This window comes from Paraglaciecola sp., assembly GCF_051252315.1.
Taxonomy (GTDB): Bacteria; Pseudomonadota; Gammaproteobacteria; order Enterobacterales; family Alteromonadaceae; genus Paraglaciecola.
In genome coordinates this window covers 1-57,488 of sequence record NZ_JBPOFP010000007.1, presented here as the reverse complement: position 1 = coordinate 57,488, position 57,488 = coordinate 1, and the positions used below count along the sequence as shown (strand labels likewise).

The 57,488-nt window shown below is 38.9% G+C and carries 59 protein-coding genes (1 of these 59 running past the window's edge); 29 read left to right on the top strand and 30 right to left on the bottom strand.

The genetic code is table 11. The annotated features are described in order from the left end of the window. Positions 1–829: the 3' portion of a substrate-binding domain-containing protein gene (locus tag ACSHXM_RS02420; protein ID WP_435687130.1), read on the top strand. 242 nt of this gene lie to the left of the window's left edge; only the last 829 of its 1,071 coding nucleotides appear in the window; its start codon lies off the left edge, out of view; it ends in the stop codon at positions 827–829. 177 nt (positions 830–1,006) lie between these two features. Beyond that, a complete protein-coding gene (locus ACSHXM_RS02415; protein ID WP_435687129.1) occupies positions 1,007–1,414 on the top strand; it encodes an ExbD/TolR family protein in 408 nt (135 codons plus the stop codon). A gap of 79 nt (positions 1,415–1,493) precedes the next feature. On the opposite strand, the gene rraA is transcribed toward ACSHXM_RS02415, so the two are convergent. Next, positions 1,494–1,979 (bottom strand): ribonuclease E activity regulator RraA, encoded by a 486-nt coding sequence (gene rraA, locus ACSHXM_RS02410; protein WP_435687128.1) that lies wholly within the window; start codon positions 1,977–1,979, stop codon positions 1,494–1,496. 302 nt (positions 1,980–2,281) lie between these two features. On the opposite strand from rraA, the gene lptM reads away from it, so the two are divergent. The 7 genes from lptM (at position 2,282) to ACSHXM_RS02375 (ending at position 8,161) form a co-directional block, all read left to right on the top strand. After that, positions 2,282–2,446, top strand: a complete 165-nt coding sequence (lptM, locus tag ACSHXM_RS02405) for an LPS translocon maturation chaperone LptM (RefSeq protein WP_435687127.1) — start codon at positions 2,282–2,284, stop codon at positions 2,444–2,446. 1 nt (position 2,447) lies between these two features. After that, the gene (gene lysA / locus ACSHXM_RS02400; protein ID WP_435687126.1) at positions 2,448–3,698 is read left to right on the top strand and encodes a diaminopimelate decarboxylase; all 1,251 of its coding nucleotides are present in this window, start codon (positions 2,448–2,450) and stop codon (positions 3,696–3,698) included. 116 nt (positions 3,699–3,814) lie between these two features. Then, entirely contained in the window at positions 3,815–5,095 is a 1,281-nt protein-coding gene (locus ACSHXM_RS02395; protein WP_435687125.1) for a glycoside hydrolase family 117 protein, read from the top strand. Positions 5,096–5,190: 95 nt separating this feature from the next. Continuing rightward, entirely contained in the window at positions 5,191–5,499 is a 309-nt protein-coding gene (locus ACSHXM_RS02390) for a DUF1272 domain-containing protein (RefSeq protein ID WP_435687124.1), read from the top strand. 314 nt (positions 5,500–5,813) lie between these two features. Further along, complete coding sequence (gene dapF / locus ACSHXM_RS02385) at positions 5,814–6,644, top strand: diaminopimelate epimerase (protein ID WP_435687123.1); 831 nt, start codon at positions 5,814–5,816, stop codon at positions 6,642–6,644. A gap of 24 nt (positions 6,645–6,668) precedes the next feature. Further along, the gene (locus ACSHXM_RS02380) at positions 6,669–7,334 is read left to right on the top strand and encodes a DUF484 family protein (RefSeq protein WP_435687122.1); all 666 of its coding nucleotides are present in this window, start codon (positions 6,669–6,671) and stop codon (positions 7,332–7,334) included. A 107-nt stretch (positions 7,335–7,441) separates the two neighbouring features. Beyond that, entirely contained in the window at positions 7,442–8,161 is a 720-nt protein-coding gene (locus tag ACSHXM_RS02375) for an HAD-IA family hydrolase (RefSeq protein WP_435687121.1), read from the top strand. Here ACSHXM_RS02375 and cysE read toward each other — a convergent pair. Then, the gene (gene cysE, locus ACSHXM_RS02370; RefSeq protein ID WP_435687120.1) at positions 8,150–8,929 is read right to left on the bottom strand and encodes a serine O-acetyltransferase; all 780 of its coding nucleotides are present in this window, start codon (positions 8,927–8,929) and stop codon (positions 8,150–8,152) included. The genes ACSHXM_RS02375 and cysE overlap by 12 nt on opposite strands. A 212-nt stretch (positions 8,930–9,141) precedes the next feature. Here cysE and uvrD point away from each other — a divergent pair, with 212 nt between their 5' ends. The 3 genes from uvrD (at position 9,142) to chrA (ending at position 13,902) form a co-directional block, all read left to right on the top strand. Further along, the gene (gene uvrD, locus ACSHXM_RS02365) at positions 9,142–11,310 is read left to right on the top strand and encodes a DNA helicase II (protein ID WP_435687119.1); all 2,169 of its coding nucleotides are present in this window, start codon (positions 9,142–9,144) and stop codon (positions 11,308–11,310) included. Between the two features lie 144 nt (positions 11,311–11,454). Further along, positions 11,455–12,693 (top strand): GGDEF domain-containing response regulator, encoded by a 1,239-nt coding sequence (locus tag ACSHXM_RS02360; RefSeq protein ID WP_435687150.1) that lies wholly within the window; start codon positions 11,455–11,457, stop codon positions 12,691–12,693. 33 nt (positions 12,694–12,726) lie between these two features. Then, positions 12,727–13,902: a chromate efflux transporter gene (gene chrA, locus ACSHXM_RS02355; protein ID WP_435687118.1), complete on the top strand. Its 1,176-nt coding sequence runs from the start codon at positions 12,727–12,729 to the stop codon at positions 13,900–13,902. Between the two features lie 3 nt (positions 13,903–13,905). Here the strand turns inward: chrA and ACSHXM_RS02350 are convergent, their stop codons facing one another. Further along, a complete protein-coding gene (locus ACSHXM_RS02350) occupies positions 13,906–14,823 on the bottom strand; it encodes a GGDEF domain-containing response regulator (RefSeq protein WP_435687117.1) in 918 nt (305 codons plus the stop codon). 301 nt (positions 14,824–15,124) lie between these two features. Between ACSHXM_RS02350 and recQ the strand changes: the two genes are divergently transcribed. Then, positions 15,125–16,942, top strand: a complete 1,818-nt coding sequence (gene recQ, locus ACSHXM_RS02345; RefSeq protein ID WP_435687149.1) for a DNA helicase RecQ — start codon at positions 15,125–15,127, stop codon at positions 16,940–16,942. A gap of 167 nt (positions 16,943–17,109) precedes the next feature. After that, entirely contained in the window at positions 17,110–18,507 is a 1,398-nt protein-coding gene (gene dnaB, locus ACSHXM_RS02340; RefSeq protein WP_435687116.1) for a replicative DNA helicase, read from the top strand. A gap of 56 nt (positions 18,508–18,563) precedes the next feature. Here dnaB and ACSHXM_RS02335 read toward each other — a convergent pair whose 3' ends face one another. The 7 genes from ACSHXM_RS02335 to ACSHXM_RS02305 form a co-directional block, all read right to left on the bottom strand. Then, the gene (locus tag ACSHXM_RS02335) at positions 18,564–19,034 is read right to left on the bottom strand and encodes an FKBP-type peptidyl-prolyl cis-trans isomerase (RefSeq protein WP_435687115.1); all 471 of its coding nucleotides are present in this window, start codon (positions 19,032–19,034) and stop codon (positions 18,564–18,566) included. 241 nt (positions 19,035–19,275) lie between these two features. Beyond that, entirely contained in the window at positions 19,276–20,562 is a 1,287-nt protein-coding gene (purD, locus tag ACSHXM_RS02330; protein WP_435687114.1) for a phosphoribosylamine--glycine ligase, read from the bottom strand. A gap of 18 nt (positions 20,563–20,580) precedes the next feature. Next, positions 20,581–21,405: a class I SAM-dependent methyltransferase gene (locus ACSHXM_RS02325; protein ID WP_435687113.1), complete on the bottom strand. Its 825-nt coding sequence runs from the start codon at positions 21,403–21,405 to the stop codon at positions 20,581–20,583. Between the two features lie 123 nt (positions 21,406–21,528). Beyond that, entirely contained in the window at positions 21,529–23,136 is a 1,608-nt protein-coding gene (purH, locus tag ACSHXM_RS02320) for a bifunctional phosphoribosylaminoimidazolecarboxamide formyltransferase/IMP cyclohydrolase (RefSeq protein ID WP_435687112.1), read from the bottom strand. 120 nt (positions 23,137–23,256) lie between these two features. Further along, complete coding sequence (gene fis / locus ACSHXM_RS02315) at positions 23,257–23,550, bottom strand: DNA-binding transcriptional regulator Fis (protein WP_133469908.1); 294 nt, start codon at positions 23,548–23,550, stop codon at positions 23,257–23,259. Positions 23,551–23,609: 59 nt separating this feature from the next. Continuing rightward, positions 23,610–24,578, bottom strand: coding sequence for a tRNA dihydrouridine synthase DusB (gene dusB, locus ACSHXM_RS02310; RefSeq protein ID WP_435687111.1), 969 nt, complete (start codon positions 24,576–24,578; stop codon positions 23,610–23,612). A gap of 238 nt (positions 24,579–24,816) precedes the next feature. Next, complete coding sequence (locus tag ACSHXM_RS02305; protein WP_435687110.1) at positions 24,817–25,134, bottom strand: Mpo1-like protein; 318 nt, start codon at positions 25,132–25,134, stop codon at positions 24,817–24,819. Positions 25,135–25,298: 164 nt separating this feature from the next. On the opposite strand from ACSHXM_RS02305, the gene ACSHXM_RS02300 reads away from it, so the two are divergent. The 3 genes from ACSHXM_RS02300 to ACSHXM_RS02290 all read left to right on the top strand — a co-directional run bounded on the left by ACSHXM_RS02300 (position 25,299) and on the right by ACSHXM_RS02290 (position 27,979). Beyond that, entirely contained in the window at positions 25,299–26,144 is an 846-nt protein-coding gene (locus ACSHXM_RS02300; protein WP_435687109.1) for a tetratricopeptide repeat protein, read from the top strand. A gap of 9 nt (positions 26,145–26,153) precedes the next feature. Next, on the top strand, positions 26,154–27,140 hold the full coding sequence (gene add / locus ACSHXM_RS02295) for an adenosine deaminase (protein WP_435687108.1): 987 nt from the start codon (positions 26,154–26,156) through the stop codon (positions 27,138–27,140). An 89-nt stretch (positions 27,141–27,229) separates the two neighbouring features. Continuing rightward, entirely contained in the window at positions 27,230–27,979 is a 750-nt protein-coding gene (locus ACSHXM_RS02290; protein WP_435687107.1) for a type 1 glutamine amidotransferase domain-containing protein, read from the top strand. Positions 27,980–28,010: 31 nt separating this feature from the next. On the opposite strand, the gene ACSHXM_RS02285 is transcribed toward ACSHXM_RS02290, so the two are convergent. Both ACSHXM_RS02285 and ACSHXM_RS02280 read right to left on the bottom strand, forming a co-directional pair. Further along, a complete protein-coding gene (locus ACSHXM_RS02285; protein WP_435687106.1) occupies positions 28,011–28,235 on the bottom strand; it encodes a DUF3565 domain-containing protein in 225 nt (74 codons plus the stop codon). 12 nt (positions 28,236–28,247) lie between these two features. Next, the gene (locus ACSHXM_RS02280) at positions 28,248–30,158 is read right to left on the bottom strand and encodes an ATP-binding cassette domain-containing protein (protein WP_435687105.1); all 1,911 of its coding nucleotides are present in this window, start codon (positions 30,156–30,158) and stop codon (positions 28,248–28,250) included. Between the two features lie 129 nt (positions 30,159–30,287). On the opposite strand from ACSHXM_RS02280, the gene ACSHXM_RS02275 reads away from it, so the two are divergent. Beyond that, positions 30,288–30,494: a YheV family putative zinc ribbon protein gene (locus ACSHXM_RS02275; protein WP_435687104.1), complete on the top strand. Its 207-nt coding sequence runs from the start codon at positions 30,288–30,290 to the stop codon at positions 30,492–30,494. A gap of 463 nt (positions 30,495–30,957) precedes the next feature. Here the strand turns inward: ACSHXM_RS02275 and ACSHXM_RS02270 are convergent, their stop codons facing one another. Genes ACSHXM_RS02270 through ACSHXM_RS02260 form a run of 3 tightly spaced genes read right to left on the bottom strand, consistent with a single transcriptional unit; the run spans position 30,958 to position 33,246 of the window. Continuing rightward, positions 30,958–31,170 (bottom strand): SlyX family protein, encoded by a 213-nt coding sequence (locus ACSHXM_RS02270; protein ID WP_435687103.1) that lies wholly within the window; start codon positions 31,168–31,170, stop codon positions 30,958–30,960. Next, positions 31,167–32,138 carry a WD40 repeat domain-containing protein gene (locus tag ACSHXM_RS02265; RefSeq protein ID WP_435687102.1) on the bottom strand — a complete coding sequence of 324 codons (972 nt, stop codon included), beginning with the start codon at positions 32,136–32,138 and terminating at the stop codon, positions 31,167–31,169. The genes ACSHXM_RS02270 and ACSHXM_RS02265 overlap by 4 nt, the downstream gene beginning before the upstream one ends. Before the next feature lie 25 nt (positions 32,139–32,163). Further along, positions 32,164–33,246: a glycosyltransferase family 4 protein gene (locus tag ACSHXM_RS02260; RefSeq protein WP_435687101.1), complete on the bottom strand. Its 1,083-nt coding sequence runs from the start codon at positions 33,244–33,246 to the stop codon at positions 32,164–32,166. 118 nt (positions 33,247–33,364) lie between these two features. Here ACSHXM_RS02260 and ACSHXM_RS02255 point away from each other — a divergent pair, with 118 nt between their 5' ends. Further along, a complete protein-coding gene (locus ACSHXM_RS02255) occupies positions 33,365–34,075 on the top strand; it encodes a 3-deoxy-D-manno-octulosonic acid kinase (protein WP_435687100.1) in 711 nt (236 codons plus the stop codon). A gap of 9 nt (positions 34,076–34,084) precedes the next feature. Here the strand turns inward: ACSHXM_RS02255 and ACSHXM_RS02250 are convergent, their stop codons facing one another. Together ACSHXM_RS02250 and ACSHXM_RS02245 are read right to left on the bottom strand one after the other, a co-directional pair. Further along, positions 34,085–35,563, bottom strand: a complete 1,479-nt coding sequence (locus ACSHXM_RS02250; RefSeq protein WP_435687099.1) for a capsule assembly Wzi family protein — start codon at positions 35,561–35,563, stop codon at positions 34,085–34,087. Between the two features lie 141 nt (positions 35,564–35,704). Beyond that, positions 35,705–36,394 carry a sulfotransferase family 2 domain-containing protein gene (locus tag ACSHXM_RS02245; protein WP_435687098.1) on the bottom strand — a complete coding sequence of 230 codons (690 nt, stop codon included), beginning with the start codon at positions 36,392–36,394 and terminating at the stop codon, positions 35,705–35,707. A 239-nt stretch (positions 36,395–36,633) separates the two neighbouring features. Between ACSHXM_RS02245 and coaD the strand changes: the two genes are divergently transcribed. After that, positions 36,634–37,116 carry a pantetheine-phosphate adenylyltransferase gene (coaD, locus tag ACSHXM_RS02240; protein ID WP_435687097.1) on the top strand — a complete coding sequence of 161 codons (483 nt, stop codon included), beginning with the start codon at positions 36,634–36,636 and terminating at the stop codon, positions 37,114–37,116. A 23-nt stretch (positions 37,117–37,139) separates the two neighbouring features. Here the strand turns inward: coaD and mutM are convergent, their stop codons facing one another. The 5 genes from mutM to radC all read right to left on the bottom strand — a co-directional run bounded on the left by mutM (position 37,140) and on the right by radC (position 39,796). Then, complete coding sequence (gene mutM, locus ACSHXM_RS02235) at positions 37,140–37,952, bottom strand: bifunctional DNA-formamidopyrimidine glycosylase/DNA-(apurinic or apyrimidinic site) lyase (protein ID WP_435687096.1); 813 nt, start codon at positions 37,950–37,952, stop codon at positions 37,140–37,142. 3 nt (positions 37,953–37,955) lie between these two features. Next, positions 37,956–38,417, bottom strand: a complete 462-nt coding sequence (locus ACSHXM_RS02230; protein ID WP_435687095.1) for a hypothetical protein — start codon at positions 38,415–38,417, stop codon at positions 37,956–37,958. Between the two features lie 104 nt (positions 38,418–38,521). Next, a complete protein-coding gene (gene rpmG, locus ACSHXM_RS02225; protein WP_235310800.1) occupies positions 38,522–38,677 on the bottom strand; it encodes a 50S ribosomal protein L33 in 156 nt (51 codons plus the stop codon). Positions 38,678–38,688: 11 nt separating this feature from the next. Next, positions 38,689–38,925, bottom strand: a complete 237-nt coding sequence (gene rpmB / locus ACSHXM_RS02220; protein ID WP_435687094.1) for a 50S ribosomal protein L28 — start codon at positions 38,923–38,925, stop codon at positions 38,689–38,691. A gap of 196 nt (positions 38,926–39,121) precedes the next feature. Beyond that, positions 39,122–39,796, bottom strand: coding sequence for a RadC family protein (radC, locus tag ACSHXM_RS02215; RefSeq protein ID WP_435687093.1), 675 nt, complete (start codon positions 39,794–39,796; stop codon positions 39,122–39,124). Positions 39,797–39,916: 120 nt separating this feature from the next. Between radC and coaBC the strand changes: the two genes are divergently transcribed. Next, positions 39,917–41,119, top strand: coding sequence for a bifunctional phosphopantothenoylcysteine decarboxylase/phosphopantothenate--cysteine ligase CoaBC (gene coaBC / locus ACSHXM_RS02210; RefSeq protein ID WP_435687092.1), 1,203 nt, complete (start codon positions 39,917–39,919; stop codon positions 41,117–41,119). A gap of 25 nt (positions 41,120–41,144) precedes the next feature. Beyond that, the gene (slmA, locus tag ACSHXM_RS02205) at positions 41,145–41,735 is read left to right on the top strand and encodes a nucleoid occlusion factor SlmA (protein WP_435687091.1); all 591 of its coding nucleotides are present in this window, start codon (positions 41,145–41,147) and stop codon (positions 41,733–41,735) included. Positions 41,736–41,815: 80 nt separating this feature from the next. Here the strand turns inward: slmA and ACSHXM_RS02200 are convergent, their stop codons facing one another. Further along, on the bottom strand, positions 41,816–43,450 hold the full coding sequence (locus ACSHXM_RS02200) for a M28 family metallopeptidase (protein WP_435687090.1): 1,635 nt from the start codon (positions 43,448–43,450) through the stop codon (positions 41,816–41,818). A gap of 130 nt (positions 43,451–43,580) precedes the next feature. Here ACSHXM_RS02200 and ACSHXM_RS02195 point away from each other — a divergent pair, with 130 nt between their 5' ends. The 4 genes from ACSHXM_RS02195 to ACSHXM_RS02180 all read left to right on the top strand — a co-directional run bounded on the left by ACSHXM_RS02195 (position 43,581) and on the right by ACSHXM_RS02180 (position 47,027). Continuing rightward, positions 43,581–44,159 carry a TetR/AcrR family transcriptional regulator gene (locus tag ACSHXM_RS02195; RefSeq protein WP_435687089.1) on the top strand — a complete coding sequence of 193 codons (579 nt, stop codon included), beginning with the start codon at positions 43,581–43,583 and terminating at the stop codon, positions 44,157–44,159. A gap of 129 nt (positions 44,160–44,288) precedes the next feature. Further along, on the top strand, positions 44,289–44,615 hold the full coding sequence (locus ACSHXM_RS02190) for a DUF1820 family protein (RefSeq protein ID WP_435687088.1): 327 nt from the start codon (positions 44,289–44,291) through the stop codon (positions 44,613–44,615). 72 nt (positions 44,616–44,687) lie between these two features. After that, a complete protein-coding gene (locus ACSHXM_RS02185) occupies positions 44,688–46,430 on the top strand; it encodes a DUF885 domain-containing protein (RefSeq protein ID WP_435687087.1) in 1,743 nt (580 codons plus the stop codon). A 75-nt stretch (positions 46,431–46,505) separates the two neighbouring features. Next, positions 46,506–47,027, top strand: coding sequence for a hypothetical protein (locus tag ACSHXM_RS02180; RefSeq protein WP_435687086.1), 522 nt, complete (start codon positions 46,506–46,508; stop codon positions 47,025–47,027). Positions 47,028–47,043: 16 nt separating this feature from the next. Here the strand turns inward: ACSHXM_RS02180 and ACSHXM_RS02175 are convergent, their stop codons facing one another. Together ACSHXM_RS02175 and trmA are read right to left on the bottom strand one after the other, a co-directional pair. Continuing rightward, positions 47,044–47,514: an EVE domain-containing protein gene (locus ACSHXM_RS02175; protein ID WP_435687085.1), complete on the bottom strand. Its 471-nt coding sequence runs from the start codon at positions 47,512–47,514 to the stop codon at positions 47,044–47,046. Positions 47,515–47,562: 48 nt separating this feature from the next. Continuing rightward, on the bottom strand, positions 47,563–48,663 hold the full coding sequence (gene trmA, locus ACSHXM_RS02170; protein ID WP_435687084.1) for a tRNA (uridine(54)-C5)-methyltransferase TrmA: 1,101 nt from the start codon (positions 48,661–48,663) through the stop codon (positions 47,563–47,565). Positions 48,664–48,843: 180 nt separating this feature from the next. Here trmA and ACSHXM_RS02165 point away from each other — a divergent pair, with 180 nt between their 5' ends. Then, positions 48,844–50,289, top strand: a complete 1,446-nt coding sequence (locus tag ACSHXM_RS02165) for a DUF5610 domain-containing protein (protein WP_435687083.1) — start codon at positions 48,844–48,846, stop codon at positions 50,287–50,289. 207 nt (positions 50,290–50,496) lie between these two features. Then, positions 50,497–53,544, top strand: coding sequence for an ammonium transporter (amt, locus tag ACSHXM_RS02160; protein ID WP_435687082.1), 3,048 nt, complete (start codon positions 50,497–50,499; stop codon positions 53,542–53,544). Positions 53,545–53,619: 75 nt separating this feature from the next. Here the strand turns inward: amt and ACSHXM_RS02155 are convergent, their stop codons facing one another. Then, a complete protein-coding gene (locus tag ACSHXM_RS02155) occupies positions 53,620–54,405 on the bottom strand; it encodes an AraC family transcriptional regulator (RefSeq protein WP_435687081.1) in 786 nt (261 codons plus the stop codon). A 117-nt stretch (positions 54,406–54,522) separates the two neighbouring features. On the opposite strand from ACSHXM_RS02155, the gene ACSHXM_RS02150 reads away from it, so the two are divergent. Beyond that, positions 54,523–55,326, top strand: a complete 804-nt coding sequence (locus ACSHXM_RS02150) for a sulfite exporter TauE/SafE family protein (protein WP_435687080.1) — start codon at positions 54,523–54,525, stop codon at positions 55,324–55,326. A 64-nt stretch (positions 55,327–55,390) separates the two neighbouring features. Here the strand turns inward: ACSHXM_RS02150 and ACSHXM_RS02145 are convergent, their stop codons facing one another. The 4 genes from ACSHXM_RS02145 to ACSHXM_RS02130 all read right to left on the bottom strand — a co-directional run bounded on the left by ACSHXM_RS02145 (position 55,391) and on the right by ACSHXM_RS02130 (position 57,385). Then, positions 55,391–55,858, bottom strand: coding sequence for a GNAT family N-acetyltransferase (locus ACSHXM_RS02145; RefSeq protein WP_435687079.1), 468 nt, complete (start codon positions 55,856–55,858; stop codon positions 55,391–55,393). Positions 55,859–55,974: 116 nt separating this feature from the next. Beyond that, positions 55,975–56,145: a hypothetical protein gene (locus tag ACSHXM_RS02140; RefSeq protein WP_435687078.1), complete on the bottom strand. Its 171-nt coding sequence runs from the start codon at positions 56,143–56,145 to the stop codon at positions 55,975–55,977. 132 nt (positions 56,146–56,277) lie between these two features. Further along, entirely contained in the window at positions 56,278–56,607 is a 330-nt protein-coding gene (locus ACSHXM_RS02135) for a hypothetical protein (RefSeq protein WP_435687077.1), read from the bottom strand. 166 nt (positions 56,608–56,773) lie between these two features. Next, complete coding sequence (locus tag ACSHXM_RS02130; protein ID WP_435687076.1) at positions 56,774–57,385, bottom strand: hypothetical protein; 612 nt, start codon at positions 57,383–57,385, stop codon at positions 56,774–56,776. Between the last annotated feature and the right edge of the window lie 103 nt (positions 57,386–57,488).

The following is a 57,488-nucleotide window of genomic DNA, read 5'->3' as shown; positions in this document are numbered from 1 at the left end:
TTTAGGTGAAAAATTGCTTTGGTCAAAACACAGAGTTGCAGCTCGATTAGGACCTCAATTAGACAATTTAACTTCTGAATTGAATATTGAGATCCAAAAAGTATTAGCTGACGTGAGCCCTTCTATTCGTATATACGGAAGTCATGGTTATGCAGTGGCTTTATTGTCTGATTTAGCTGAAGAATATAAATTAGATATCCAATATAAAAGCATTGAAGAATCCTTGTCAGCGCTTCGAAGGGGGGATTGTGACTTAGCTGGATTTGACGTGCCAACTGAATACGTCAGTGACAATATGAAAACATTGTTCAGGCAATATTTGGATCCAGAAGAACATGTAATAATTAGTTTTGTACTTCGCCAACAAGGTTTGATAGTGCAAACTGCTAACCCTAAAAACATCCGTTCGATTAGCGATTTAAGCCGTGACGATATTACCTTCATCAATCGTCATAGAGAATCCGGCACCCGTTCTTTATTAGACGAATTATTAAGAATTGAAAATATCCCTTCAAATTCTATCACCGGATACGCTGATGAAGAATATACACATTCAGCTGTGGCCGCGTTTATCGCTTCAGGTATGGCCGACGTGGGCCTAGGCATTGAGGCAGCAGCAGAGAATTTTGGACTAGATTTTATACCTGTTACCTCAGAACATTATTTGTTAGCTTGCCGTAAACAAGTTGTTGAACAGAAATCTGTCGAACAATTATTAAACAATATCCGCCAACCAAGCTTTATAGACAAAATACATTTGTTACCCGGATACACCCCTGAAACCTGCGGAAACATTAGGCAGGTGTCAGATATGTTTAGCTGGCTTTAGGCCCAATATAAAAAACAGACTGGATTATTTATGCCAATTTTGGCAGTCTATAGAAAATTTATATAAGTAATCTATTTGAGTATTTTATTAATATTTAGTTAATTAATTGGTGCTCTTAGGTACAAGTGTCTTTATACTAGACAGATTCGTTTTAACCTTATTTGGCGATTTTTAAGAATGAAAAGAAAAAAGCACGGCTCTGCTGACGACGAAGCAGCAATTGATATGACCCCCATGTTGGACATAGTGTTCATCATGCTTATATTCTTTATTGTGACAACCTCTTTTGTGAAAGAAAAAGGTCTTGAAGTTAATCGTCCTAAAGATTCAAACACTCCACCACCTCCTACTAACGTTAAGTCGTTAGCTATACGAGTCAACGAAGATGGCACTATTGTTGTAAATGGTCGTGAAGTTGATATTCGCCGCGTTGAAGCCAATATTCAAAGTTTCTTAGCTGAAAATGCACAAGAATCAGCGGCAGTTCAGGCTCACCCTAAAGCAAAACATGGTGATGTGACTGAAGTTATCAATGAAGTGAAAAAAGCAGGTATAAGAAACGTATCGGTATTAGTCGGTAAGTAACTTTACAAAATTAAAAAACGCCGCACTCTTAGGAGTGCGGCGTTTTTGTTTGTATAGGTTTTAATTAAACTCGCTACAATTATTCAATATCTAAAGGTTCAGGCGATAAAATAATACCTGTGCTATCCGCGTATAAATGATCTTCTGGCAAAAATGTCACTCCACCAAAATTAACGGCTACATCAAGCTCGCCGGTTTCTTGATCATCTGCGCTGACAGGAATTGACGCTATCCCATGAATGCCAATATTAATTTCTTCTAAGTCGTCAACTTCTCTAACGCTGCCGTATACCACTATGCCTTCCCAACCATTATCGAAAGCTATTTGGGCAGCAGTGGCATCAATTAGGGCACAACGCATAGAACCGCCACCGTCAATGAGTAACACTTTACCTAAGCCGGGTTGCTCTAAGGTTTTTAAAACTAACCCCTTATCTTCAAAACACTTAATTGTAGTGATTTCACCACCATAAGAAGGACGACCACCAAAACTAACAAACATAGGTTCAACGACGTCAACACTGTCAGCAAAAATATCGCAAAGAGTAGAAGTATTGTAATCCATGTATTTATCCTTAAGGGTTTGATTAGAGAATCTTATTACAGGCTCATATAGCTCAGTGTAAACCTATTTTAATTAAAGATCAGGTTGATTCTGTTAAGTCAAAACTAGCAATTTAACAAATGTATAAGAAAAGCTCTGGGTCGCACAATGACTAAAACCTATTCCTGACTTGAACATACTCCTTATTTATTACATTAGTTATTTCATATTGCATAAAATAATGTGTTGTCGCCCCTGCAACGCTTTGCATTTGGACAAGGTAATGACATGATTAGGCTATATTTATTTAGGCTATTATTGTTATGCGTCATTCATTCAAATCTCAAACACTTTCCCTAGTGTTATTCAGTCTTGTTTTATTATGTTCTTGCGGACAAAAACGAGCTTTATACTTGCCTGAAGAGCCAACGACGAATCAGCCTACGAAAGAAACTAAAGAATCAACCGAATCAGAGGGGAAAAACTGATATGGACTATTTTGCTTATAAAAATGAACAGCTTTTTGCTGAAAATGTCGCCCTTGAAGATATCGCTAAAAAATTCGGTACGCCGTGTTATGTGTATTCTAAATCAACTATAGAACGTCATTGGCGCGCATTTGATAATGCAGCCGGTAGCCAACCACACTTAATTTGTTATGCAGTAAAAGCCAACTCCAATCTAGCCGTACTCAATGTGATGGCCAAATTAGGTTCAGGTTTTGACATCGTTTCTGGTGGTGAACTATCACGGGTACTTAAGGCCGGCGGCGATCCAAGTAAAGTTGTATTTTCGGGTGTAGGTAAAACAGCTGAAGAAATCGAATTTGGTCTAGAACAAGGCATTAAGTGTTTTAACGTTGAGTCTCGCAGTGAATTAGCCAGAATTAATCAAGTTGCTGAAAAGTTAGGTAAAAAAGCGCCTATCTCAATTCGGGTTAATCCAGATGTAGATGCAAAAACCCATCCTTACATCTCTACTGGCTTAAAAGATAATAAATTTGGTGTTGAGCGAGAGCAGGCCTTAGAAATTTATCAATATGCTAGTAGTTTTGCATTTTTAGATGTAGTGGGAATTGATTGTCATATTGGTTCTCAATTGACTGACATTGCGCCTTTTGTTGATGCACTCGACATTCTATTAGCCCTTATCGACGAATTAGCTGAAAACGGTATTCATATTAAACATCTAGATGTAGGTGGTGGTTTAGGTGTGACCTATGATGACGAGCAGCCTCCTCATCCCGATCAATACACTCAAGCCATTGCCCAACGTTTAGCGGGCAGAGAAGAGTTAATGGTTATCTTTGAACCTGGTAGAGCGATTATGGCAAATGCCGGGGTTTTATTAACTAAAGTAGAATTCTTAAAGCAAGGTGCTGAGAAAAACTTTGCCATCATTGATGCTGCTATGAATGATTTACTCCGCCCAGCGCTTTATTCGGCTTGGCAAAACATCATTCCACTTAACGCCGCTTTACCACGTGAAAAAGCGGTTTATGACATAGTTGGACCAATATGTGAGACGGGTGATTTCTTAGGTAAAAACCGAGAATTAGCCATTGCACCAGATGATTATTTAGCGGTACGTAGTGCAGGCGCTTACGGGTTTGCTATGGCGTCTAACTATAATAGCAGATGCCGAGCCGCTGAAATTTTAGTAGACGATGAAACAAGTCATCTAGTCAGAAAACGTGAAACCGTTGAGCAATTATTTGAGAATGAATCGATTCCAGAGTAAATTTACTCAAAACTTACAATTAATTGTTAACTAAATGTATTAAGCCGCTATAAACCTAGCGGCTTTTTATTTACACTTATACCAATTGATTTATATATTTTGTTGGGAATTTAAATATGAAAAAAACGATAAGTTCGCTCGTTGCTTTAGTGTTAGCTTTTAACGTCACAGCTGCCGACAAGCAAGTCACACCCAAAAACACTGAGGTGTTTCCATTTTTTATGCCTGACGAAAAACCAAATATACCGCTAAGTTCCTCGGCGGCTCGCAACTATGATAATTATTTAGCTAACCGCCAAGAAAACAACGAACTTTATACTCAGTTCAAATATACAAAATTAAAAGGGTTTGACTATAACGACGATGACGGCACCATTTCTCGCAGAGATCCTTCAAAAATCATTTTTGAAAATGGCAAATACTACGTCTGGTATACCTATCGAAACACCCCTACACCGCCCAAAGGAGCAGCTTTAAGCAGTGACACCATACCCTCTGCAGACTGGGATTTGTCAGAAATTTGGTATGCCACATCAGAAGATGGCTTCACTTGGCAAGAGCAAGGTGTAGCGGTACCTAGACCACCGAAACCAAATGTCGGATGGCGCTCTGTTTCCACCACTGACATTTTGAAATGGAAGGGTAAATATTATTTATATTATCAAGGCTTTATGCAAGCCAGTGGTAAACGTGGCGATGATTGCCCGGTTGCCGTTTCTTATTCAGATTCTCCTGATGGCCCTTGGACACCATTGAACAAGGTTGTTATTCCTAATGGCGCTCCTGGAGAGTGGGACCAATATTCGATACATGACCCATATCCACTTGTGCATAACGGCAAAATATACCTTTATTATAAATCTGATTTTGCCAAACAGGACAAACGCCGAGGGTTAGTTAGAATGCACGGATTAGCGATTGCTGATAATCCACTTGGCCCATTCAAAAAACACGCATTAAACCCCGTGTTAGCAGCAGGCCATGAAACCACCTTATTTCCATTTAAAAAAGGGGTAGCCGCTTTTGCTATTCGTGATGGAAACGAGCGCAATACCATCCAATATGCCGAAGATTGGGTTAACTTCGAAATTGCCTCGATTGTCGAAATGATGCCGGTAGCAGCCGGCCCCTATGTGCCAGATGCTTTTACTGATACTACAGACGGAAGAGGGATCACTTGGGGCTTGTCACATTTTACTGGCGTGAATGGCTGGGACAAAAACCACTCTAACTTAGTTCGTTTTGACGTGGACTTGAGCCTAGACGTAGACGATAGAAAAATGAAACGACACAGCATTAAGTTTTCACCAGAACAACATTATCAACATGGGTTATCTAAAGCTCAAAAGGCTAGGGCCTTAGCTGAAACTAAAAAACTTAAAAAGTTGTCTCAATAGTAAACGATATAATCATGTCCGAATTGGGCATTGAAATGGCTCACTCGCAATAGGTTGTACTGTAGGATTACCTCTAATTAAGTGGAGGACTTTATATGCTGCAGATACGACCTAATTGTGAAATATGTGACGCAGACTTAGCTGCGGATTCTACAGACGCCCTTATTTGTTCCTATGAATGCACCTATTGCAAAAATTGCGTAGAAAAATTACTAGGTAATTCCTGTCCAAATTGTGGTGGTGATCTTTGTCAACGCCCAATAAGGCCGCTTAAAGAATATAGAGCCGGTGTAAGTTTACTGTTACAACCTGCTTCTAAACAAAGAGTCCATTCAAAATATAACCCAGCAGAGATCGTTGCCTTTTGCGCCTCACTCCAACACATCCCTCCTTATAAAAGATAGGCACTTAATTACGATTACTTTTAGTTTATTCGATGACGAAATATTTATCGTATAGCAAGGCGGATTTTCGTGCGCAATAACTGGCTATTATTAAAAAATCCAACGCCGCTAGGCGCAAAAAAGCGTTATTGAGAGGCTCGGCTTATGCTGAGCTCAGGTTACTTAGAAGGCATTTCCTTAAAGTTACACTTTTATGACGCTAACCCTTAACAAATTCATAGTCAGTATTGGCATGAAATGATATAACTAGAAGCAGAATATCTAATCTGTGAGAAGTCATAGGGTTAGACAATAATTTTAGTTAAGTAGTGACAATGCAAATCCAGTTTTCAAAGATGCAGGGTCTAGGTAATGATTTTGTGGTTATCGATAACGTAACCCAAAATGTATTTTTTTCTAAAGAAAAAATACGCCAATTATCAGATCGAAATTTTGGTATCGGATTCGATCAGCTTTTGTTGGTCGAGCCTCCGTACGACCCCGATCAAGATTTTCATTATCGAATATTTAATGCGGACGGTTCAGAAGTATCACAATGCGGTAACGGAGCACGATGTTTTGCTCGATTTGTGAAGATGAAAGGCTTAACCAACAGAAATAAAATAGTGGTTAGCACTAAAGCCGGCCGTATGGTTTTATATTTGGAAAAAGATGGCCAAGTTACCGTAAACATGGGTGTGCCACAATTTGCACCCAACTTGGTACCTTTAAAAGCAAACAAACAAGAAAAGACTTACATCATTCGAGCGGATGATCACACCTTCTTTTGTGGCGCAGTATCAATGGGCAACCCTCATTGCGTTCTATTAGTTGAAAACGTCGAACAAGCAGACGTATTAACTATGGGGCCTTTGTTAGAGCAACATGAAAGGTTTACCGAAGGCGTAAATGTTGGCTTTATGCAAATCCTCAACCCTAGCCATATTAAACTAAGGGTATATGAACGAGGAGCCGGAGAAACCTTAGCCTGTGGCAGTGGTGCATGTGCAGCAGTGGCAGTTGGCCAATTGCAAAATAAATTGAGTAGAGATGTAAGAGTAGATTTACCTGGCGGAAGTTTAAAAATACGTTGGCAAGGCAAGGATAATGTATTAAAAATGACAGGCGCCGCGGAACATATTTTTGATGGATATATAAACTTATGAGCAAAGGGTTAAAATAATAATAATATGGAAATAAACACTGCTTTAGAAACCGAAGAACAGCTAAGTGCTGAACAGGTTGCTCAATTTTTAATGTCGAACCCAGATTTTTTTGCTCAACACCCTAACTTAGTAGCAAAAATAAATATTCCTCATGCTCAAAAAGGCAGTGTTTCTTTAGTCGAATTGCAAAGCGAACAACTACGTAAAAAAGTTCGAACCCTCAACCATAAACTAAGCCAACTTATTTCCATCGCCAAACAAAATGAACAAATTTATCGGGTATACGCAGATTTAAATATACGCATTTTAAAATGCACTTCTATGGAAGATTTAATTTTAATTCTTGAAGAAGTGATTCAAGAAAACTTAAAGTTAGCTTCTGTCGTTTTAGTGCCATTTAAAGGCGCTCATGCCTTGCCAGAAATTCAAAAAAGGTTGTTTATAGAAAAACGTTTTAAGCGAGATAAGTTCTTTTTTGGTCGTTTAAGTGAGCATGAACGTAAACTACTTTTTGCTGATCAAGATGTTAAATCAGTAGCACTTTTATTAATTGGTGACTTGGGAGAATTAGGCATACTCGCGATTGGAAGTACTGATGCAGGTCACTTCAATCCTGATATGGACACCTTACTCATTTCACAGTTGCAACAGTTTATGGGCATATTGTTACCTAAATTACTGACCTACTAGTTTTAAACAAGGCCCCGTCATAAAGAACTATGACCAAGTGAAGCTCAATAGGAGTAATTCTTAGACTATCCTTGAGCTCACACAAGATCGGGGCATTAATACCAATCATGATATTTTATAAAAAACTCAAACCTATTAAAGCCATGACCTTCGACTTGGATGACACTTTATATGAAAACACCAGTGTCATACAAAAAGCGAGTTCTGCATTAACTCAGTTCATGCATGCCAAATACCCCGATACTATCAACCTAAAAAAAGATTATTGGATTAAGCTTCAGCAACAAATATTAGCCCATTCACCTATATTAAAAAGTGATATGAGTAAGCTTCGCCAACAAACCTTGGAGTTAGGGTTTCATAATTTAGGTTACAGCCAATCAGAAATTAAAAATGCGGCAGATAAGTGTTTTAACTATTTTTATTTTCAGCGAAGTCATTTTACTGTGAGTGAAAATGTACATACGGTTTTAAGCGCATTAAGCAATAAAATACCACTGGTGGCTATCACTAACGGTAACGTAGATTTAAAAAGAATTGGTATAGAGGCTTATTTTAAACAGTCTTACAGAGCCAGCGTGGATTTATTAATGAAACCCAATCCAGCGATGTTTAATGAGGCCCAAGCTTACTTAAGGCTTCCCACAAACAACATCTTACATATTGGTGATAACTTACATAAAGATGTTTTTGGCGCGTTAAAAGCGGGTTACCAAACCGCATGGTATGCCGATGATAGAACCATGTTATTGAATCAAGAACGCACCTTGTGCTTGCCTCACCTGCAGTTAAGCCAACTCAACCAATTATTAGATTTAGTCTTCTAATATATTTTGTTGCATGGTTTCACAAGGACTTTGACAGGTAGGTTTACCGACAATTTTTGCAGGTATACCCGCAACGGTAACATGTGCCGGCACGTCTCGTAACACCACACTACCAGCACCAATTTTTGCGCCTTCACCTATGGTGATGTTCCCCAATATTTTTGCACCTGCTCCTATCATCACGCCTTCACAAATTTTAGGATGGCGATCGCCAGCTTCGTTCCCTGTACCACCTAAGGTAACGGATTGCATAATAGAAACGTTGTTTTCAATCACAGCGGTTTCGCCTACAACAATGCCAGTAGCATGATCAAACATCACCCCCTGGCCTATATGAGCAGCGGGATGAATATCTAATGCAAACACTTCTGAATTTCGGCTCTGTAAAAATAAAGCTAAATCGTTTCTACCGAGTTTCCATAATTGATTTGCTAGCCGATGTACTTGAATAGCTTGAAACCCTTTAAAATTGAGCAGCACTGTTAAGTTAGTTTGTACAGCCGGATCTCGATGAAATACCGCCTCGATATCAAACATAGCAGCGTCAGCAATTTCAGGGTGTAATAAGTAACACTGTTCAAACATTTCTTTTATGGTCAACGACCCCATCACTTCGTCAGCCAATTTATTAGATAATATAAAACCTAACGCAGTTTCAAAATTATGATGAGATAGTATGCAAGTATGAACATAACTTGATAGTAAAGGCTCACTTTTAACAAGCTGCTTAGCTTCTGTTTTTAGTTGTTTCCAAAATTCAATGCTCATAACCAGCCACTTAAAGGAGTTAATATTTGTATGCTAAATGTATTTTGAGGGTTTCTAGTAAAAATAAAAGGTAAATAAACACATTTCTTATATTTTAGTTTCTCTCAAACACTCAGGCATAGACCCAATATCTGCTGGATTACTTTCAATGGTGTATTTAAATACAGTATAACGATATACTTAAGTCATATTTTTATTTGTATATTTGGCCCATGGACGTATCTCGACTTCTTGATCAACTAAACGACAAACAACGCGACGCAGTGGCGGCTTCTGCTAGTGACATGCTGATTCTGGCTGGTGCTGGTAGTGGTAAAACACGTGTGTTAGTTCACAGAATCTCTTGGTTAATGGAAGTAGAAGGGATAGCACCATATGGAATATTGGCCGTTACCTTTACCAATAAAGCAGCAAAAGAAATGCGTGGGCGAATAGAGCAACTGCAAGGTTGTTCACTGAATAATATGTGGATAGGTACGTTTCATGGTATCGCCCATAGGTTATTGCGTACCCATTATGCAGAGGTTAACTTACCTGAAAACTTCACCATTTTAGATTCAGATGATCAATATCGCATGTTGAGACGTGTGATTAAAAGTATGAATCTAGACGAAAAACATTGGCCACCAAAACAAATTCAATGGTACATCAATGGTAATAAAGATGAAGGATTGCGCCCCCAACATATTGAAACCTACGGCGACGCTAATCAACAAAAAATGCGCGAGATTTACCAAGTTTACCAACAAACTTGTGATCGAGCAGGTTTAGTCGATTTTGCTGAATTGTTGTTGAGGGCACATGAGTTATGGGCCAATAACCCTCAAGTATTAGCCCATTATCAAAAACGCTTTAGAGCGATACTGGTGGACGAGTTCCAAGATACCAATAACATTCAATATGCTTGGCTAAGAATGTTGGCTGCCCCAACTAACAACATGATCATTGTCGGCGATGATGACCAATCTATTTATGGATGGCGTGGTGCGAATGTTGAAAATATTCAACATTTTTTACGAGATTTCTCTTCTGCTAAAACCATTCGACTCGAACAAAACTATCGTTCTACAGGCAACATACTGAAAGCGGCTAATGCTGTTATTGACAACAATCAAGGTAGATTAGGTAAAGAGTTATGGACCGAAGATAGCCAAGGAGAATCCATTTCCCTCTACGCTGGATTTAACGAGCTAGATGAAGCTCGATTTAATATATCTCGTATAAAAGAATGGCGCGATACTGGTAACGCGTTAACAGATTGCGCTATTTTATATCGTAATAATGCTCAATCTCGGGTGTTAGAAGAAGCATTGTTACAAGAGTCAATTCCATATCGCATTTATGGTGGGTTACGTTTCTTCGAACGTCAGGAAATAAGAGATGCTCTTGCTTATTTGCGACTGATTAATCAGTCAATTGATGATGCTGCTTTTGAAAGGATCGTTAACACACCAACCCGAGGATTAGGTGATAAAACCTTATCACAAGTTAGAGAGTTAGCCCGTGATGCAGACTTGTCTATGTGGGACGCGAGTCAACGAATGATCCAAGAAAAACGTCTTACAGGCAGAGCCTCTAATGCGCTCGGTGCGTTTATAAAATTAATCAATCAGCTAGCTGATGATATTGCAGACATGCCACTGGAAAAACAATCTGATCACGTAATCAAACATTCCGGTTTATTTGCTATGTACCAAGCTGAAAAAGGCGAAAAAGCACAAGCTCGAATAGAAAACTTGGAAGAATTGGTCACTGCATGTAAACAATTTGTCGTACCCGAAGAAGCTGACAATATGTCTCCACTATCCGCATTTTTGGCTCATGCATCTTTAGAAGCCGGAGAGACTCAAGCAGATATCCATCAAGATGCAGTGCAAATGATGACCATCCATTCTGCTAAAGGATTAGAATTTCCTCTGGTCTTTATGGTTGGTGTTGAAGAAGGCATGTTTCCAAGCCAAATGAGTAACGAAGAACCCGGAAAAATAGAAGAAGAAAGGCGCTTATGTTACGTAGGTATGACACGGGCAATGCAAAAACTTTATATAACCTATGCTGAAAATAGGCGATTATACGGACAAGACAAGTACCATACGCCTTCACGTTTTATTAAAGAAATTCCCAGCGAGTGTATTGAAGAGGTGCGATTACGTACCACTATTTCGCGTCCTACTCAAAATAGATTTACGCCACCTACTGGACATACATCATTTGAAGCCACAGGTTTTCAACTTGGTGAAAGAGTCTCGCATCCGAAGTTTGCAGAAGGGACAGTATTAAATTATGAGGGTTCTGGAGAGCACGCTAGAGTACAAATAAATTTTGATGATTTTGGAAGTAAGTGGCTGGTTATGTCGTTTGCTAAGTTAACAAAAGTTTAGCGTTAATAAGTATATATGCTCTACTACATTTAGTAACATGGGGTGAATAAACTCCGCTTTGCACAATTAATTCTTGAATGTGAGCTTTAATATAAGATTGAAATAGCTCACTACAAACCTGAGGTTAATTAGTTATCTATGTTTATGCAGCAAAAAGTATTGATAATTGAAGATACACCAGCAAGTATGTCGGTCATGCGAAAGCTAATAACAAAGGCCGGATTAAAACCTATTTGCACCTCGAGCTTGTTTGAAGCAAAACATATTTTTGCTGAATCTGCTCCTGAAGAATATTTATGTGCCGTAGTTAATTATAGTTTACCTGATGCCCCAAGTGGCCAAGCCATTGATTTTTCTATCGAGTCGTTTTTACCTACAATTGTGATTACTGATTCTTTGGATGATGAGACTAGAATCATCATTCTGAAAAAAAATATTGTTGATTATATCCCCAAAGAAAACGCTCAAGTTTACCAATACCTAACTCGCTTATTAGCTAGGTTAGATAAAAATAAAAAAATAGGGGTATTAGTTGTTGATGATTCTCGCGTACATCGAAGCGCCATGACATCACTACTCAGAAGACACAATTTCATTACCTTTGAAGCACCCGAGGCCGAATCAGGCATTAAAGTGTTACACAGCAACTCAAATATTAAACTGGCCATTATTGATGAGAATATGCCGGGTATGTCTGGCTTGCAGATGATATCTGAATTACGAAAAACCTATAGCGAAGAAGATTTAGGCATCATTGGTATTTCAGCAGATACAAATAGTGGCTTATCTGCTCGTTTTATAAAAAGTGGTGCCAATGACTACTTATACAAACCCTATAATCATGAAGAGTTCTTCTGTCGTATCATGCAAAATGTCGAAAGGCTGGAGAATATAGAAACCATTCGACGAGTAGCTAATTCGGATTATTTAACAGGCTTACCCAATAGGCGCCACTTCTTTACTCGCGTAGAAGCCATACAGAAAACGCAACCCAAAGAACAAAGCTTAGCCATCATAGACATAGATCATTTTAAGAATATTAATGATACCTATGGCCACGACTGCGGTGATTATTCTCTTAAACAACTCGCTAAATTAGTAGCGGAATATTTTTCAGATTATACTGCTGCGCGTTTTGGCGGAGAGGAATTTTGCGTGTATTTTTCTAATATCCCGCACACAGAAGCCTTACAAGTCATGGAAAAGTTTCGTCTAGCACTAGAGCAAAAACAACTAGTGTTTGAAAAACAAAAAATAAACTGCACTGTTAGTATTGGCCTTACGAGTATCACAAAAGGCGGGGTCAATGGTATGATACGCATTGCAGACAATCACTTATACTCAGCCAAAAATAACGGCAGAAATCAGGTTGTAACCGACTAATTCTTTTAAATCCAAATAAATGACACCTTCTTCATGAAAAACTTAAAAATTGCCTTTGTTGTTTTTAGCCATTTTTTATTACTAGGTTGTATAAGTTTTGGCGGGCCCGCTGCCCACATAGGTTACTTTCAAAAAACCTTCGTTGAAAAATTAGCCTGGTTAAACAATGAAGAATACGCCAATCTGATTAGCCTTAGTCAGATTTTACCCGGTCCAGGATCAAGTCAAATCGGTTTTGCCATTGGATTACAAAAGGCGGGCTTATTAGGTGCCATCGCCGCTTTTATTGGATTTACATTACCTTCATTTATTCTTATGTATTGGCTTGCGATTGCCATTGACTTAAACAATCCGCAAGCCTGGGTATTAGGATTAATTAATGGTTTAAAATTGTTAGCTGTGGTTGTGGTATTCGACGCCATTCAAAACATGTCAAAAAGCTTTTGTAAAACCAAATTCACCCTAAGCATTACCATCATTAGCGCTCTTGCACTGATTACCATCAGCTATGCATTTATACACATATGGGTTTTAATAGCGGCTGCCATTATAGGCATTGTCCGCAATAAACAGGTGTCTAGTGAACAATCGAACTCAAACAATTCAAAACTGATACGCATTTGGCCCTTAATAATATTTTCTGGCTTTTTCTTACTGGCATTAATAGGTGACAATCTATCAACCAACTTGCGCTTAGTTTCAGCTTTCTTGCAAAGCGGCAGTTTAGTCTTTGGAGGCGGTCACGTAGTACTGCCATTACTTCAAGCAAGTGTTGGTGAGTCTTTAAGCAATGAACAGTTTCTATTCGGTTATGCTGCCGCTCAGGGGGTTCCGGGTCCAATGTTTACTATCGCAACATTTATGGGCGCGTTACTCACTCCATCTTCTCCATTTATAGGCGCGTTATTAGCCACATTGGCAATATTTTTACCAGGTTTTTTATTAGTATTGGCCTTACATAAGGTATGGCTACACTTGCTGAATAACGTTTATTTTGCTGGTGCAGCATTAGGGCTTAATGCTGCTGTTGTAGGCCTACTGATTGCCACTTTATATCACCCCATTTTAACGAGTGCGATCCATAACATCCTAGATGTAATTTATGTAGCTGTGGGGATAATCTGTATAAAAGTATTCAAACTACATATATTAATATTAATCAGTCTGTATGGTTTATTAGGTATAGGCACAGCTTTGTTAGTGGGCTGATCATCAAGTCGCGCTAAATTGGTTACGCCCAGCTTCTTTTGCTTTAAACAAGTTAGTATCAGCCTTATTAATCAGTTCAATGGCACTGGTTGCGTTACCTTCACCGTTGGGAGCAATCGCGGCAATACCAATACTAATAGTCACAACATTGTGTGACGCAGCTGATGCTGAAGGGATTTTTCTTTGTTGAACAGTATCAATTAACTCTTGAGCCACTTTTTTAGCGCCATCTAAGTCTGTAAAAGGTAATAGCAGTACAAACTCTTCTCCACCATATCGAGCTGCAAAGTCTCTCTCTCGTCTTTTACTTCCCGCAATTAAAGAGGCAATGATTTTCAAACATTTATCACCTTCTAAATGTCCAAAGGCATCATTGAATAATTTAAAGTGGTCAATATCTATAATTAACGCAGCTAAACCATGATTTCCTCTAACGGCTGAATACCACTCTTTATTAATCATAGTATCGAGCTGCATTCGATTTGCTAAACCTGTTAAACCGTCAGTGCATGAAACTTGAGCCAACTTTTTTTGCTGAGCAACCATTGCCATAATGTTATCGACTCTTGAAAACAAAATGCTTTGGCGAGTGTTTTTGTCTATGTAATCAACAGCCCCCATAGATAAACATTCATCTTCTTCATCTTGACTGACATTTGCTGTCAGAAACATAATGGGGATATGGGAAGTTAACTTATTATTTTTTACGAAAGTGCAAAGTTCTTGGCCAGATATAATAGGCGTATCAATGGCACTGAGTACCAAATCGATATCTTTTAATAAGATATTTTGAAGCGCCGTTTTGCCATCCCGTGCAATCTCAATATTAAATGACTTAGCAAACATTGAACTCAACGTAGAAATATTGACTACATCGTCGTCGATTACCAGTAATGTCAATTGATGATGTAAAGTTGTCATAGCATCCTTGATAAATACAACCAGAGACAGTAACTACTATTTGTAAGGAACACGTCAATATTAATGAAAAGACTTAGGTAAGGATACATGATTATTGGCTGAATATTAAACAACAATAAATTCAATCATTAAAACCATTGAGCATAACTACCCTGATTAATTCTATTTTTTACTATATCGGGTTTAGATCGAGTTTACTTTAATTTCAATTTTTACGCCGACAACCTGCAAATGAAATTTATCAGTGAACCTTAAATTAAAAACACGTAAACTTAACCTTTGCCTTCTACCTGAGTCTCCTTTGTCTAAATCTCCATCCCACTCTTCTTCCTTATTGGATCAAGCCAGTGAAATATTAAAAAACACCTTTGGTTATGATCAGTTTAGAGCAGGCCAACAAGAAGTCATCAAACAAACGTTACTTGGGCAAGATGTATTAGTTTTAATGCCAACGGGTGGCGGTAAATCCTTGTGTTATCAAGTTCCAGCTTTAATTCTACCCGGACTAAGCATAGTAGTGTCTCCACTTATTTCTTTAATGAAAGATCAGGTTGACGCACTGCAAGCCAATGGAGTCAGCGCGGCTTATATCAATTCAAATTTATCGCCAGAAGAAATTTACAATATATTTAAAGGCATGCAGGACGACAAATATAAGCTGATTTACGTCGCACCTGAGAGGCTTATGCAGCTCGATTTTATTGCTCGCTTGCAGTCTTTACAGATCAGTCTAATCGCTGTAGACGAAGCCCATTGCGTGTCTCATTGGGGGCATGATTTTAGAAAAGATTACCGATTATTAGGGCAATTAAAAGAAAAGTTTCCCCAAGTGCCAATAATGGGATTAACTGCCACGGCAGATTTAGCCACAAGAGCTGACATTGTTCATCAACTCCAACTCAGTCATCCTTTTATTTTTAAAGGCAGTTTTGACCGGCCTAACATTCGATACAACCAAGTCACCAAATATAAAGCCACCGACCAGGCGATTAGTTTTGTAAAACAACAAGATGGTAGTGGCATCATTTATTGTAATAGCCGCCGGAAAGTTGATGATTTAGCCATAGCGTTAGCTAAGCAAGGCGTGAATTGTGCCGGTTATCACGCAGGCCTTGAGGGTGAGATTCGAGACAAAATTCAAAGAGATTTTATTCAAGACAAAATTGATGTCATTGTCGCAACCGTCGCATTTGGTATGGGCATAGACAAATCCAATGTAAGGTTTGTAGTGCACTTTGATTTACCTCGGAGTATTGAATCTTACTATCAAGAAATTGGTCGCGCCGGGCGAGACGGCATGCCAGCTGAAGCGTTATTACTGTTTGATGAGAAAGATGCAGCACGTATTCGTCAATGGATATCAACAGGAGAAAACCCAGAGCGTAACGCCGTAGAACTGCAAAAATTCGCAGCCATGGAAGCTTTTGGTGAAGCCCAAACATGTAGACGTCAGATTTTGCTGAATTATTTTGCTGAATACTCAGCGGGTCATTGTGGAAATTGCGATATTTGTTTAGACCCACCTAAAGCTTTTGATGGCATTGTAGACGCACAAAAAGTGCTGTCTTGTGTGTTTAGGCTGCAACAAAAGGTAGCCAGCCAATATTTAATTGACGTACTAAGAGGCAAACAACTCAAACGTATTATTGAAAATCAGCATGAGCAATTATCTACCTATGGCATAGGCAAAGATCAGTCAGATGAATATTGGCATAACATCATTAATCAATTAATTCATAGAGGTTTGCTAAGAGTTGATATTACGCTTAACGCCGTTTTAAAATTAACTGAAGAAGCTAGACCCATATTAAAAGGCCAAGAACCCCTTCAATTAGCCGTCCCTCGTTTAAGTGTAAGTCTTGGCAAAAAGTCTAAATTTCAAACTCAAAATTACGACCGCGCATTATTTGCAAAACTTAAACACCTTCGAAAATCTATTGCAGAGCAAGATGATGTGCCACCATTTGTGGTATTCAGCGACGCTACCTTAGCGGATATGGCAGATAAATGCCCTGAGTCATCGATAGAATTTTTAGCTACCCATGGTGTGGGACAAGCCAAATTAGAAAAATACGGAGAACGGTTTATTGATGCCATTAGCCGACATATCAATAGATAAAGAATGTGAAATTTTAAATTGAATGCATCTTATTGAAATTATTATATAAGTTCATTTATTAACGCCCATTGCTAAAAACTCAACTCAATAAATATTACCTGTTGTCCCCTTCTTTACGTTAATATCTATTTCATAATTTGATGTGTTGTTTTTAAAAACTATATCCCATGCCTGTAGAAGCTGTACCTCGTAAAAAGAAAGACGATAAAGTTGAAAAACTTAAAGTCCCGCCGCATTCAATTGAGGCAGAACAATCTGTTTTAGGCAGCATGTTAATTGCGCCAGATTCTTGGGATAAAGTGGCTGAATTAGTCGTAGAAAGCGATTTTTATAATCACTCACATCAACTCATCTACAGCTCAATTATCCGTTTATTATCCAAAGACCAACCCATTGATTTAATTACCGTATCTGAAGATCTAGAAGGGGTTGATGAATTAGAGCCTGCTGGCGGTTTCGCCTATTTAGGTGAATTAGCCCGTAACACACCAAGTTCCGCAAACGTTACTGCCTACGCAAAAATCATTAAAGAGCGTGCAATCACTCGAGAGTTAATCGGTGTAGCTCACGAAATTGCAGACACTGGATATAACCCAGAAGGCCGTCACAGTGGCGAAATTTTGGATATGGCCGAGAGCAAAGTGTTCGAAATTGCTGAAAAACGCTCTGGCAAAGACGAAGGTCCTAAAAATGTTGAGTCTGTATTAACCCTCACCATAGACAGGCTAGAAGAGCTGGTTAAAAGTGGTAAAGAAGTCACAGGCGTGTCAACGGGTTACACAGATTTAGACAAAAAGACCAGTGGTTTACAACCATCAGATCTCATCATTTTGGCAGCACGTCCTTCAATGGGTAAAACAACTTTTGCAATGAACTTGTGTGAAAATGCCATGTTGTTGGAGACCAAACCAGTTTTAGTGTTTAGTTTAGAAATGCCTGCAGAACAGATTATGATGCGTATGTTGGCATCTCTTAGCCGAGTTGATCAAACCAAGGTACGTACAGCACAACTAGATGATGAAGATTGGGCCAGAATGTCTAACACTATGGCCATGTTAAAAGACAAAGATAACTTGTTTATTGATGACTCATCTGGCTTAACACCAATGGAAGTGCGCACCAGAGCGAGAAAGTTAGCGAGAGACAAAGGGGGCATTAGTTTAATCATGATCGATTATTTGCAGCTGATGCAAGTACCCGGATTAAGTGACAACCGTACCTTAGAAATCGCTGAAATATCTCGCTCACTCAAGTCTTTAGCCAAAGAATTAAAAGTGCCAGTAGTCGCCCTCTCGCAGCTAAACCGTAGTTTGGAGCAAAGAAGCGATAAACGCCCTATCAATTCAGATTTGAGGGAATCAGGTTCAATCGAGCAAGACGCCGATTTGATCATGTTTATTTATCGTGACGAAGTGTATAACGAACAAAGTACCGAACAAGGTGTGGCCGAAATCATCATAGGTAAACAACGTAACGGACCAATCGGAACTTCAAGGCTTACCTTCCAAGGTCAATTTTCGCGTTTTGACAACTACGCGGGTCCACCTCTGGATGATGAGTATTAATAGAATTAACCAGAGTACTTCTTATCCAGTACTCAAGTTAACTAATACAATAGCTGTTATTGTATTTCTAGCAGCTCAACTTCAAATATCAGTAACGAACCTGGTGTAATTTCGCCAATGGCTTTGGAGCCATATCCTAATTCTGATGGAATAAAGAATTTAAATTTATCTCCAGCCACCATCAACTGGACACCTTCTGTCCAACCTTTAATCACCTGATTAAGTGGGAAGCTAATAGGTTCACCCCGGTCTACCGAACTATCAAATACCGAGCCATCCAACATAGTCCCATGATAATGCACTTTTACGGTAGCACTAGCAGTAGGATGACTACTACCGTCTCCTTGTTTTATAACTTGATATTGCAGGCCAGACGCGGTTTCAAAAACCCCTTCTACAGCTTTATTTTTTGCTAAAAAGTCTATTCCTATAGCAATATTTTCTAGTGCTAACTTTTTATTTGTGGCGCTTTTTACAAAATAAAAAATCACCAAACCAACCACAACCGCTAAAACAATAAACTTCATAACCCAACCTAATTAATATTGATAACAGTGGATTCTATCACTGCTTGAATAATGATGATAAAAATTAGTTTGTTAAAAGTAACTGGTGCAACAGGGGGAAGGTTTGAAAAACGCAAACGACCAACATGGATGTTGGAAGGTAAAATAACGCAGGACGCAGTTATCGAGATTGCGGTGAACGCAGTGAACTTAAAAAACAATCACCTGCACAGACGCAGGTGATTGGAGGTGTTTTCTTTTACTAAGACTTATTCTCACGAGCAATAGCGCGATACGCAATATCATCACGGTGGAACATGTCTTTCCAGCTGATTGTTTTAACCAACTCATAAGCATTTTTTTGCGCTTCGGTAACCGAGTTGCCTAGTGCAGTAGCACACAACACACGACCACCATTAGTGGTGACTTTACCGTCAATTTCTTTAGTGCCCGCGTGGAATACTTTGGCTTCGTTATTACCTAGTTCTAAACCAGAAATAACATCACCTTTATTGTAACTACCCGGGTATCCACCAGCAGAAAGAACAACACCTACCGAAGCTCTTTGGTCAAACTCGGCTTGAATTTGATCTAAGTTACCGGCTAAGGCCGCTTCAACTAAATCAACTAAGTCTGATTGCAAACGTAACATGATAGGTTGTGTTTCTGGATCACCAAATCGGCAATTGTATTCAATCACCTTAGGTGTGCCGTCTGCCATGATCATTAAACCAGCATATAAGAAACCAACGTAAGTGTTACCTTCGCTTGCCATACCTTCAACCGTAGGATAAATCACTTCTTCCATAATACGTTTATGGATTTCTGCGGTAACCACTGGTGCAGGAGAGTAAGCTCCCATACCACCAGTGTTAGGACCTTCATCATTATTGTAAGCACGTTTGTGATCTTGACTGGTAGCAAAAGGCAAAACGTTTTTGCCGTCTACCATAACTATAAAGCTAGCTTCTTCACCGTCTAAAAACTCTTCGATAACCACTCGGCTACCCGCTTCACCAAATGCGTTACCCGCTAACATGTCACGAATAGCATCTTCTGCTTCAGTTAACGTCATGGCAACGATGACACCTTTACCCGCCGCTAAACCATCTGCTTTAATAACAATTGGTGCACCTCTTTCTTGCACGTAAGCAAGAGCTGGTTCGATTTCAGTAAAGTTCTGATAATCTGCTGTTGGTATTTTGTGGCGCTCTAAGAAATCTTTAGTAAAGGCTTTTGAACCTTCTAACTGAGCCGCTGATTGACTTGGCCCAAATATTTTAAGACCTTTAGCTTCAAATGCGTCTACCACACCTAAAACTAACGGTACTTCTGGTCCAACGATTGTTAAATCAATTTTGGTTGTTTCGGCAAATTCAACGAGAGCGGGCACATCTTCTGCACCTACATTTACGTTGATTAATTTATTTTCTAAAGCCGTTCCAGCATTACCTGGGGCTAAATAAACTTCAGATACTTTTTCCGACTGCGCGGCTTTCCATGCCAATGCATGTTCGCGGCCACCGCCACCAATAATCAATATTTTCATATGTTTCTATTCTTTCTTTTAAGGTTTTACAAATTTTAAAGTCATACGTGAACTCTCACCTATGGCCAAATATTTAGCTCGGTCTTTTTCACCTAAACGTAGTGAAGGTAATAAAGTCCATACGCCTTTTTCGTGGTTTGCTGTATCTAACGGATTAAGGTTAACAGCGCTCTCTGCCGCTAATTTAAAGCCTGCTTTTTCAGCTGCCGCTACCACTACAGATTGTTTCATGTAACCAGAGCGTTTTTGCGCGTCGTCAGCGAAAGATTCTGGTAACTTGTGTTCTACCACACCTAATACGCCGCCTTTTTTAAGTGCTTTAAAAAAGCTTGAAAAAGCGCCATCTAAGCCTTCATCGCCACCTTGCATATACCAGTTATGCACGTTTCTAAAAGTTAATACTCGGTCTAAGGTACCTGCTGGTGCAAAGTCTTGAGCTTTTATTTGATGAAATGCAGTCACTTTAGTGTTTTTTAGTGAATCAAGGTTAGAGACTTTTTTCTTAAAACCAGCTAAAGATTTTTTGTAGTAGCTTCTAGCGTTCTCATCAATGTAAAAATGAGCAGCATAGTACTGGCCGTTATCTTTTAACAATGGCCCAAGAATATGGGAATACCAGCCACCACCCGGCGCTATTTCTGCCACAGCCATTTTTGGCTGAACATCGAAAAAACGTAAGGTTTGCTGTGGGTTACGATATTCATCTCGTAATCTGTGCTTAGCCGGACGATCTGGGCTATTAACCGCGTCACTGATGGCATCAGCCACAACAACGGATGAACTTAATAAAGTAAATGTAAGGGTAGAAATAGCTAAAACTGACTTTAGTGTGCACTTAAACATACGATTCTCTTTATACAGTTAAAAAATTGCCAATGATTGTAGCTGGAAATAAAGCGCCTAGCGAACTAAAAAACGGGCTTTCAAAAAGCCCGCTTTTATTATTGTTACAGGTTACTTTAACAATTAGTGTTTAAAGTGACGCATACCAGTGAAGACCATGGCAATACCCGCTTCATCAGCGGCATCAATCACTTCTTGGTCACGCATTGAACCACCCGGTTGAATGATTGCACTGATACCAGCGGCAGCAGCGGCATCGATACCATCACGGAATGGGAAGAACGCATCAGAGGCCATGACAGAACCTTCAACTTGCAAGCCTTCGTCAGACGCCTTTATGCCCGCAATTTTCGCAGAATAAACACGACTCATTTGGCCAGCACCTACACCGATTGTCATACCGTCGTTGCAGTAAACAATGGCGTTAGACTTAACGTACTTAGCGACTTTCCAGGTAAACATTAAATCTTTAAGTTGTTGCTCAGTGGGCTTAACTTTAGTCACAACTTGCAACTCTTCTTGTTCAACCATGCCAAAGTCACGCTCTTGTACCAATAAACCGCCGTTAACACGTTTAAAGTCATAACCATCAGTTAATTGACCTTGCCAATCACCACAGGCTAACAAACGTACGTTTTTCTTAGCGGCAACCACAGCAAAGGCTTCGTCACTGACAGTAGGAGCAATAATGACTTCAACAAATTGACGATCAACAATAGCTTGGGCAGTTGCTGCGTCTAATTCGCGGTTAAATGCAATGATGCCACCAAATGCTGAGGTTGGGTCAGTTTGATAAGCACGGTTGTATGCAGCAAGAATATCGTCACCTAAGGCAACACCACATGGGTTTGCATGTTTAACGATGACACAAGCTGGCTCTGCAAATTCTTTAACACATTCAAGTGCAGCGTCTGTGTCTGCAATATTGTTAAACGATAATGCTTTACCTTGAAGCTGAGTGGCTGTAGCAACCGATGCTTCTTGTATTTGATTTTCTACGTAAAAAGCGGCTGTTTGGTGACTATTTTCACCATAACGTAAATCTTGCTTTTTAGTTAATTGCATATTGTAAGTGCGCGGGTATTCGCTCTCTGGCTCGCAGCAATCTGTTTCACAAGCTGCGGTTTCAATCATAGTGCCAAAGTAATTAGCTATCATGCCATCGTATTCTGCAGTGTGTTCAAAAGCAGCAATAGCCAAATCAAAACGTGTCGCTTTAGTGACAGAGTTTTCGTTAGCTTGCATTTCGCTGATAACACGCGTGTAATCTTTAGCGTTAACCACAATAGTCACGTCATTGTTATTTTTAGCTGCTGCACGCACCATAGTCGGTCCGCCGATATCGATATTTTCGATGGCGTCTTCAAGACTACAGTCTTCTTTTGCAACTGTGGCTGCAAATGGATATAAATTCACTACGACCAAATCAATTGGCAAAATATTATTTTCAGCCATGACTGCTTCATCTTGACCACGACGAGCTAAAATTCCACCGTGAATTTTTGGGTGTAAAGTTTTTACTCGGCCGTCCATAATTTCTGGGTGACCTGTATGTTCTGACGCTTCGATAACAGTTAAGCCGTTATCGCTAAGCAATTTTGCAGTACCGCCAGTAGAAAGCAGCTCGACACCTTGGCTTGCTAAAAATTGAGCAAACTCTAGAAGTCCGGTTTTATCAGATACGCTTAATAAAGCGCGACGTATTGGTTTTGCAGGAGATAAGTTTTGCATGCTTGTTCCACTATATAAGGCAAAAAGGCCGAAGTGATTATAACTTTCTTGACTAGTTGGTCATAACCCTTCCAAACAAAAAGAGCACCTATTAGGTGCTCTTTTCTAAGTCAGTATGGTTTAGTTCATGCCGTACTGTTTTAATTTTTTACGTAAAGTACCACGGTTGATACCTAACATGATCGAAGCACGTGTTTGGTTGCCACGAGTAAAAGTCATGATTTCTTCTAGCATTGGAGCTTCAACTTCAGCCATTACTAATTCATATAAGTTTTCGATATTGGTGTTATCAAGTTGCTTAAGGTACTTATTTACAGCTTGTTTAACTGAATCGCGAAGAGGCTTCTGCGCTTGAGTTTGCGAAGGAGTCGTTACCGTAGTGGTAAAAGGAGAAGTTACATTTTGTTCGAACATTAAATCTTGCTCTTTAGTTAGTCATCATTACACAGTAGGTAAACTAGCAAATTCGCTGTTTAACCTACCAATCTATCAAAATACATGTTCAACGTGTCTAGTTGCTCTTGAGCATCCTCAATGGCATTAAACTTTGCACGAAACAGTCTTTGCTGGTCTTTTTCGGCCAAATACCAACCCACATGTTTGCGGGCGATCCTACATCCCAGATAATCACCATAAAATTGGTGAACATTGGCGACGTGTTCAAGCAAAATGCTACTCACTTCGTCAATACTAGGTGCAGTCAATATCTGACCTGTTTGCAGATAATGAAGTATTTCGCGAAATATCCAGGGATGCCCCTGAGCACCGCGACCTATCATCAATGCATCTGCTTCGGTATATTCCAATACTTGTTTCGCTTTATGCGCACAAGTAATGTCACCGTTGGCAACAACAGGTATCGACACAGCCTGTTTAATGGCCTTAATCGTGTCGTATTCTGCGTCACCTTTGTACATACAGGCTCGAGTGCGACCATGCACCGCTAAGGATTGAATTCCATTATCTTGTGCAATTTTGGCAATTTGCACCCCATTGCGGTTTTCAACATTCCAACCTGTGCGTATTTTTAAAGTTACTGGCACGTCTACCGCTGCTACCACCGCTCGAATGATTTTTTCAACCAGTTGAGGGTCTTGTAGCAAAGCAGAGCCTGCTAACTTCTTATTTACCTTTTTTGCCGGACACCCCATATTAATGTCTACAATTTGTGCGCCATTGTTCACATTGAACTGGGCAGCTTGCGCCATTAACTCAGGATCGGCACCCGCAATTTGCACTGCGCGTACGCCATCTTCACCTGTGTGATCCATTCGTTGTTTAGACTTATCTGAGTTCCATACTCTAGGATTTGAAGACAACATTTCTGATACAACCAAACCAGCACCTAAGCGTTTACACAATTGCCTAAAAGGTCGGTCGGTCACTCCTGCCATAGGAGCTAGTATCAAATTGTTTTCTAACGCATAAGGACCTATTTGCATAATTACCTAAATTTAAAATCGTGCAAAAAATGTCCGAAGTGTTAAAAAGGGGCGCAAGTTTACGGTTTTTTTACAGGCTTGAAAAGCCTATAAAAGAAACAATTTTGTACTTTTTTTAAACAAAGGATATTGACAAAGGAATAAATCGCCAAATTTACGGGGAAATGCCGCGAAATGTATCAAACAAGTTACAGGTATGTCTGAATTATGTAATCGCTAAAAAGGCATAAAAACAGAATTATCTCTCGATCTTACCTATCAGCATGTCTTTAAACATCACCCAATCACCTATAAAGCTATATAAAGGATGTTGAAATGTAGCCGGTTTGTTGTGCTCAAAAAAGAAATGCCCTACCCATGCAAAGCCGTAACCTGCAACTGGAGCCAACCACAATATTGCTAAATTTTGAGAATAAACCACATAACCTAGGATGAATAAAACCAAACATGAGCCAATAAAATGTAAACGCCGGCAAATTAAATTCGAATGTTCGGCTAAATAAAAAGGGTAAAACTGTGCAAAGGATTTAAAAGAGTTAGAGGTTTCAGCGGTCATCGATTAATACTCCCGTTGGTTAATTCTCTCAACTTAACATAAGTAATAGTGATTAGAATGTCTCAAATACGACAATTGTTATCATTAGTAAACTACTCAAGATATCTTGAGTTTCTGTTATTTGACCCCATCCACCATTCAAGCGCAACATAACGGATCCCATAATGAACAGTATAGTGAATATTACACCAGAAAATTTCCAGCAAGTAATCTTGCAAGACTCTGCAACTCAAATCGTTATGGTAGAGTTTTGGGCTCAAGGGCACGAGCCAAGTGATGCGTTAGCACCAGTGTTAGCCACCATAGCTAGCAAATACTCTAACCATCTATTACACGCGCGAGTAGATGTTCAACAACAACAAGAAATAACTCAGCAATTTGGTGTACAAGGGTTACCTACCGTTATTTTAGTGAAAGATGGCCAACCTTTAGATGGGTTTGCGGGTCCACAAACAGAAGAACAAATTGTTACCTTACTGGAAAAACACCTACCTAAACCAGAAGATGGTTTATACCAACAAGCTGCAGAGCTAGTTACCGCAGGTGACTATCAACAAGCCTATCCATTAATTAAAGAAGCCAACGAATTAGCCCCAGACAGAGTAGACATCAAATTATTGCTTGCAGATTGCCAAGTTGAGTTAGGGCAAATTAATCCAGCGAAAGCTTTACTCGAAACCATAGGTTTGGTCGATCAAGATGCTTTATATAAAAGTATTTTAGGTAAAATTGAATTAGCCGAGCAGGCAGCTGAATCACCAGAGATAAAAGCCCTACAAGCTAAATTAGAACAAGAGCCAGACTCGTTAGAAATCAAAACAGAATTGGCCATACAATTACATCAAGCCAACCAAACAGAAGAGGCCTTAGAGCTGATCATGTCGGTGTTACTCAAAGACTTAAACTTTGGCGAAGCCAAAAAGTTTGCCCTTGATATGATCAATGCCTTGCCTGATGGTGACCCATTAAAATCGAAATATCGCAGAAAAATTTATAGCCTGTTGTATTAACATAGCTCTATGCAAGACGAGTCGCCCTCTTTACTGATTGATTTACACCGCCATTTAGATGGCAATATTAGGGTGCAAACCATAATTGACTTGGCCGAGCAATATCAGGTTGCTTTGCCAAGTTATGATTTACAAACCTTACAAAAACACGTTTTTATCCAAGATAAAACCTCAGATCTACTTAGCTTCTTAAGTAAATTAGATATGGGCGTATCTGTTTTAGGCCAACTTGATGCGTGCAAACGTATTGCTTTTGAGAATGTCGAAGATGCCATAATCGAAGGGCTCAACCATGTTGAACTGAGGTTTTCCCCCAATTACATGGCCCAAGCTTTCAATTTACCGCTAGAGGCAGTAGTAGAAGCTGTGGTTGCCGGTGTCGCTGAAGCGAATCAAGAGTATCAATACAATGCCAAGCTGATTGGCATTCTAAGTCGTTCTTATGGAGTAGAAACCTGCAAACAAGAACTACAGGCTCTACTGTCCCATTCCAAAGATTTAGTTGCCATTGATTTGGCTGGAGATGAATTGGGATTTCCAGCCAAGCTATTTGTTGAACACTTCAACAAAGTGAGAGAAGCGAGCTTAGCTGTGACGATCCATGCCGGAGAAGCCGATGGGCCAGACAGTATTTGGGATGCGATCCACTTATTGGGCGCCACACGCATTGGCCATGGAGTGAATGCGTATCAAGATCCTAAACTCATGGAATTTATCGCAGACCAAAAAATTGGTATCGAAAACTGTATATTATCGAATTACCAAACGGGTACTTGGCTTGATATGAAATCCCACCCGCTACAAACCTTCTTAGATTATGGCATTGAAGTATTTTTAAATACGGATGATCCCGGCATTTCCAATAACACGTTAAAAAGTGAATACCAACTGGCTAAAGATGAATTGGGTTTGAGCCACAAACAACTCAAACACATGCAACAAAACGCATTAAACCAAGCTTTTTTAAGCACAGCAGAAAAACTCCTTCTAGTTTAGACAGCCCCATCATTTATATAACGCCCATTTAAACTTTGAGATGATTTTTTACGTCATATTTAGCACTTTAAATTATTGTGCTAAAAACTATGAAATACCCCTTAATTTTGTTGTTTGCTCTATTCGTATTTACCCCGTTTATTACCCTAGCCGACCAACCCCAAAAGGTGCTGATTGTGGTGTCTAATATGCTGCATATGGGTGATCCAGAAAAACATGAAGCAAGAAACAATCTGTGGGAGGTGGCACCGCCTTACCATATATTTTTAAGTCATAGCATTGAGGTGGACTTTGTTTCACCCCAAGGCGGCCCTGTGGAGTTTTACATGGACCCTTTAGGCATCAGCAGTTACACCATAAAGTACGAAGGTTTCCTAGACAAAACTCGTAATACACTCAAACCCAAGGAAGTTAACATCGAAGATTATTGGGCTGTTTATACCGGTGGAGGTTATGGCCCTTTATTCGATGTGGCTGGTAACAAACAATTACAGTCGATCTATTCTGCGATATACGAGGCAGGAGGTATTATTGGCATTGGTGGTCACGGCGCTGGCGCCATAGTAGATGTTAAACTCTCTTCAGGGGTATTTTTAGTAAGAAACAAACGTATAGCTGCTTTTCCAAATTCAACAGAAAAATCTAAGTCATGGGCTAAGCAAGGCACACTTTTACCTTTTTTAATTGAAGATAGGTTAAATGAAAATGGGGCGATTGCTTTGAATAAAAAGACCTTAAAAGACAAACATCAAGTTGTAGTTGATCAAAGAGTTGTGTCTACTATGTTTTTGCCTTCTGCTGCTCTTGTTGCAAAAGAAATGATTCTACTACATGAGTAAATTAACGAGGATGAGGGAGTACTTTAGCTTATTAAGCTGATGTTATGGTTAGCGAGTTATCTTTTGGTGCTCCTGCTTTACACTTCTTACATTCAAGTTTATGTCCTAACATAGAGGTTCGCCCTTCTGGCGTAATTACCCAAGGGCGATTTTGCCAAGGAGGGTCGTGGCGAACATGCTGATTATGACCGCAGGCCAACTCTGCCACCCAGTGGTTTTCTTGATCTTTATGGTAGCCTTGAATTGCCTGGAGCATTTTGTTTTGGAGTTAACCTATTTGGGCATCAAATTCTTGTTGTTTGGTCTCTAACTGTTCTTGGGCATCTAGCCATTCCATTTCAGCATCTTCTAACAAAGATTTTTGTTCAGCCTGGGCCGCCAAGAGCTCTTTTAATTTTGTTTTGTTTTCAGCGCTATACAGCTCGGTATCACCAAGTTGGTCTTCAAATTTTGCCAACTTGGACTGGCTGTCACTCATGACTTTTTCAAACTTAGTAATAGCCTTACGCAAAGGTTGAGTGGCTTGTCTAAATTCTGCTTCTAACCTTTTAATGGCTTTACGATCTAACTTAGGCGCTGTCTCTTCTTCGCCTTCAGTTTTAGTCTCTGATTCACCTTTTAAGATCCAATCTTTGTAATCGTCTAAATCGCCATTAAATGCTTGTACTTGACCACTGTCCACTAGATAAAAATCATCACATACCGATGTTAATAAAAACCTGTCATGTGACACCAGTACCATAGCGCCTTCAAACCCCTGCAATGCCATATTCAGCGCATGGCGCATATCTAAATCTAGGTGGTTAGTCGGTTCATCTAACAGCAACAAATTAGGCTTTTGATAAACCGTAATGGCCAATACCAAGCGAGCTTTTTCTCCACCCGACATAGGCGCTACTTTACTTAAAGCGTTGTCACCTCGAAAACCAAAACCACCCAAATAATCTCGTAGGCTTTGTTCTGTGGCTTTTTGGTCTAAGCGCTGCATGTGGGCTAATGCGGTATCATCACCACGTAAAAATTCCAATTGATGCTGGGCGAAGTATCCAATTTTTAAACCAGATGAAGTTTCGTAAATACCTTCCATGGGTGACTTTTCACCGGCCAATAGTTTTATTAAGGTCGATTTACCTGCGCCATTTTTACCTAATAATCCAATGCGACTACCTGGCACCAAATTAAGATGTAATTTTTCTAGAATAATGGTGCTGTCGTACCCCACTTTGACTTCTTCCATTTTGATCAAAGGATTTGGCAATTTAGGCGGCGTGAAAAACTCAAATGAAAACTCAGAAGCTGCCATCACTGGCAATAAAGTTTCCATTTTTGCTAATTGTTTAACTCGGCTCTGGGCTTGTTTGGCTTTACTGGCTTTGGCCCCAAAACGTCTGATAAATGACTCTAAGTGAGCAATCTGATCTTGTTGTTTGTCATACTGCAAACTTTGCAGGCGCAGGCGTTCGGCTCGTTGTTTTTCGTAAGCATCGTAGTTACCTGTGTAACTGATAAGTTCTTGTTGTTCTACGCTGATAATTTCGTTCACAGTCGCGTCTAAGAAAGACTTATCATGAGAAATAAGCAGTAACGTACCAGTATATCTTTGTAGCCATTTTTCTAACCAAATCACCGCATCGAGATCTAAGTGGTTGGTGGGTTCATCTAACAGTAATAAATCTGAATGACACAATAAGGCTTGAGCCAAGTTTAAGCGCATTCGCCAACCACCAGAAAAAGCCGTCACTGGATTTTTCATAACATCATTGGCAAAGCCTAAACCAGCCAGTATTGTGGCAGCACGGGCATCAACATCGTAAGCGCCAGCTTGTTCTAACAAGCTATGAACTATGGCTATTTTTTCGCCGTCATGAGCTTCTTCAGCTGCGATAAGTTGTTTTTGTAATTGACGATATTCTAGATCTCCATCAATCACATAATCCAAAGCAGAGCGTTCTACGGCTGGGGTTTCTTGGGCTACTGACACAATTTTCCAATTTTTTGGGATATTGAAATCACCATGTTCGGTTTGTAACTCACCTTTTATCAAGGCAAATAAGCTGGACTTTCCACAACCGTTAGCACCGATAAGGCCGGCTTTATGGCCTGGATACACAACAGCATTGGCGTCTTGCAGCAACATTTTACTGCCGCGCATAAGTGAAACATCAGAAAATTGGATCATGGAAACCTGTTTTACCACTCGTCCTTGCTCTAAATACAACCGATTGACGGCTTTTAAAGAAGAAGAGATAACACTAAAAAATAATTGCGCGTATCATACCAAGATGGCGAGCCGAAAAAATAATTTACTATGGTAAACAAGACAAAAAAACGATTTGTAGCAGGGGCCACATGCCCACAATGTAAATCTCTAGACACGATTATGTTGTTTTTTGAAAACAACGTCGAAAAAATTGAATGTGTAAAATGTGATTACCACGAGTCTCAAACCGACAAACAAGTTACCCAAGCCACTCGCGCTAGTGAAAATGTCATTGGGGTATTTAAACCAGAGTAACAGTTTTCTTATTGGCTACGCCGTTTTATATGCTGCGCATAGAGAGCATTCGCTTCGCTCACCGTCATCCTGACGTATTTTCTAGCCGCATCCCTGCTGCTCGATTTACTTTTTACCAACAGCAGCAAAAAGTAAACAAAAATTGCCGCGCTCCAGCAATGCTCTTCATCTAATTTAATTATAATTAGAGTAGGCCGTTTTTAGTCGTTCCCGACGGCCAAAAACTCAATTGGCTATCCATGCCAATTGACCGACTAAATTTATAATAAAATCAGCGAGCCTTGATTCGCGGGTAAGTCAAAAGCATGAACTCTTGCAATTTTCAATGCATTGCCAAAGGCATCGTACCTATAAAGCTTGTGATAATTTTAATTAAACTTGTTTAAATTCAATGTGATAACTTTCCATATACACAGTTCCTTGTTAGCGCTAGGCTTACCACCATCACGCTATTTTCAGAAGATCAATAATGGGGTGGAGGCATTTCTTCTTTTTCTGATGCCATATTACTTGGCTCAATTGCGCTGACTTTGGCGACTAGTTTTTTAAAGTTGAACTGTAAGTCGTCGATTTGTTTTTGTTGTTCGATTAACGCTTGGTTAAGGCTTTCTATGGTGTCTTCTTGAAAGGCTACTTTCATTTGTAGCTGTTCAATATTGTCTTCTACTGTGCTCATTTGGTTTTCCATTCTTCTATCAGCCCACTACTGCTCACTGAAAAAATTTCTTGATTGTTTTTAAAGGCCACTGAGTAGACTACTGCTGTGGGTGGTTGGCTAGACTCTCTAGGAGAGACGTACCATTCGTTGACTTCACTACCCGATTCAACCTGCCATAAATTCATTCTTTTGGAAGGTGAACCTGTTAATAAAAATTGGCCATCTTTTGAAAATGCGGCCGTTGTGAAAATTCGTTGCCGTGCTAAATATTGTAAATTACTGACTTCTTGGCCTGTGGCTAAATCCCATATTTTTGCGTCTCGCTTGCTGTCGGCGGTAAAGGCATATCGACCTTCATCGTCTAACACCACTTTGGTGACACGACTGGTATGTTCAAACTTATGGATCACTTGACCACTTCGGGTATCCCACAAATAAGCCACATAATCATTGCCACCACTTAACGCATAAAACCCATTGGGTGAGATATCCAGACTATTCACTTTTTCTTGGTGGCCTAGAAACTCCAACCGTCGGCTAGTTTTAGGCTCAAAAAACATCACTTTACCGTTACTTCTGCCAACCAGTATACCGCGACCTTGATTAGATACAGCCACATCTCGAATACTGGCTTCGTCAATACGCCAAAATCCCTCAGGCTCGCCGTCGGCAAGATTCCATAAGGTAAAGGTTTCTCTGTCAGAGGTCACAACATAACTATTATCAAAAGCAATATGAATGTTGGTAACTAGGTTGATCCCGTCTTCTTGGTTATTCCATACAAACTTTTTTTGATTAGTGGTTAGATCCCAAACTGTAATACCGTTTTGAATATTGGACACCACACTAATACTGGCATCGGCAGAAATATTGGCGGCATCAGCGATATCGTCAGCCAAACGAAATGTGGATACCGCGGGTGAACTCGAATCACCACAACCTAATAACGTTAGCTGTAGTAAAATAATGGTGATGCAATATTTCATTAAATTCGCTCTCAAAGTCTGCGCACTACTGTTGTTGTAATGTTTTGAAGAAATCCACTAAACGTTTTGCTTCATCTTGCACTTGGTATTTTTCTTCAACTCGTTTACGGCCTGCTTTACCCATATCGGCTAACTTATCCATATCTGATAACAATAGTTGCATTTTGTCGGTCACAGCAAGTTGGTCATTTACGGGTACAACATAACCATCTATGCCAGGCCTAATAATTTCTTCCCAAGCACCAGCTTGAGTTGCCAAAACAGCGGCTTCGCTACTCATGGCTTCTAACACAGTTAAACCAAAACCTTCGTTGTCACTTAAAGCACTGACCATAGACAAAGCACTGAATATTTTGGGCAATTGGTCAAAGGGTAACTCACCTGTAAAGGTAATTCTGTCGGTCAGTCCTGCTTGATCTATCTTTTCTTTTAATTGATTAACAAAATCTTGGCTACTCGATGAAATAGCGCCCACAACAACGGCATTAACATCAGGGTAATGGGGTAGGACTTGAATACAAGCTTCTACAAATAAATGCACACCTTTTTGTTTGCGTACTCGACCTAAAATACCAATACCAAACTTTCCACCATAATTTAGTGACTGCCAAGCTTCTTGCTTATTTTTTGCTGGTACGTACCCATCAACTAAGATCCCATGAGGGTTAACCATAGCAGGAGGAGTATGCAAATAAGTAGCGGAGCGATTACTCACAGCAATGACGGCATCCATTTTATCCGTTAACCACTTAGTTGAACCCGAACGTTTACGCTGGGCTGCTGAGCTAAACACCAATTTTATTTTTGCTCTAAATAGGTATTTCAGTATCACACCTTGGATCATTTCATCGACCCGTCTCGCATGAAATATTCGCCACTTTCCATTACTCAGAGGTGCCCGACACATTTTTACCGTCTGCCAAAAACTAATCACTAAATCTGGCTCAGGTACAAAATGTTTGCCCATGATACGTAAATTTATCAGCTTTTTTTGGTGAGACATGACCTGTAACATGGTTGATGTCACGCCTGAAAAATTAGAATTAGAATTACCAATAATGAGTTCTATTTCATCTGACTGTTCATGAGATTGAGATTGGTTATTCATAAAGATTTAGGTGCCTGCTGAGAGAAAAGGTATTTACCACATTGAAACAAAGTAACAGTCTGCATCTGGCCTAGAATGTTTTACAATATTGCTTAATGTAGTTTAGAGAAATTGTAACATGCCAAACATTCAGGAAAAAACACTTGGTTCGCAGATTATCCTGTTTGATCCCAAACATTTTGCTGAACCCACTCCGAAACTATTCTCTGGTGAACATTGGGCCGCTGAAAATAAAATAATTGGCCAAGCTACAGGCCGTGGAACCACGTATTTTTTTAAACATCAAGATCAAGAATACGTGTTGCGCCATTATCTAAGAGGCGGACTCATTGGCAAGATATTAGATGACCAATACATGTTTACTGGCATCCAAAACACTCGATCTTGGCAAGAATTCAACTTGTTGCAACATATGATAAACCTTGGGTTACCTTGCCCAACACCTATTGCAGCAATGGTCACAAAAAAAGGCTTACATTATTCAGCAGATATCATTTTGGCTAAAATAGAGCAGGCAAAAGATGTATGTAATATCCTTTTAACCCAAGAAATCCCGCAAGAAACATGGCGAGATATTGGTAAAACAATAGCGCAGTTTCATCAACATAATATTTACCATCACGACTTAAACATTCACAACATTATGATAGATAAAACCAACAAAGTTTGGTTAATCGACTTTGATAAATGTGGCGTAAAACAAGGTACGGATTGGCAGCCTAACAATATTTCGCGTTTACATCGCTCATTGGAAAAAGAAAAAAGACTTCATAATATTTATTGGCAAGACTCAGACTGGCAAGCCTTGCTAGCTGGTTATGATAGTTAGTTTTGAGAGCTAGTTTAATCGATATTTAATCTGTGCATAAAAAAGGCTATTGGTTTTTGATTTAACATTTGAGTCTAAACCGTAATCAATATCGCCATGAAATATATCAGCCCCAGCCTTAACCAACCAGTCGCCAAATTGTGTTTGATAAGAGCCAGACAAGCGTATCAACTCTTCTTGCAAACCATTTACTACAGGCGATGGCTTTATTTCATCACGGTTTAGTTCAAGACGATTGATTTCAATGTCTAACAAGTCACCATTTTGAAACTGCTTTTTTATGCCAAATGTTAACGCTTTTGCATCACTGTCAAAGGTGCTACCGATTGATCTATCATAAAAACGGTAACCACTTTTATAAACGCCATGTTCATAATAACAATTATAACTAGGTACAGCTTGATTTGAACAATCAACGTTAGTGTCACTGCTTTCTAAATAGATTTTACTACCGAGAAAATAACTAGAAATCCCTAATAAAGTAGCTGAGTCGGTTACGTTAAAGTACTCTCGTTTGTCTTCACCAATTCGTTGACCATAAAAACTAACCGGCCTTTCAAATACTTGAGCGGTATAAATAAAGTCTATTCCTGCATGGTGATTACCAATTGGAGAATCCAATCCATCAACGCAGTTTTCTATCGTACTGATACATTCAGTCTCAAAAGTGATAACGTCAACAAAATCAGACAGTGAATTTCCGCGGCCTTTACCACCCCACATTGCATTCCAAGACACGCCCACTTCCAAATTTGAAATCGGTTTAAAATTAAATCGGGTACTCCAAATTTTTGTATCGGCTATATGTCGCTCATTTTCTAACTGCCCCACTTGCATGGTAAAAAACCAAGGGCCTAAATATTTTAATAATTTATGATTAGAGCGAGTCGCTTCTGAACGAGATAATGCCAGGGAAGGAATTGGACGTGCATTATTACTTAGGATTAGACTACTTGACTGCGCTGGCCCCCACCATTGACTCATACTGCCTAAGCGTAAATTCCAATCACCAAACTGATAAGCAATAAAACTCTCGTCAAAGTGTTTTTTACCAGCACGCCCATAGTTAGCTGAAATTTGCCCTGCCCAGCGTCCAACATACATTTCTTTGGTGATATTAAACTGAACTTTTTGAGCCTGTAATCCAGAAAAGTCTGTAAAACGGCTATCTTCATTGGCTGCATACAAGCTTATTACGGATTGACCTGCTTGCGTTTGATGAACTTTTAGATAGTGCTTTAAGCGTTTAGCTGCAATAGAAGGGATGGCTGCTAATTGATCGGGATTCACACTTTCTAATTGCTGAGCTATGCCTTTCCACGGTACAGGGAAACTAGTGACGGCAGCATCTAAAACGCCCCATTCACTTAAAGTTTCTAGATCTCGATGCAATTGAGGTTCAAGCGTGCCGATCCATGGTGAACACCAAACTTTAGGGGTAATCAACACTAAAGCCGATACGATAAAAACAAGTACAAACTGATTCACTAACACTATTCCCTAATAAAACTTCACGGCTGACGTAACAAATACAACCTGATTGCTAAATAATATGGGTCTTACAAGCAATTCCAGAAGACCATTATTGATTTAATCAGTTACTTAAATATTAACCCATCTAATGTGATGTTAGTTGTCAAAATTATATCCAAAATACTGGATATCCTTCGCGTACATCCGATTCACATGTTCAATTAGCTCATCATCAAAATATTCACGATAATCTTTTTTAACTCGTTTCTTTTGTCCTGTAAACAAATGCCTAAGCTTTCTAAGCATTGCTCTACGCGGACTATAAGATGAGTTTTTGTGAGGTAGACTCGCTTCTTGTATTTCTAACTTATCGCATATGTGGGTAAAAGAATCTGCAAGATTTTCAAATCGCCCAATATAATCAACATTTTGTTTTCCATCTTGGTCAAACAAAAAGTCGTATTGCGGAATGATATGTCTATGGGCATCGCTGAAAGGATCTGCCTTTGGAAGGCCATGTAGGACAAATTCCTTTAATGACATTTTTTTATCGATTTTCTTGTGTAAGTACTCAGAAACCAAACGTTGCCAAGGATTACGCACAATACCAAATGTAAAATATTCATCATAACTTTGCTGGTCGATGTGACCACAGCTTACATACTCTTCACTTCTTAAATGAGCAAGCCTCTGAGGACCTTTCGCTGGATCTGTATTTTTACCTAACAACAATTCACTGCAATATTTGTCCGTCACACCGTGCTTTTCTTTAAAAAACTGCTCAATACTTTGGCCAGCTGTTTTCGGCACATGTACAAAAACGCATTTGAATTTGTGAGAAATCATCCAGTTTATTTACCTCTAGAATAAAAACAAAGCATTTCACATGCTTAAAGGCCGCAATTGTACACCAAAATAAGACCTGCTTAATAAGTAATAACACAGATTAACTTAGTCAATCGGCGCCTGTTGTGGGAGAATTTTTATGTCTAACAAGAAACGACTAGCAGAAAACGAATTTTATCTAGCAATAGTGCTTTCTTTTGAGTTAGCCTTACAACAAATAATATAAATACTTTTTAATTATGCATAAAACCGCGATATACCCTGGTACTTTTGACCCTGTTACTAATGGTCATGCAGATCTCATTGAACGAGCTGCAAATATGTTTCATCAAGTTATTGTGGGTATTGCTTCAAACCCTAGCAAAAAACCATTATTTACTCTCGAAGAGCGTGTTGAACTGATTAAACAAGTCACACAACATTTAGATAATGTTGAAGTAATTGGCTTTACAGGCTTACTCGCAGACTTTGCAGAACAGCAAAATTCAACAGTATTGATACGCGGGTTAAGAGCGGTTTCGGATTTTGAATACGAGTTTCAATTAGCCAACATGAATAGACGACTCAATCCTAATTTAGAGAGTGTCTTTATGACTCCGGCTGAAGAGAATTCATTTATCTCTTCAACACTGGTTAAAGAAGTTGCTTTGCATCGAGGGCGAGTTAATGAGTTTTGTCATCCAGCCGTTATCGATGCCCTAGAGAAAAAGTTACACCCTTAACTGCTGTTCTTAAGTTAGGGAGTCTACTTTTGGCAGGTTGGGCAGAAAAACGTATTACGCTGCCCAATAGTCACAGACTTAATGACAGTTTTACAGGCATCACAGGTTTCACCAGCTCGTCCATAAACCAATAATTGCTGCGCAAAATATCCAGGTTTACCATCAGCCTGCATAAAGTCTTTCAAAGTGGTTCCACCTTGTTGAATTGCACTGGCTAATACTTTTTTAATAATTTCGGCTAGAGCCAAATAACGTTTTTTAGTGACTTTACTTGCTGGTTTACGTGGGTCAATACCGGCAATGAATAACGACTCATTGGCGTAAATGTTACCAACACCTACCACCACTTTGTTATCCATAATAAAATTCTTGACCGCAACCGATTTACTACGAGATAACTCAAACATTCTGTTGCCGTCAAATTCATCAGTTAAAGGCTCTGGGCCTAAGGTAGTTAAAATACTTAAAGGTGGTGCATCCGAGGCCTGCCATAAACAGCAGCCAAACCTTCGAGTGTCGTTAAATCGTAAACATTTGCCATCATCCATGACTATATCGATATGATCATGCTTTTGAATATCTGTATCAGCCTCAACCACACACAGTTTGCCTGACATACCTAAATGCAAAACTATGCTGCCTTTGCTGGTATCTAATAATAAATATTTGGCTCTACGGCGAATCGATAAGATTTCTAAACCTTCAGCCTGAAAGATTTGATCAGGCACAGGCCAACGTAATTTAGGTTGGCGCACAATGATTTGTTTAATCGTTTTGTGTTCTAAATGTGGGCTAATACCCAAACGACTGACTTCAACTTCTGGTAATTCAGGCATGGTTTAATGTTCTATGTTTAAGTGAATTGGGTCTGGAGAAATAAGTTGATAAAAATCTTGTTCAAATTTAACTATCGTTTTGTCATCTGAAAGGAAAAAAGAATACTCTACTGATTGCGCTTGACCAGCAAACCAAACCTTAATACTGGATGTATCATTTTGCCCATCATGGGAGGTATCAATTAACTTCACTTGTGCTTTTTGCCAAGCTAGCACCAATTCTGCGAGTTGTTCATTGGTTAAAGAGCCTGACTTTGCACGCCAGCCCTGCCCGATACGTTCTACTAGATCGTTATGAAACTCGATAGTTGTTATGACAGACCCTTCTGGAATAAGTGTAGAAACAGTGGGCGTGTCTTTAGTACCGCGATTTAAGAAATCACTACTGAAGTTAAACAGCATGATTAAAATCAAGGTTGTGAAAATAATAACGTTGTTCCAGCCACGTTTTGAAAGTCTAATCATTTAGAAGTAACAAGAAAAATAGAAGATAAAGGTAAGTATGCCATCTTTAACGCAAAAAACCCGACTTAAAAGTCGGGTTCTTCAGGAGACAAAACCAGTAAAATTTACTTGATTTTGGCTTCTTTAAACATTACGTGCTGACGAACTTTAGGATCAAACTTTTTGATCTCCATTTTGCCAGGCATGTTACGTTTGTTTTTGTCTGTAGTGTAGTAATAACCGGTACCAGCACTAGATACTAATTTAATTTTATCACGCATAATCTGGTTCCTTAAATTTTAACACCGTCGGCACGCATATCAGTTAACACTGTATCAATACCTTTTTTATCAATAATACGCATACCTTTAGCAGATAAACGCAATTTCACGAAACGGTTTTCACTCTCAACCCAAAAACGGTGAGTGTGAAGGTTTGGCAAGAAACGACGACGAGTCGAATTTTTTGCGTGTGAACGGTTGTTACCTACCGCTGGACGCTTGCCAGTAACTTGACATACTTTGGCCATGGCCTGTCTCCAAACAATCTAAAAAATTTAGCTCTGACTCAGATTTAATAAACCATAAATACTGTGTCAGCTAACGCTATTAACAAGAGGGCGCATTTTATACAGGAAATCATAATTCAGTTCAAGAATAATGTGCATAAAAACGACTATTTAGTTGATCTGTGGCGAGATCTGGCCACAATTGCTATATGAAACCTCAGATCAATCCTCTTTGAGCAAAGGATACAGCAACGCCGTCACCCACCACAAAATGATCTAAAACCTTAATATCCAATAAATTAAATGCATCAACAATTCGGTTAGTAATGCTTCTATCTGCTTGGCTAGGTTCTGCGACACCAGATGGATGATTATGAGCCAAAATCACCGCCGCAGCATTATCTTTTAACGCCTGTTGAACTAACACCCTTGGATAAACCGACGCACTATCAATGGTGCCATAAAACATAGGGCGAAAAGCAATCAACCTATGTTGGCTGTCAAGCAATAACATGGCAAACACTTCTTGCGGCTGATCTCTTAATTTTGCGATGAGATAAGATTGTGTTTGTTCAACAGAGTTAAAAGAATCTTCACGAGTGAGCTTTTCAGCCATATATCTATGGCTCATTTCTAAACTGGCTTGGAACTGAACATATTTAGCTTGGCCTAATCCTTTGACTTTACAAAACTCATTTTCAGAGGCACTAAATAAAGCACGTAAACTACCAAATTCAGTGAGTAACATTTGACCGAGTTCTAATGCGCTGCAACCTTTAGTACCTGTGCGTAAAAAGATCGCTAATAATTCTGAGTCAGAAAGCGAATTAGCCCCTTTAGCTAAAAGCTTTTCTCTAGGCCGATCTTGTTTCGGCCAATCGGTAATTTTCATGCATCCTTGCCTCAATATTGAAAATAATATGTTATGAACTCAAAAATAAGCCTAGCAATAAGAGGGCGATCCAGCCAATAATGTCACTATAACTATGCTGCATATGAATAATAATTAGCCATGCAATATAAAGGTAAAAACATTCTATTGGGTATAACCGGTGGTATAGCCGCCTATAAAACACCTGATTTAGTGCGTAAACTTATCGCTAAAGGCGCTGAGGTTAGAGTCGTAGTAACAGACTCTGCAAAAGAGTTTGTTAGCCCACTGGCATTACAAGCCGTGTCTGGTAATCCTGTATCAGACAATTTGTTAGATAAAGATGCAGAAGCTGCAATGGGCCACATTGAGTTAGCCAAATGGGCCGATCAACTATTAATCGCGCCAGCTACAGCAAATTTTATGGCTAAACTAACCTATGGTTTAGCTGACGATTTATTATCTACTTTATGTCTTGCTACTGCAGCACCCATAACGATTGCTCCAGCAATGAATCAACAAATGTGGCTTGCTCCAGCAACGCAAGATAATTTAGCTGTGCTGCAAAAACGAAATGTCAGGTTTTTAGGTCCGGCACAGGGTGAACAAGCGTGCGGTGATGTTGGACCTGGCAGAATGTTAGAGCCTCAGGACATCGCAGATTTAGTTCTGCCTGATTTGCCCCAGCTATTATTTGGTAGAAAAGTACTGATCACTGCAGGCCCTACTCGTGAGGATATTGACCCAGTTAGGTATATCACCAATCATAGTTCTGGAAAAATGGGTTATGCATTAGCACAGGCTGCACAGCAGCTGGGTGCAGAAGTAACTTTAGTCAGCGGCCCGGTCAATATACCTAAACCTAACAAGGTAAAGACCCTCAATATTTCTAGCGCAGAACAAATGCATGAGACGGTTATGCAAAACGTGATGCATAGCGATATTTTCATTGGATGTGCCGCGGTAGCTGATTATAAGCCGTTAAACAGAACGTCACAAAAAATCAAGAAGTCTGATCAAGAGTTAACACTTACTTTTATTAAAAACCCTGATATCCTTAGTGATGTAGCTCATTTAGACAATCCACCTTTTACTTTAGGTTTTGCTGCTGAAACCCAAAATGTTAAAGAATACGCGCTAAGTAAATTACAGCGTAAAAAGCTCAATATGATAGCTGCAAATGACGTATCTGATGACAAAATTGGCTTTAACAGTGAGCAAAATGCATTGACAGTTTTTTGGCCAGAAGGTGAACAAAAACTAGAAATTGCCGATAAAAGCATTCTCGCCATACAACTCATGAAGTTATTGGCGCTAAGATACAAAGAAAATAAAAACGATTGATGCCACATTCGCTTAGGAAACAATAATGCCTGCAACTAAACGACCAAATCGCCGTGCTCAAATTCTACAAGCACTGGCAAGTATGTTACAAAGCAACCCAGGACAACGAATTACAACAGCCAAGCTTGCCGCCCAAGTAGGAGTATCTGAAGCAGCCTTATATCGGCACTTTCCGAGTAAAGCGCGAATGTTTGAGGGCCTAATTGAATTTATTGAAGAAACCCTGTTTTCTCGCATAAATAAAATCATCAACGAAGAAAAAGACACCGCCACTCGTTGCCAATTAATTTTGCATCTCATTTTAGGTTTTGCTGAAAAAAACCCAGGGATCACCAGGATTTTAAACGGTGATGCCTTGATGGGTGAGCAAGATAGATTAAGAGAAAGAATCGCTCAATTGTACGAACGCTTAGAAACACAAATGAAACAGGTATTGCGTGAGCGTAAATTACGGGAAGGTAAAACGCTACCGGCAGACGAAGGTTTAATTGCCAATATGCTAATTTGTTACGCAGATGGCCGTATTAACCAATTTATTCGTAGCGAGTTTACTAAAAAGCCAACAGACAACTTCTCTGAGCAATGGCAATTTATCAATAAACAATTCTTTAATTAACACCCGTTATAAAAAACAAAAAACGGGCTATATTAGCCCGTTTTTTTTAACATATTGATGACTAGCATAAAAACAGCTAGTTACTTAGAAAAAGTATCACCAAAGAAATCACCTTCATTCCAGCTAGATGCTTTAGCCTGATTCGCTAAAGTTAAGCCAATATGGTAGTTCACTTCAGTAAATTTAGTCGCCGCTTTCCAATTAAACTTCTGACTAAAGTCATCACCTGGCTTGTGATAATTTGTCTGAATAAAATTATTAAACTGTTTACTGCCATCCACTTCTGGATCGGCCGACTTTAACCCAGGTACCAAAAATACCGCTGGAATACCTTGTTTTACAAAACTGTAATGATCAGAACGAGTAAATAGCGCCATATGCGGCCATGGATCTGGGCTAAGTTCGATGTTAATTTTCTTAGCGGCTTGAGTGACAGATTCTTTTAAATCACTGTGATCCGCACCAAAGGCAATCACATCGGCAAACTCATAGGTTAATATTGGCATATCCAAATTAACATTTGCCACTAAAGACTCAGCTGGAACCGTTGGATTTTGTGCGAAATAGTCAGAACCAAGTAAGCCTTTTTCTTCTGCTGTCACAGCTACAAACAAGATGGAACGTTTTGGTCTTTGCTCTAACAAACTAAACATTCTGGCGGTTTCTAATAACACCGAGGTACCTGTGGCGTTATCCATTGCACCGTTATTAATTTTGTCTTTCTTAACAGTTTTTGCAAAACCAATATGGTCAGAGTGAGCAGCATACACCACGTACTCATTTTTCAACACTGGATCAGAGCCTTCATAAATAGCGGCGACATTTGGGCTAGAAATAGCTTTATACGAACTCTTAGACTCAAGAGTAAGGCTGCTATTTAAATCAAAACCTTTTGGTGATTCGTCCTTTTCTAACAAAGCATAAATTTGCTCTAAGTTTAATTCAGCATTAGCAAATAAAATTTCACCTGCTTCTTTACTAAAATACGCGGTATTTTTTAATTGAGGAAAGGTATTGGCTGGCTCGCCATCTTTATCCACCCATCGTACTGCCGGCGTGTGTAAATAATTCATCAGATTTTGATAAGGTCTCACTTTTTCAAACGTTGGCGTGCTGATACTCACATAACCAATCGCACCACGTGCAACCGCATGACGTTTTTTCTCCGACGTAGAACCAAAATGAGCCCCTTCTTCACTTGGGAAAGACTTAGGTTTTCCAGCAAGAGTAACCACAATCTTATCTTTTACATCTACGCCTTGATAATCATCATGCTCTAATTCTGGCGCAACAATGCCGTACCCAACAAACACCATGTCACCTTGAGTAATTACATTAGGTTCTGACGGATTCGCAGAGGTAATAAATTGTTTTGGATAACTTAATTCAACTTGGGTATCACCTTGAGTGAGCATCAGCTTAACTGAAGACTGATCCAAATGGGCCTGTCTGAAATTGACTCTTTGCATGAAAGTGCCATTATCGCCCGCTGGCTTTAAACCATATTTTTCGAATTCAGCAGCGATATACAAAGAAGCAATTTCGTGTCCTCTTGCACCAGTATCACGCCCTTCTAATAAATCATCTGATAAAAATCGTAGATGTGATTTGATCCTAGCTTGATCAGCAGATTGCTCTTGTGTGTTAGTTGGCTTTTCACCTTGGCAAGCGACTAAGAGCGCCCCAAGAATTAATGCACCAGTTAATTTAACCACCTTATACTCCCCGTTTATAACTTATAATATTTGTGCGCACATTAAGCGAGATACACCAAGAGTGCAAGCTTGACAGAATAATTTACTAAGCTAATCTGTAAAGAATACTTGTTCTAAAAACTGATTTACTATGCCACGCAAAGCTCAGTACAACCTAGATGCCATTTTAACCCAAGCGATCGATGTGTTTTTAGAACACGGATATCATGGTGCGATTATGGACGAAATCATTGCCCGCACAGAATTTAATAGACGTGGTTTTTATTTGGAATTTGGCAGTAAACAAACCTTTCTGTACATGGTGTTATCACACTATCAACAACATCACTTAAGTAAGATCATGCAACATTTGGAAAGCAATCAAGGCTTAGACTCTATTAGCCAATTTTTCAGCGAGTATGTGACTCATGTCAAAGGAAAAGGCTGTTTATTAATTAACTGTATAACCGAATTAGGTTTTGATGATCAAAAGGTTCGTGAAGTGGGCCGTCATTACTTAGATCGTTTACAAATCGATTTTATTGGCTGTTTAGAAAAAGCCATGAGTTTAGGGCAGATCCACGCAAGTACTAATATTGAATCAACCGCACTACAACTGACCAGTTATGTACAAGGTTTTGCAGTGAATGCAGTTTTAGCAGGTGATACAGACGAATTACAACTCGCCACTCAAGCCCTGTTAGGCCCATTACAATCTAACAACTCATGAGACTTTAAGTCCCAATATTTTATTTTCACATTTCCCTTGGGATTATTTAAACCAGCACCATTGTTAGATTAACTAATCACTTAGCCTATTGCTAAATAGTGAATTTTTCTAAATATTGAGCAGTCAAACATGTCTAATAAAAAACACTTATTTCGAATCCAATTTGTCAGTAATGGTGAACGTTACGAGTTATATGTTCGTGAAGTATGTCAGGGCAGTATGTTTGGTTTTGTAGAAATAGGTGACTTTGTTTGGGACACCCATACCAGCTTAGTGTTAGATCCAAGTCATGAAAAACTCAAAACAGAATTTTCTGGCGTAACAAGAACCTATGTGCCAATGCATAGTGTGTTACGTATTGATGAAGTAGAAAAACAAGGCACCTCTAAAATCACTGAACTATCAGACAAAGTTGCAAACTTTCCTAGCCCTATTTACACCAAACCTAAAAGTTAAAGTTTCGATATCGTTTTTCAATTGAATAAATTAAGCATATATTGATGTCAAAATATGCTCTCGGGAACTTCAATGCAAAAAATACTATATCTACTAATATTGAACGTTTTTTGCTATTCGTGTTTTGCCGCAACATCGAACAATTTCGACAAATTGTTAACCCAAATTTGGCAATACGAATTACAAACTAACCCGGTCCAAGCCACAGGTTATGGCGTTCACGATTTTGATGATCAACTTAGTGATTTATCTGAGTCAACATTGGTTAAACAACACCAACAATTCAAACAATTTTTACAGCAACTTTCCCAAATAGACCAATCCACACTAAGCAGAAACCAACAAATAAGTTTATTGATCCAATCCCGCCGTTTGCAAAATCATATCGATAACTATCTGTTTAACGCCCATTACATGCCACTCACATCCGAATCAGGGTTTTATAGCCAATTAGCATTCTTACCTCGTACCAGCCCATTTTCAACAGCACAAGATTATTCAAATTACCTCGCCCGATTGGACCAGTTCCCTCGATATTTTGAGCAACAAATAAACTGGATGAAAAAAGGTATTAAAAAGGGATTTGTGCAACCTAAAACAGTCTTAATAGGTGTAGATGAGACAGTGCAGGGGTTTATTCATAAAACAGCCCAAGAAAGTGTGTTTTTTTCGCCTTTTAAACAAATTAAGCAGTCCCGATTAAATGGCGAATTACAAACAGAATTAAAGAAACGAGCCATAAATACCATTAACACCAAAGTGTTTAAAGCATACCAAATGTTTTACGAATTCTTAGTCAATGAATACATTCCAAACAGTAAAGACAATATTGCTGCTAGCTCTTGGCCTGATGGTCGCAGCTATTACCAAAACCGCAGTAATTATTACACCACTACTCAAATGTCAGCTGAAGACATCCACCAACTTGGATTATCAGAGGTCAAACGTATTCGCGTTGAAATGCAGCAAGTCATAAACAATCTAAAATTTGATGGCGATATTAATCAATTCATACACCACTTGCGTAACGACCCTAAGTTTTACGCCAGCAGTGCAGAGCAACTATTAAAACAGGCTTCATACATTGCCAAAAAAATGGATGCCAAGTTGCCTTTGTTATTTAACAATTTACCACGTTCACCTTATGGCGTTGAAGCTGTCCCCTCAAGTATTGCTCCCAAATACACCACAGGCCGATACATTCCACCCAAACGAGATGATCAACCAGGATATTATTGGGTGAATACCTATGCCTTAGATAAACGCCCTTTATACGCGCTAACCGCTTTAACCTTGCATGAGGCTGTACCCGGTCATCATTTACAAATATCGCTAGCTAGAGAAATGCAAAATGTGCCAGATGTTAGGCGTTACACTTACATATCAGCTTTTGGTGAAGGCTGGGGATTGTATTCAGAATACCTAGGCAAAGAAGTGGGCATGTATGAAGATCTATATGATGAGTTTGGTCGTTTAAGTTATGAAATGTGGCGAGCTTGTCGATTAGTAGTAGACACGGGAATTCATATAAAGTCTTGGAGTAAACAACAAGCTATTGATTATATGTTAGAAAATACCGCACTGTCAGAACACAATGTCAAAACCGAAATTGATCGCTATATATCTTGGCCGGCTCAAGCTTTGTCATATAAAGTAGGTGAAATGATGATAAAACGTTTGCGACAGAAAGCAGAAGCTGAACTAACTGACAAGTTTGATGTTCGTAAATTTCACAATGCGGTACTTGAATATGGCTCTGTGACGCTACCTGTATTAGAATCGAACATTCAAAATTATATTAACAGTAACAAGTAATACCTAAACAACTGAAATATAATGACTTTATAATATCAATGCGGATTGGTATAAAACATATCGAGGTGAGATATCGTGATTGAATTTGGTGTAATCGGCGTTTTAGTGTTAATCCTAGTGTTTGTAATGACACGCAACCAAAGCACTCAATCTGAATTAAAACAAACTAAATTAGCTCATAAAACATTACAATCACAAAATAAATATTCCCTTGGAATTTTGATGACCATGTCCTCTGTGCTACAAAATTCATTTCAAATAAAGTTATCCGCCTTAAAAAGCCATGGCTTAGTGAGTCATCAAGACTATGATATGGCTAATTTTGTATTGGAAAATTTCCAGTTTGTGATTGTGCAATGTTGCCAACACAATGAAACCGTCGAAGTGGGTATACGAAAGGCCTTAAAAGGCCAGAGTTTTACTATAGAAGAAGTGAGTCAATTTATTGCTCGCCAACCTTCTGAAGTTAGAATACCTTGGTGTAAAAATACCGTTGAAGGGTTTGTGGCAGCCTGTCGAAATCTAGTGGCTGATAAAGGGAAAAGCGCACCTAAACCAGCTGAATCCTCCGATCCCGCTGAAGAAAACAATAGTTAACTCAAACAAGGGATAACTAGGCTTTGTTTTCGCAGCGTGATAATAAGGCTTCAAACTCTGTTTTTTGTACAGGCATAATGGATAAACGATGTCCCTTTTTAACCAAGCCAATTTCCTTAATATCATCCATCGTTTTAATAATTGACAAGGGTAATAATTGAGAAAATTTCTGACTAAATTGTATATCCACCATATACCACCTAGGTTTTTCTCTAGATGATTTTGGATCATAGTATTTTGCTTCAGGGTCAAATTGCGTGTGATCAACATATCCAGATTTAACAACCTCTGCTAAACCAACAATGCCTACCTGTTTGCAGCTAGAATGATAAATAAATACCAAGTCTCCGACGTCAACTTCATCTCGCAAAAAATTACGCGCTTGATAATTACGAATGCCATCCCAAGGTTCGGTTTGCTCAGGAGCATTGACCAAATCGTCTATGCTGAACGCGTCGGGTTCAGTTTTAAATAACCAATATTTCATATATTTCTCCTTCTAGCTCAGCATTCATAATAATCACTGACAATAGCGCTAACTGAGTTTTTGCAAATACACACCACATTCAGCATGATGGGTATAAGGAAATTGGTCAAATAATGCAAACCTTGTGACTTTATGAGTTTTGCACAATACCTCTAAATTCCTTTGCAAAGTCTCTGGGTTACACGAGATATAAATAATATTGGCATAGGCTTTCACCATATCAACCGTTGTATCATCTAAACCAGAACGAGGAGGATCCACCAATACGGTGTCACACTCATAAGCCTTGAGGTCAACACCTTCTAGACGACGAAACACCCGCACACCCTGTTGCGCTTGTACAAACTCTTCACTCGACATTCGAATGATTTTAAGATTATCAATTTGGTTTTTACTTATGTTGACTTGGGCCGCAGCAACTGAGGTTTTAGATATTTCCGTGGCTAATACTTTTCGGAAATTTTGCGCTAGAGGAATAGAGAAGTTACCGGAACCGCAATACAACTCCAATAAGTCCCCTTCGGCTTGTTTGGTGATATCCAATGCCCATTCGAGCATTTTAATATTCACCTTCGCGTTAGGTTGAGTAAAACTATTTTCAATTTGTTTAAAGTGATATTCACGTTCATTGATAGTAAGGCTCTCATCAACAAAATCTCTATCCAAAATAACTTTTTGTTTTTTAGCGCGACCAATAATATCAATAGAATAAGAGGCTCTTAATGCAGCGAGCAATGTCTGCATCTCATCTTGCCATTGTTCATCAAGTGGCTTGTGATACAACAAAGACACAATAATTTCACCGCTTAACGTAGCAAGGTAATCGATTTGAAATAACTTTCTCCGCAACACGTCATTGCGCTTTAAAGCCGCTATCAAATCAGCCATAACGTGATTAATTAACTGACTTGCAGGAGGGAAATGATGTACTTGATATTTTTGTTTAGTGGCTTGTTCAAACATAACATGATGTAACTCCTCACCATCATGCCACACTCTAAACTCGGCTCTCATTCGATAATGTAAAGGATCAGACGCAAATACTTGCAATTCGGGCATATCAAATTGCGCAAAGCTTTTTTCTACTAACTCAGCTTTGTTTTGCAGTTGCTCAGTATAAGTATCTGCTTGTATTTCGGTTGGTCGCATCGTCCGATCCATTTTAATTAAGGTTAAAAAAGGCGCAAGGTAAAGGGTTTTAGTCAATACTGCAATCAGTAACTCAGGTAAATCACGCTTGTTAACTATATTTTAATGGGTTTTACGCGTTTGAGCTAAATATTAAATGATAGTGGTCGATAACTAGTTGAGGGTAGAGAGGTTTCAATTATGAACGTTAATCAATTAAAAGCTTTTTTAAGCGAAAAGCCACAACATTTAGGTGACAAAGATAGCATCCAAAATCAATTGAGGGATTCTGGATTAAAACAAGCTATGGATGTGCAATCTAACTTTGTTTCTTTGCGAGCAGATAAATTCAGCTCAAGTGCAACATTTGGTGTAAAAGTATTTGCTAATGCGTTAAATAACTCATTAGAAGTCAATCAACAAAAACCAAATTTTTCAGAGAAGAAAAGTAAAGAATCTGAAGAGTCGATGTTTGACTTTAACGAAGTCGCAAAAAATGTGCTCAACTTTATTGGCGGCGCTATCAAAAACGCTAAAAATAATGGCGCAGACGAAGCACAACTTAATGACTTATTTGAGCAAGCATCTTCTGGCGTGTTAAAAGGCATAAACCTAGCTGAAAAAGACTTAGCTGGCTTTTTAAATGAAGATATTGAAAATGGGATCAGCAGTAGTAAAAATCTCATTCAACAGGGCATTGAAAAGCTTAAGCAAGACATATTTAATTCAGCAGACAATAGTAACTCGCAAACACAGTCTATTGACAGTACACAAGTATCGTATGCCAAGTTAGAAACAGGCGAATTAAACATTCGTACCCAAGACGGTGATACGGTCAATATTCGTTTTGAAGATCTAGAGGCATTTGAATTAAGCCAGCTAGAAATCAAACAACTTGCCCAGCAATCAGCCGAAGTAACTGAGCAAGCTGCACCAGTAGAAAAAGAAGCAACAACCGCAAAAGAAGCGGACAAACTCGATCCAACCCAAACGGCACCAGTGAATGAACAGGCCAAAGCGGTTGAACAAGAAGAAAATGAAGCTAAACCACAGTTAGCCAAAGTTGATGCTGCAGCAGAAGTAAAAGACCAAACTAAAGCAGAATCAACAGACTCGAGCACTCTGAATGCGATTTATTACCAAGAGCAGTCTCTATCTTTTTCAGTCAAAGGTGAGTTAGATGAAGATGAATTAAAAGCCATTGGTAAACTAGTTTCAGACGCGAATGATTTAGCGGAAGAGTTTTTTAACGGCGATATAGAAACCGCATTTAATCAAGCGCTTGAGTTAGGATTTGATGAACAAGAGTTAACGGGCTTTGCGCTGCAGTTAACCAAAGTTGAAAACACTCAAGTCATTAAAGCTTATGAAACCGTTTCTCATTTTGATGAAGAAAATGAAGGAAACGAAGACCCAACTAAAGCGGTTAAACCGGTCGCAGATTACATGGATAAACTTCTAAATGTGTTGGAAGGTTCAAGGTTAAAACTTGAAGACAACAAATCCTATGAAAACATGGTAAATGAACTAATTAATAGATTAGGGGATGTTGCTACACCTGATTTAATTAGTGCCATTAATCGTTTTAACGACTTTAATCAAAAGTTAGTGAACAACTTACCTTTAGGCTTTCAGCCGCAAAGTTAAAATGAATACCCCTAACTTGATTATTCCATAGTTAAGTTAGGGGTATATAATCACTCCATTCACATGATTTACACATTGCTTTAACAACAATTATCAACTTCACATTTTTTTACTAAATCCTGCATGTAAACCCCTATAAAAGTTAAATAATCCTTTGATTTATCAGTCATCTCTAGCAAACTAACGGCATTAAAATAAGGAAAGTTAATGACCGAATCATGGCTACTCATCTGTGCTTTTATGGTATTTATCATGCAAGCAGGTTTTTTATGTTTAGAAACAGGGAAAATTCGTAGCAAAAACAGTATCAATGTCGCAGCCAAAAACATTTCTGATTTCATTCTATCCACTATCGTTTTTTGGTTATTTGGCTTTGCTCTCATGTTTGGCAATTCTTATAACGGCTGGTTTGGCACCTCACAGTTTTTCTTTGGTGAAAATAACACTCCCTATCAAATTAGTTTTTTTGTATTTCAATTAATGTTTTGTGGCACCGCAGCCACGTTAGTATCGGGCGCAGTAGCAGAACGCATGACCTTTGTTGGCTACTTGTGGATCACAATTGTATTAGCTGCGTGTATTTACCCCATTGCAGGTCATTGGGCATGGGCTTCATTTTTTAACCCTACAAATTTAGGCTGGTTACAAAAACTAGGGTTTGTAGACTTTGCAGGCTCAACGGTAGTGCATTCGGTAGGCGGTTCAGTTGCCCTAGCCGCAGTAATAATAATAGGTCCACGTATTGGACGGTTTGATAACCAACACAATCTACCTGCTGGCAGTAATCTACCCCTTACAGTACTAGGCACCTTGTTAATATGGTTAGGCTGGTTCGGTTTTAATGGTGGTAGCACACTAACCTTTAATGACAATGTGCCCATTATTATTCTAAATACCTTTATTGCAGCAGTATGGGGAGGCCTAATAAGCGCCTCTTTGCACTATTACTTTCATCGATTTTTTGAAGTGACTTATGTTTTGAATGGTGTACTTGGAGGACTGGTGGCCGTCACGGCATCGTGTTTTGCCATCAGTCCAGCAGACGCAGCAATTATAGGCTCAATAGCCGGCGTCATTTTATATACTGGAACACTTTTACTTGAAAAGTACAAACTAGATGACGCTTTAGGTGTCGTTCCAGTCCACCTTTTTGCTGGTATATGGGGCACTTTAGCGGTTGCTCTGTTTGCTGATTTATCTATTTTGTCGACAGGATTATCCCGTAGTGAACAATTTTTAAGTCAACTTACCGGCGTTGCAGCCATCAATATTTATAGCTTTGTTGCTAGCTTTGTTTTAATAAAATTAATCAGTAAGTTCATACAGTTAAGAGTTACACCAGAACAAGAAATGTTAGGTATGAATATATCTGAACATAGGGCTTCAACTGAACTGATTGATTTACTTGGCACGATGAAAAAACAACAACATGACGGTGAATTTTCCTCTCCTGTGCCCGTAGAACCTTTTACAGAAGTGGGCCAAATTGCCCAGCAATACAATCAAGTTATTAACCGCGTGAACAATGAAATAAGCCAAAGGGATGAGGCGATTGGCAATTTCAAAGCCAGTGAAGAGCGCAAAAGTGCCATACTAAACTCCTCAATGGATAGCATTATAAGTATCGACTTTGATGGAAAAATAATTGAATTCAATCCGGCAGCAGAGAAAACCTTTGGTTACCTAAAAAACTACGTACTCAATAAAAGTTTTATTGAATTATTTATTGATCCAAGTGAGCAACAAAAAGTTACGAACAACCTAAAACACAAGTTTTCAGAATCAAGAGGCTTACTTTATAATCGCCGAAATACTATATTTTTACACCGTAGTTCTGGTGAAAAATTTCCGGCAGAGATTACCATCACAGGCGCCAGTTTGGGCAGTGAACTTAAGAATGAATTTACCCTGCACATTCGTGATACCACTCGCCAAACCAAGTTAAGAGATAAATTAAAACACTTAGCCTACAGTGATCCATTAACCGGTTTATATAATAGAACCTACCTGATAGAAAATATTCAAAATTCGATTAATGAAAAACAAGCTAATGGCTTAGCCGTATTGTTTATGGATTTAGATCATTTTAAGAATATAAATGACACATTAGGCCATGCTGCTGGTGATAAATTATTGAGAGAAGTGGCTGAACGACTAACACAAGTCACAAATAGTGATGATGTGATTGCTAGGTGGGGAGGTGATGAGTTTGTAGTATTACTTAATAACATGCACCAAACAGAGATTATCCATAAAAAAGCCATCCAAGTATTACAACAAATGCGTGAACCCATCACCCTTGAAGGGCGTGAAATCAACATTCCAACCAGCATCGGTATTTCCCTCTGTGATGACGATCAACACGATGCCTCTAAACTCATCCATCAAGCAGATATTGCCATGTACCACGCTAAACAAGCTGGGCGCGATAATTATCAATTATACAATCAAGAAATGATGACCAAATCTGTGCGCAAATTTAATTTTGAACAAGAAATGAAAAAGGCGCTGCAAGTCGAAGATCAGATATATATGACATACCAATGTAAAGTCGACAATGACAAGGTGGTAACTGGGTTAGAGGCATTAATCAGATGGAAACACCCAAAAGAAGGCCTCATTTCTCCCGGAGAATTTATTCCTTTGGCTGAAGAGTCAAACCTAATTATTAATATCGACAGAAAAGTCATTCAAGTCGTATTTCAACAACTTAATCAATGGCAACAAGAAGGGTTAAGTTTAGTACCTGTTTCTATAAACTTATCTGGAAAACACCTGGTCTCTGATGACTTAATATCGTTTGTTGAGCAACAACTTAAATTCTACAAAATTGACGGTTCACTGATTGAATTTGAAATTACCGAGGGTGTATTGTTAACAGATATTGAACGCTCTATTGAAGCCATGACAGCATTAAAGAGGCTCCATATCAAACTATCTGTTGACGATTTTGGTACTGGATATTCGTCTCTTAATTATTTAAAACGTTTGCCAATAGATGTACTCAAGATTGATAGGTCGTTTGTTGATGAATGTGCAAATACCGTAGAAGACGGACAAATATGCGCCACTATCATAAACCTAGCCCAAAACTTAGGTTTAGAAGCAGTAGCAGAAGGCGTTGAAACTGAAGCACAATGGCAATTTTTGGCAGCCAAAGGGTGCGAAGTTTTCCAAGGGTTTTATTTTTATAGACCTATGTCTGCTGACGATACCAGGCTTAAAATACTGCCAAAGTTGAACCAAACACAATAACTCAGCCTAACTCGAGATAAGCAGCGTCTCTCAATAACGATTTGTAATGCTAATATTTGAATTTACGAAATGATTTTATTCTTTCGAGCGATAAAAACTTGGGGTCATACCTGTATTCACTTTAAACATATGAGTAAAAGCTGATGGTGACTCATAACCAAGAAGTGAAGAAATATTCGATATCGACTCCCCTTTAGTTATCTGACTGATTGCAATTTGAATATTTAACCGCTGCCGCCAAATGCTATAACTTAACCCAGTTTCACTCTTAAATAACCGTGATATGGTGCGACTAGAAGCCCCTATAATTTCCCCCCATTGCCTTAAATCATATCGATTTGATGGTTCTTTTTGGATCATAGATAACATAGTCAACAATCGTGGATCTTTTGGAAATGGCAATTGAAAAATGACGTTTGGAGCTAAGGAGAGTTTCTCTAAAATTAACCTTAACAATAGCCCGTCAGCTCCAGACCAAATGTAATCATTAGTAATAAAGTTAGCTTCCAAGATAAGAGCTTTCAAAAAGTTATTTATTTTTAAAACACAAGATTGAGCAGGTAAACGCTCTAATAAATCATTGTCAAAATAAAAACTAGTTAGTGCCACTTTTGTTATAGCAGTTACTTCATGCTCTATTTCCGGCAGCAGCCATACTCCTTGTTCTGGTGGCACAACATAACTATCACTATCAGTAACGACTAACAATACCCCTTTATTTGCATAAACAAATTGCCCCCACTTATGGCTATGTTTAGAAACGACTGAGTTAGCAGCAATAGAGCGCCTAACAACAGTAATCGGCATAGCCAACTTTTGTTGGCTTTCAATTGAGGGAGAGATTTTAATAAATTTTGGCATCTATTCGATAAAACATGTCTTTATATCGATACCTTACCAGCTAAGAGATTGTTTACCATTCTTAATAACCCGAACAGCTTAGCCGCTGTTCGTGCTTATTAACAAATAAGGTTATTAATGTTAGCGATTGAATGGGTAGTATCTTTTTTATTATTAGGAAGTTTCGTTGGTTTTATTGCCGGTCTGCTAGGGGTTGGAGGGGGAGGAATTCTAGTCCCGGTATTAACCTCAATATTCCTATCGCAAGGGGTGCCGGTAAACAATGTAGTGCATTTAGCTTTAGGAACTTCAATGGCTTGTATTATTGCCACATCCATTTCTAGTTTGCGTGCTCATCACAAAAACAAGTCCATTATTTGGGGAGTTGTAAGAGTTATGTCAGTCGGAATAATATTAGGTACTTTCTTTTCAACTTACATAGCTAGTTATTTAGATTCACTATATTTAGCAATATTTTTTGCCTTTTATATGGGAGTCACTGCTATAAAAATGTTGAGAAAAAATATTAACAATCGACCTAAGAATAAATTAAACACCACTAGTTTATTCGCTTCTTCCACAGGTATCGGTGCTGTATCCGCTTTAGTTTCTATCGGCGGAGGATCGTTAACTGTGCCGTACCTCGTAAACAATAATGTATGTTTAAAAAAAGCGATTGGCACATCAGCTGCAATAGGTTTACCAATATCTTTGGCTGGCACGCTAGGCTATTTAATTCATGGTTGGAATAATGACGCAATCTTGAGCCACTCTATTGGGTTTGTGTATTTACCTGCTGTACTTTTAATCTCGTTAACTAGTTTTATAACCGCTCCCTTTGGTGTAAAAGCCTCCAATCATTTACCAATAAATACACTTAAAAAACTCTTTGCGTTATTACTCATAATACTCAGCTTTAAAATGCTTCTATTCATAATATAAAAGGCTTTTAACTGTTGGCTATAATACGAGCGAAGCGAAGAAAGCCAACTGTTAGCAGTCCCACTTAATTTTCTTGTTGGAGAGCATTTTCAACTGACATAGCCAGTTTTTCAATGCCATGTGATGGCGTCCAACGTTTAAATTCAACGAAACCATGTTTCTTGTATAAATTGATTGCAGGAGTATTTACAACCGCTGTTTCAACAATTGCTTTTGAGAAATTAAATTGATGTAAAACATAGATTATCAGTTTATCTGCGATGCCTCTTCTAAAGTAACAGGGATCAACAGTTAAACTATTAATATCTAAGTTGTCACCGTTTATAACAATTTCTATAACTGCGGCAAGAGACTCGTTTTCACTGAAACCGTAGAATAGTGTTGTTGAATTTTCTATATCTCTAACGCTTCTCGATAACGGAGGAAAATCAAGAGTACCTATAAGTTGTGCTTCAATTTTATAAGAGTTTTGAAATATCGTGAAAATTTGCTTTGCAACTTCTGCATTTGAATTATCAAGTTTATTTATCATGCTAGGCCTAGACTCAAACTCCTTAATGCTCTCTAACGCTTACTAAGCGGCGATAAATTGTTGGCTAAAATTGCGAGGAACGAAGCTAACCAACTGTTTAGCGTCCGTTATCGCGATTACTCTTTATCTTTACCTTTTTCCTTATAATAGCCAATAATACTAAAGGTTAAGCCTGCGCAACAAACTATAAGATCTATATAATAATCTAACTTTTGTGTAATTAATGCTGCACCGATTGCAGTTAACATTAAGCCTGTTACTGTGTATGTATTTGCTGATTTATCCATAAATATAAACTCCACCATTTTTTATTAAGGTTATTCGATAGCTTTAAATTTTAAAAATCTGCTAACACCAAATTGAGCGGCGTTGCTCGCTCTTGGCAACGTCCGCTTGAATTTTTTTGTTATATGCCGAACTCAAAACAACCACTTATATAATTCGAAGAACCATCCACCCAAGTGCGGAACAATTAATCCTAACATTAGACCCCAAAAGAATGCATTTGAAACTCTAGCGCTAACTTTTTCCTCAGCTTGGCGCTGCTCAATTGAATCAATTATTTGTTCTACAGAACCGTTTTCTACAGTAAGTCGATTTAGTTTGTATTTGCTTTCACCTGCGATTGGAACGCAATACTCTTTGTGTTTGCGAAAGAAGCCTCTGAGTGCCTGTTGACTAAACCCAGTATCTAACGACAGAGAAATCACACCGCAACCTTTCTCGCCACGAGAGTCGAGAGCTTCCAAGATTTTCCTTGTTTTCAATTGTGTTTTTTCAACCATTTAGAATTTCCATTTACAGTGGCACATAACGCCTCATTCAGAGGCAATAAAATAGCTGGTTAAAATTAGCGAGGCACGAGCAAAAACCAGCTGTTTTTTGTCCTGCTGTAATGACTTGTTAAGTGCCACATTACACTAAAATATATTTAGTTTTTTTACCTAAAGATGAATCGTTAGCAATTTCTACAAGACCAGACCATAAAGAATTTTTACAATTAGATAAGAACTCTTTAGTTAATTCCTGCGGCCAAGAGTAGCAAGCGGCAGCAATATAGCATCTAGGTGTTATTACCTGCCCCTCATTTTCAGTGTACTCGGAGATATTATTTAAAATATTAATAATATCTTCATTTTTCGGGATAAAACCTGAATACAATAATGCGGAGCAAGCACCTGAAATAGACATATGATTGTAGCTATTTAAGATATTATCAAAATAGCTTAACTTCTTTTCTTTGATATCTGTAAGCATACAAATCGAGAAAGCTAAATCACGATATATTATTGACGTATCATATTCCTGAAGAGATAAGTCCAATAAGTACGGCACTGAGTCACTAGACCCTGTAATCCCGATTGCTTTAATCACCTCTGATTGAGCTAGCCATGATTTAGGTTTTTGCATTAAGAACTCAAGAGCAGAAATTAACTCTTTCTCAAAACCTTCAATATGTTTTTTAGCTATTTGAGAAGCTGACTTTTTTATCTTAGAAATAGATTTAGAATTTAACTCAGTGTTCAAAATATGTGCTCAACTCTTTGTGGCATTTAACAACTTAATAGTGGGAAAGTTTCCTGTTTTTCTTCCAACGACTTTCCCCTATTTCTGAATTTACATAGTTGTA

Bases quoted from the DNA above. Each gene is read 5' to 3' on its own strand.
- ACSHXM_RS02415 (WP_435687129.1), top strand. From the start codon at position 1,007: ATGAAAAGAAAAAAGCACGGCTCTGCTGACGACGAAGCAGCAATTGAT.
- rraA (WP_435687128.1), bottom strand. From the start codon at position 1,979: ATGGATTACAATACTTCTACTCTTTGCGATATTTTTGCTGACAGTGTT.
- lptM (WP_435687127.1), top strand. From the start codon at position 2,282: ATGCGTCATTCATTCAAATCTCAAACACTTTCCCTAGTGTTATTCAGT.
- lysA (WP_435687126.1), top strand. From the start codon at position 2,448: ATGGACTATTTTGCTTATAAAAATGAACAGCTTTTTGCTGAAAATGTC.
- ACSHXM_RS02395 (WP_435687125.1), top strand. From the start codon at position 3,815: ATGAAAAAAACGATAAGTTCGCTCGTTGCTTTAGTGTTAGCTTTTAAC.
- ACSHXM_RS02390 (WP_435687124.1), top strand. From the start codon at position 5,191: ATGCTGCAGATACGACCTAATTGTGAAATATGTGACGCAGACTTAGCT.
- dapF (WP_435687123.1), top strand. From the start codon at position 5,814: ATGCAAATCCAGTTTTCAAAGATGCAGGGTCTAGGTAATGATTTTGTG.
- ACSHXM_RS02380 (WP_435687122.1), top strand. From the start codon at position 6,669: ATGGAAATAAACACTGCTTTAGAAACCGAAGAACAGCTAAGTGCTGAA.
- ACSHXM_RS02375 (WP_435687121.1), top strand. From the start codon at position 7,442: ATGATATTTTATAAAAAACTCAAACCTATTAAAGCCATGACCTTCGAC.
- cysE (WP_435687120.1), bottom strand. From the start codon at position 8,929: ATGAGCATTGAATTTTGGAAACAACTAAAAACAGAAGCTAAGCAGCTT.
- uvrD (WP_435687119.1), top strand. From the start codon at position 9,142: ATGGACGTATCTCGACTTCTTGATCAACTAAACGACAAACAACGCGAC.
- ACSHXM_RS02360 (WP_435687150.1), top strand. From the start codon at position 11,455: ATGCAGCAAAAAGTATTGATAATTGAAGATACACCAGCAAGTATGTCG.
- chrA (WP_435687118.1), top strand. From the start codon at position 12,727: ATGAAAAACTTAAAAATTGCCTTTGTTGTTTTTAGCCATTTTTTATTA.
- ACSHXM_RS02350 (WP_435687117.1), bottom strand. From the start codon at position 14,823: ATGACAACTTTACATCATCAATTGACATTACTGGTAATCGACGACGAT.
- dnaB (WP_435687116.1), top strand. From the start codon at position 17,110: ATGCCTGTAGAAGCTGTACCTCGTAAAAAGAAAGACGATAAAGTTGAA.
- ACSHXM_RS02335 (WP_435687115.1), bottom strand. From the start codon at position 19,034: ATGAAGTTTATTGTTTTAGCGGTTGTGGTTGGTTTGGTGATTTTTTAT.
- purD (WP_435687114.1), bottom strand. From the start codon at position 20,562: ATGAAAATATTGATTATTGGTGGCGGTGGCCGCGAACATGCATTGGCA.
- ACSHXM_RS02325 (WP_435687113.1), bottom strand. From the start codon at position 21,405: ATGTTTAAGTGCACACTAAAGTCAGTTTTAGCTATTTCTACCCTTACA.
- purH (WP_435687112.1), bottom strand. From the start codon at position 23,136: ATGCAAAACTTATCTCCTGCAAAACCAATACGTCGCGCTTTATTAAGC.
- fis (WP_133469908.1), bottom strand. From the start codon at position 23,550: ATGTTCGAACAAAATGTAACTTCTCCTTTTACCACTACGGTAACGACT.
- dusB (WP_435687111.1), bottom strand. From the start codon at position 24,578: ATGCAAATAGGTCCTTATGCGTTAGAAAACAATTTGATACTAGCTCCT.
- ACSHXM_RS02305 (WP_435687110.1), bottom strand. From the start codon at position 25,134: ATGACCGCTGAAACCTCTAACTCTTTTAAATCCTTTGCACAGTTTTAC.
- ACSHXM_RS02300 (WP_435687109.1), top strand. From the start codon at position 25,299: ATGAACAGTATAGTGAATATTACACCAGAAAATTTCCAGCAAGTAATC.
- add (WP_435687108.1), top strand. From the start codon at position 26,154: ATGCAAGACGAGTCGCCCTCTTTACTGATTGATTTACACCGCCATTTA.
- ACSHXM_RS02290 (WP_435687107.1), top strand. From the start codon at position 27,230: ATGAAATACCCCTTAATTTTGTTGTTTGCTCTATTCGTATTTACCCCG.
- ACSHXM_RS02285 (WP_435687106.1), bottom strand. From the start codon at position 28,235: ATGCTCCAGGCAATTCAAGGCTACCATAAAGATCAAGAAAACCACTGG.
- ACSHXM_RS02280 (WP_435687105.1), bottom strand. From the start codon at position 30,158: ATGATCCAATTTTCTGATGTTTCACTTATGCGCGGCAGTAAAATGTTG.
- ACSHXM_RS02275 (WP_435687104.1), top strand. From the start codon at position 30,288: ATGGTAAACAAGACAAAAAAACGATTTGTAGCAGGGGCCACATGCCCA.
- ACSHXM_RS02270 (WP_435687103.1), bottom strand. From the start codon at position 31,170: ATGAGCACAGTAGAAGACAATATTGAACAGCTACAAATGAAAGTAGCC.
- ACSHXM_RS02265 (WP_435687102.1), bottom strand. From the start codon at position 32,138: ATGAAATATTGCATCACCATTATTTTACTACAGCTAACGTTATTAGGT.
- ACSHXM_RS02260 (WP_435687101.1), bottom strand. From the start codon at position 33,246: ATGAATAACCAATCTCAATCTCATGAACAGTCAGATGAAATAGAACTC.
- ACSHXM_RS02255 (WP_435687100.1), top strand. From the start codon at position 33,365: ATGCCAAACATTCAGGAAAAAACACTTGGTTCGCAGATTATCCTGTTT.
- ACSHXM_RS02245 (WP_435687098.1), bottom strand. From the start codon at position 36,394: ATGATTTCTCACAAATTCAAATGCGTTTTTGTACATGTGCCGAAAACA.
- coaD (WP_435687097.1), top strand. From the start codon at position 36,634: ATGCATAAAACCGCGATATACCCTGGTACTTTTGACCCTGTTACTAAT.
- mutM (WP_435687096.1), bottom strand. From the start codon at position 37,952: ATGCCTGAATTACCAGAAGTTGAAGTCAGTCGTTTGGGTATTAGCCCA.
- ACSHXM_RS02230 (WP_435687095.1), bottom strand. From the start codon at position 38,417: ATGATTAGACTTTCAAAACGTGGCTGGAACAACGTTATTATTTTCACA.
- rpmG (WP_235310800.1), bottom strand. From the start codon at position 38,677: ATGCGTGATAAAATTAAATTAGTATCTAGTGCTGGTACCGGTTATTAC.
- rpmB (WP_435687094.1), bottom strand. From the start codon at position 38,925: ATGGCCAAAGTATGTCAAGTTACTGGCAAGCGTCCAGCGGTAGGTAAC.
- radC (WP_435687093.1), bottom strand. From the start codon at position 39,796: ATGAAAATTACCGATTGGCCGAAACAAGATCGGCCTAGAGAAAAGCTT.
- coaBC (WP_435687092.1), top strand. From the start codon at position 39,917: ATGCAATATAAAGGTAAAAACATTCTATTGGGTATAACCGGTGGTATA.
- slmA (WP_435687091.1), top strand. From the start codon at position 41,145: ATGCCTGCAACTAAACGACCAAATCGCCGTGCTCAAATTCTACAAGCA.
- ACSHXM_RS02195 (WP_435687089.1), top strand. From the start codon at position 43,581: ATGCCACGCAAAGCTCAGTACAACCTAGATGCCATTTTAACCCAAGCG.
- ACSHXM_RS02190 (WP_435687088.1), top strand. From the start codon at position 44,289: ATGTCTAATAAAAAACACTTATTTCGAATCCAATTTGTCAGTAATGGT.
- ACSHXM_RS02185 (WP_435687087.1), top strand. From the start codon at position 44,688: ATGCAAAAAATACTATATCTACTAATATTGAACGTTTTTTGCTATTCG.
- ACSHXM_RS02175 (WP_435687085.1), bottom strand. From the start codon at position 47,514: ATGAAATATTGGTTATTTAAAACTGAACCCGACGCGTTCAGCATAGAC.
- trmA (WP_435687084.1), bottom strand. From the start codon at position 48,663: ATGCGACCAACCGAAATACAAGCAGATACTTATACTGAGCAACTGCAA.
- ACSHXM_RS02165 (WP_435687083.1), top strand. From the start codon at position 48,844: ATGAACGTTAATCAATTAAAAGCTTTTTTAAGCGAAAAGCCACAACAT.
- amt (WP_435687082.1), top strand. From the start codon at position 50,497: ATGACCGAATCATGGCTACTCATCTGTGCTTTTATGGTATTTATCATG.
- ACSHXM_RS02155 (WP_435687081.1), bottom strand. From the start codon at position 54,405: ATGCCAAAATTTATTAAAATCTCTCCCTCAATTGAAAGCCAACAAAAG.
- ACSHXM_RS02150 (WP_435687080.1), top strand. From the start codon at position 54,523: ATGTTAGCGATTGAATGGGTAGTATCTTTTTTATTATTAGGAAGTTTC.
- ACSHXM_RS02145 (WP_435687079.1), bottom strand. From the start codon at position 55,858: ATGATAAATAAACTTGATAATTCAAATGCAGAAGTTGCAAAGCAAATT.
- ACSHXM_RS02140 (WP_435687078.1), bottom strand. From the start codon at position 56,145: ATGGATAAATCAGCAAATACATACACAGTAACAGGCTTAATGTTAACT.